The sequence below is a fragment of the Streptomyces sp. NPDC050738 genome, assembly GCF_040654175.1.
Lineage (GTDB): Bacteria > Actinomycetota > Actinomycetes > Streptomycetales > Streptomycetaceae > Streptomyces.
The window spans coordinates 442,050-498,081 of the sequence record NZ_JBFAHN010000004.1 but is presented as its reverse complement, the minus strand read 5'-3'; the positions used below and the strand labels follow the sequence as shown (position 1 = coordinate 498,081).

At 68.8% G+C, this 56,032-nt stretch carries 50 protein-coding genes, 2 tRNA genes and 4 pseudogenes (2 of these 56 only partly in view); 26 read left to right on the top strand and 30 right to left on the bottom strand.

Annotation, left to right across the window (positions count from 1 at the left end; translation table 11 throughout):
- Positions 1-222, bottom strand: partial view of a rodlin gene (locus AB0H78_RS14060; protein ID WP_363234596.1) — the 5' portion only. 192 nt of this gene lie to the left of the window's left edge; 222 of the gene's 414 nt are visible here — the first part of the coding sequence; the start codon lies at positions 220-222; its stop codon lies beyond the left edge, outside the window.
- Positions 223-445: 223 nt separating this feature from the next.
- Between AB0H78_RS14060 and AB0H78_RS14055 the strand changes: the two genes are divergently transcribed.
- Positions 446-856 carry a rodlin gene (locus AB0H78_RS14055; RefSeq protein ID WP_363234594.1) on the top strand — a complete coding sequence of 137 codons (411 nt, stop codon included), beginning with the start codon at positions 446-448 and terminating at the stop codon, positions 854-856.
- A gap of 698 nt (positions 857-1,554) precedes the next feature.
- Positions 1,555-1,956 (top strand): rodlin, encoded by a 402-nt coding sequence (locus AB0H78_RS14050; RefSeq protein WP_363234593.1) that lies wholly within the window; start codon positions 1,555-1,557, stop codon positions 1,954-1,956.
- Between the two features lie 1,279 nt (positions 1,957-3,235).
- Here AB0H78_RS14050 and AB0H78_RS14045 read toward each other — a convergent pair.
- Positions 3,236-3,340 (bottom strand): annotated as a pseudogene (locus AB0H78_RS14045) (IS5/IS1182 family transposase); the annotation flags it as partial.
- A 67-nt stretch (positions 3,341-3,407) separates the two neighbouring features.
- Positions 3,408-4,397 (bottom strand): polyprenyl synthetase family protein, encoded by a 990-nt coding sequence (locus AB0H78_RS14040; RefSeq protein WP_363234592.1) that lies wholly within the window; start codon positions 4,395-4,397, stop codon positions 3,408-3,410.
- Between the two features lie 327 nt (positions 4,398-4,724).
- On the opposite strand from AB0H78_RS14040, the gene AB0H78_RS14035 reads away from it, so the two are divergent.
- The gene (locus AB0H78_RS14035; protein WP_363234590.1) at positions 4,725-5,294 is read left to right on the top strand and encodes a hypothetical protein; all 570 of its coding nucleotides are present in this window, start codon (positions 4,725-4,727) and stop codon (positions 5,292-5,294) included.
- A gap of 1 nt (position 5,295) precedes the next feature.
- Here the strand turns inward: AB0H78_RS14035 and AB0H78_RS14030 are convergent, their stop codons facing one another.
- Complete coding sequence (locus AB0H78_RS14030; RefSeq protein ID WP_363234589.1) at positions 5,296-5,469, bottom strand: hypothetical protein; 174 nt, start codon at positions 5,467-5,469, stop codon at positions 5,296-5,298.
- Positions 5,470-5,821: 352 nt separating this feature from the next.
- On the opposite strand from AB0H78_RS14030, the pseudogene AB0H78_RS14025 reads away from it, so the two are divergent.
- Positions 5,822-6,234, top strand: a pseudogene (locus tag AB0H78_RS14025) (dihydrofolate reductase family protein); the annotation flags it as partial.
- A 365-nt stretch (positions 6,235-6,599) separates the two neighbouring features.
- Complete coding sequence (locus AB0H78_RS14020; RefSeq protein WP_363234588.1) at positions 6,600-7,067, top strand: hypothetical protein; 468 nt, start codon at positions 6,600-6,602, stop codon at positions 7,065-7,067.
- 11 nt (positions 7,068-7,078) lie between these two features.
- On the opposite strand, the gene AB0H78_RS14015 is transcribed toward AB0H78_RS14020, so the two are convergent.
- The 3 genes from AB0H78_RS14015 to AB0H78_RS14005 form a co-directional block, all read right to left on the bottom strand.
- Positions 7,079-7,279 (bottom strand): hypothetical protein, encoded by a 201-nt coding sequence (locus tag AB0H78_RS14015; RefSeq protein WP_363234587.1) that lies wholly within the window; start codon positions 7,277-7,279, stop codon positions 7,079-7,081.
- Positions 7,280-7,456: 177 nt separating this feature from the next.
- Positions 7,457-8,626 carry a hypothetical protein gene (locus tag AB0H78_RS14010; RefSeq protein WP_363234586.1) on the bottom strand — a complete coding sequence of 390 codons (1,170 nt, stop codon included), beginning with the start codon at positions 8,624-8,626 and terminating at the stop codon, positions 7,457-7,459.
- A 60-nt stretch (positions 8,627-8,686) separates the two neighbouring features.
- Positions 8,687-8,914, bottom strand: a complete 228-nt coding sequence (locus AB0H78_RS14005) for a hypothetical protein (RefSeq protein ID WP_032755250.1) — start codon at positions 8,912-8,914, stop codon at positions 8,687-8,689.
- A 1,890-nt stretch (positions 8,915-10,804) separates the two neighbouring features.
- Here AB0H78_RS14005 and AB0H78_RS14000 point away from each other — a divergent pair.
- From AB0H78_RS14000 to AB0H78_RS13970, 7 genes and pseudogenes are all read left to right on the top strand, one after another.
- Positions 10,805-11,149, top strand: a pseudogene (locus AB0H78_RS14000) (transposase); the annotation flags it as partial.
- Complete coding sequence (locus AB0H78_RS13995; RefSeq protein ID WP_363234686.1) at positions 11,136-12,275, top strand: hypothetical protein; 1,140 nt, start codon at positions 11,136-11,138, stop codon at positions 12,273-12,275. The pseudogene AB0H78_RS14000 and the gene AB0H78_RS13995, both read left to right, overlap by 14 nt.
- A 153-nt stretch (positions 12,276-12,428) precedes the next feature.
- Positions 12,429-12,501: transfer RNA gene (locus AB0H78_RS13990), tRNA-Arg, on the top strand.
- 398 nt (positions 12,502-12,899) lie between these two features.
- Positions 12,900-12,969, top strand: a tRNA-OTHER gene (locus tag AB0H78_RS13985).
- A 98-nt stretch (positions 12,970-13,067) separates the two neighbouring features.
- A complete protein-coding gene (locus AB0H78_RS13980; protein WP_363234585.1) occupies positions 13,068-13,241 on the top strand; it encodes a hypothetical protein in 174 nt (57 codons plus the stop codon).
- Between the two features lie 294 nt (positions 13,242-13,535).
- Positions 13,536-14,093, top strand: a complete 558-nt coding sequence (locus AB0H78_RS13975; RefSeq protein ID WP_363234584.1) for a hypothetical protein — start codon at positions 13,536-13,538, stop codon at positions 14,091-14,093.
- 1,264 nt (positions 14,094-15,357) lie between these two features.
- Positions 15,358-15,546, top strand: a pseudogene (locus AB0H78_RS13970) (transcriptional regulator); the annotation flags it as partial.
- On the opposite strand, the gene AB0H78_RS13965 reads toward AB0H78_RS13970, so the two are convergent.
- Positions 15,527-16,189 (bottom strand): HAD family hydrolase, encoded by a 663-nt coding sequence (locus AB0H78_RS13965; protein ID WP_363234583.1) that lies wholly within the window; start codon positions 16,187-16,189, stop codon positions 15,527-15,529. The pseudogene AB0H78_RS13970 and the gene AB0H78_RS13965 sit on opposite strands and share 20 nt — an antisense overlap.
- Positions 16,190-16,541: 352 nt before the next feature.
- Positions 16,542-17,057, bottom strand: coding sequence for an N-acetyltransferase (locus AB0H78_RS13960; RefSeq protein WP_363234582.1), 516 nt, complete (start codon positions 17,055-17,057; stop codon positions 16,542-16,544).
- A 215-nt stretch (positions 17,058-17,272) separates the two neighbouring features.
- Between AB0H78_RS13960 and AB0H78_RS13955 the strand changes: the two genes are divergently transcribed.
- Positions 17,273-18,742: an ATP-binding protein gene (locus tag AB0H78_RS13955; protein WP_363234581.1), complete on the top strand. Its 1,470-nt coding sequence runs from the start codon at positions 17,273-17,275 to the stop codon at positions 18,740-18,742.
- A gap of 34 nt (positions 18,743-18,776) precedes the next feature.
- Here the strand turns inward: AB0H78_RS13955 and AB0H78_RS13950 are convergent, their stop codons facing one another.
- Positions 18,777-19,349, bottom strand: coding sequence for a TetR/AcrR family transcriptional regulator (locus AB0H78_RS13950; protein WP_363234580.1), 573 nt, complete (start codon positions 19,347-19,349; stop codon positions 18,777-18,779).
- Between the two features lie 108 nt (positions 19,350-19,457).
- On the opposite strand from AB0H78_RS13950, the gene AB0H78_RS13945 reads away from it, so the two are divergent.
- Positions 19,458-20,480, top strand: a complete 1,023-nt coding sequence (locus tag AB0H78_RS13945) for an NAD-dependent epimerase/dehydratase family protein (RefSeq protein ID WP_363234579.1) — start codon at positions 19,458-19,460, stop codon at positions 20,478-20,480.
- A 374-nt stretch (positions 20,481-20,854) separates the two neighbouring features.
- Entirely contained in the window at positions 20,855-23,173 is a 2,319-nt protein-coding gene (locus AB0H78_RS13940) for a VCBS repeat-containing protein (protein ID WP_363234578.1), read from the top strand.
- Positions 23,174-23,289: 116 nt separating this feature from the next.
- On the opposite strand, the gene AB0H78_RS13935 is transcribed toward AB0H78_RS13940, so the two are convergent.
- Together AB0H78_RS13935 and AB0H78_RS13930 are read right to left on the bottom strand one after the other, a co-directional pair.
- A complete protein-coding gene (locus tag AB0H78_RS13935) occupies positions 23,290-23,667 on the bottom strand; it encodes a nuclear transport factor 2 family protein (protein ID WP_363234577.1) in 378 nt (125 codons plus the stop codon).
- Between the two features lie 41 nt (positions 23,668-23,708).
- Complete coding sequence (locus tag AB0H78_RS13930; RefSeq protein WP_363234576.1) at positions 23,709-25,247, bottom strand: hypothetical protein; 1,539 nt, start codon at positions 25,245-25,247, stop codon at positions 23,709-23,711.
- 83 nt (positions 25,248-25,330) lie between these two features.
- Here AB0H78_RS13930 and AB0H78_RS13925 point away from each other — a divergent pair, with 83 nt between their 5' ends.
- Positions 25,331-26,149 (top strand): isocitrate lyase/phosphoenolpyruvate mutase family protein, encoded by an 819-nt coding sequence (locus tag AB0H78_RS13925; RefSeq protein ID WP_363234575.1) that lies wholly within the window; start codon positions 25,331-25,333, stop codon positions 26,147-26,149.
- Positions 26,150-26,155: 6 nt separating this feature from the next.
- On the opposite strand, the gene AB0H78_RS13920 is transcribed toward AB0H78_RS13925, so the two are convergent.
- The 3 genes from AB0H78_RS13920 to AB0H78_RS13910 form a co-directional block, all read right to left on the bottom strand.
- A complete protein-coding gene (locus AB0H78_RS13920; protein ID WP_363234574.1) occupies positions 26,156-26,944 on the bottom strand; it encodes a DUF4239 domain-containing protein in 789 nt (262 codons plus the stop codon).
- Between the two features lie 119 nt (positions 26,945-27,063).
- Complete coding sequence (locus tag AB0H78_RS13915; RefSeq protein WP_363234573.1) at positions 27,064-27,597, bottom strand: GNAT family protein; 534 nt, start codon at positions 27,595-27,597, stop codon at positions 27,064-27,066.
- 32 nt (positions 27,598-27,629) lie between these two features.
- Entirely contained in the window at positions 27,630-28,526 is an 897-nt protein-coding gene (locus tag AB0H78_RS13910) for a LysR substrate-binding domain-containing protein (RefSeq protein WP_363234684.1), read from the bottom strand.
- A 106-nt stretch (positions 28,527-28,632) separates the two neighbouring features.
- Between AB0H78_RS13910 and AB0H78_RS13905 the strand changes: the two genes are divergently transcribed.
- A complete protein-coding gene (locus tag AB0H78_RS13905) occupies positions 28,633-29,463 on the top strand; it encodes an oxidoreductase (protein ID WP_363234572.1) in 831 nt (276 codons plus the stop codon).
- Position 29,464: 1 nt separating this feature from the next.
- Here AB0H78_RS13905 and AB0H78_RS13900 read toward each other — a convergent pair whose 3' ends face one another.
- From AB0H78_RS13900 to AB0H78_RS13885, 4 genes are all read right to left on the bottom strand, one after another.
- The gene (locus tag AB0H78_RS13900; protein ID WP_363234571.1) at positions 29,465-30,091 is read right to left on the bottom strand and encodes a hypothetical protein; all 627 of its coding nucleotides are present in this window, start codon (positions 30,089-30,091) and stop codon (positions 29,465-29,467) included.
- Positions 30,092-30,122: 31 nt separating this feature from the next.
- Complete coding sequence (locus AB0H78_RS13895; protein ID WP_363234570.1) at positions 30,123-31,064, bottom strand: hypothetical protein; 942 nt, start codon at positions 31,062-31,064, stop codon at positions 30,123-30,125.
- Positions 31,061-31,378, bottom strand: coding sequence for a hypothetical protein (locus AB0H78_RS13890; protein ID WP_363234569.1), 318 nt, complete (start codon positions 31,376-31,378; stop codon positions 31,061-31,063). Before AB0H78_RS13890 ends, AB0H78_RS13895 begins: the two co-directional genes overlap by 4 nt.
- 114 nt (positions 31,379-31,492) lie before the next feature.
- Positions 31,493-32,074 (bottom strand): WHG domain-containing protein, encoded by a 582-nt coding sequence (locus tag AB0H78_RS13885; protein WP_363234568.1) that lies wholly within the window; start codon positions 32,072-32,074, stop codon positions 31,493-31,495.
- 83 nt (positions 32,075-32,157) lie between these two features.
- Here AB0H78_RS13885 and AB0H78_RS13880 point away from each other — a divergent pair, with 83 nt between their 5' ends.
- Both AB0H78_RS13880 and AB0H78_RS13875 read left to right on the top strand, forming a co-directional pair.
- Positions 32,158-32,652, top strand: coding sequence for an FBP domain-containing protein (locus AB0H78_RS13880; RefSeq protein WP_363234567.1), 495 nt, complete (start codon positions 32,158-32,160; stop codon positions 32,650-32,652).
- Positions 32,653-32,693: 41 nt separating this feature from the next.
- Positions 32,694-33,530, top strand: coding sequence for a MerR family transcriptional regulator (locus tag AB0H78_RS13875; protein ID WP_363234683.1), 837 nt, complete (start codon positions 32,694-32,696; stop codon positions 33,528-33,530).
- Between the two features lie 13 nt (positions 33,531-33,543).
- Here AB0H78_RS13875 and AB0H78_RS13870 read toward each other — a convergent pair whose 3' ends face one another.
- Together AB0H78_RS13870 and AB0H78_RS13865 are read right to left on the bottom strand one after the other, a co-directional pair.
- On the bottom strand, positions 33,544-35,337 hold the full coding sequence (locus AB0H78_RS13870) for an MFS transporter (RefSeq protein ID WP_363234566.1): 1,794 nt from the start codon (positions 35,335-35,337) through the stop codon (positions 33,544-33,546).
- Between the two features lie 272 nt (positions 35,338-35,609).
- The gene (locus tag AB0H78_RS13865) at positions 35,610-37,844 is read right to left on the bottom strand and encodes a D-alanyl-D-alanine carboxypeptidase (protein WP_363234565.1); all 2,235 of its coding nucleotides are present in this window, start codon (positions 37,842-37,844) and stop codon (positions 35,610-35,612) included.
- 193 nt (positions 37,845-38,037) lie between these two features.
- Between AB0H78_RS13865 and AB0H78_RS13860 the strand changes: the two genes are divergently transcribed.
- The 3 genes from AB0H78_RS13860 (at position 38,038) to AB0H78_RS13850 (ending at position 40,191) form a co-directional block, all read left to right on the top strand.
- Positions 38,038-38,760: a GPP34 family phosphoprotein gene (locus AB0H78_RS13860; RefSeq protein WP_363234564.1), complete on the top strand. Its 723-nt coding sequence runs from the start codon at positions 38,038-38,040 to the stop codon at positions 38,758-38,760.
- A 201-nt stretch (positions 38,761-38,961) separates the two neighbouring features.
- Positions 38,962-39,819 (top strand): helix-turn-helix transcriptional regulator, encoded by an 858-nt coding sequence (locus tag AB0H78_RS13855; protein WP_363234563.1) that lies wholly within the window; start codon positions 38,962-38,964, stop codon positions 39,817-39,819.
- Between the two features lie 174 nt (positions 39,820-39,993).
- On the top strand, positions 39,994-40,191 hold the full coding sequence (locus AB0H78_RS13850) for a DUF397 domain-containing protein (protein ID WP_363234562.1): 198 nt from the start codon (positions 39,994-39,996) through the stop codon (positions 40,189-40,191).
- An 89-nt stretch (positions 40,192-40,280) separates the two neighbouring features.
- On the opposite strand, the gene AB0H78_RS13845 is transcribed toward AB0H78_RS13850, so the two are convergent.
- On the bottom strand, positions 40,281-41,120 hold the full coding sequence (locus AB0H78_RS13845; protein WP_363234561.1) for a hypothetical protein: 840 nt from the start codon (positions 41,118-41,120) through the stop codon (positions 40,281-40,283).
- Positions 41,121-41,201: 81 nt separating this feature from the next.
- Between AB0H78_RS13845 and AB0H78_RS13840 the strand changes: the two genes are divergently transcribed.
- Together AB0H78_RS13840 and AB0H78_RS13835 are read left to right on the top strand one after the other, a co-directional pair.
- The gene (locus AB0H78_RS13840) at positions 41,202-41,984 is read left to right on the top strand and encodes an SDR family oxidoreductase (protein WP_363234560.1); all 783 of its coding nucleotides are present in this window, start codon (positions 41,202-41,204) and stop codon (positions 41,982-41,984) included.
- A gap of 343 nt (positions 41,985-42,327) precedes the next feature.
- Positions 42,328-43,917, top strand: coding sequence for a sodium:solute symporter family protein (locus AB0H78_RS13835; RefSeq protein ID WP_363234559.1), 1,590 nt, complete (start codon positions 42,328-42,330; stop codon positions 43,915-43,917).
- An 84-nt stretch (positions 43,918-44,001) separates the two neighbouring features.
- Here AB0H78_RS13835 and AB0H78_RS13830 read toward each other — a convergent pair whose 3' ends face one another.
- The 3 genes from AB0H78_RS13830 to AB0H78_RS13820 form a co-directional block, all read right to left on the bottom strand.
- Positions 44,002-44,412, bottom strand: a complete 411-nt coding sequence (locus AB0H78_RS13830) for a hypothetical protein (RefSeq protein ID WP_363234558.1) — start codon at positions 44,410-44,412, stop codon at positions 44,002-44,004.
- Positions 44,413-44,517: 105 nt separating this feature from the next.
- Positions 44,518-45,630 (bottom strand): ADP-ribosylglycohydrolase family protein, encoded by a 1,113-nt coding sequence (locus tag AB0H78_RS13825; RefSeq protein WP_363234682.1) that lies wholly within the window; start codon positions 45,628-45,630, stop codon positions 44,518-44,520.
- A 111-nt stretch (positions 45,631-45,741) separates the two neighbouring features.
- On the bottom strand, positions 45,742-48,720 hold the full coding sequence (locus tag AB0H78_RS13820) for a tetratricopeptide repeat protein (protein ID WP_363234557.1): 2,979 nt from the start codon (positions 48,718-48,720) through the stop codon (positions 45,742-45,744).
- 174 nt (positions 48,721-48,894) lie between these two features.
- Between AB0H78_RS13820 and AB0H78_RS13815 the strand changes: the two genes are divergently transcribed.
- Positions 48,895-49,953, top strand: a complete 1,059-nt coding sequence (locus AB0H78_RS13815) for a tyrosine-protein phosphatase (protein ID WP_363234555.1) — start codon at positions 48,895-48,897, stop codon at positions 49,951-49,953.
- 98 nt (positions 49,954-50,051) lie between these two features.
- Here AB0H78_RS13815 and AB0H78_RS13810 read toward each other — a convergent pair whose 3' ends face one another.
- The 3 genes from AB0H78_RS13810 to AB0H78_RS13800 form a co-directional block, all read right to left on the bottom strand.
- Complete coding sequence (locus AB0H78_RS13810; protein WP_363234554.1) at positions 50,052-50,546, bottom strand: hypothetical protein; 495 nt, start codon at positions 50,544-50,546, stop codon at positions 50,052-50,054.
- A 40-nt stretch (positions 50,547-50,586) separates the two neighbouring features.
- On the bottom strand, positions 50,587-51,435 hold the full coding sequence (locus AB0H78_RS13805; protein WP_363234553.1) for a hypothetical protein: 849 nt from the start codon (positions 51,433-51,435) through the stop codon (positions 50,587-50,589).
- Between the two features lie 149 nt (positions 51,436-51,584).
- Positions 51,585-52,607, bottom strand: coding sequence for a zinc-dependent alcohol dehydrogenase family protein (locus AB0H78_RS13800; RefSeq protein ID WP_363234552.1), 1,023 nt, complete (start codon positions 52,605-52,607; stop codon positions 51,585-51,587).
- Between the two features lie 102 nt (positions 52,608-52,709).
- Here AB0H78_RS13800 and AB0H78_RS13795 point away from each other — a divergent pair, with 102 nt between their 5' ends.
- Positions 52,710-53,645: an AraC family transcriptional regulator gene (locus tag AB0H78_RS13795; protein WP_363234551.1), complete on the top strand. Its 936-nt coding sequence runs from the start codon at positions 52,710-52,712 to the stop codon at positions 53,643-53,645.
- Here AB0H78_RS13795 and AB0H78_RS13790 read toward each other — a convergent pair.
- Together AB0H78_RS13790 and AB0H78_RS13785 are read right to left on the bottom strand one after the other, a co-directional pair.
- The gene (locus AB0H78_RS13790; protein WP_363234550.1) at positions 53,627-54,298 is read right to left on the bottom strand and encodes a hypothetical protein; all 672 of its coding nucleotides are present in this window, start codon (positions 54,296-54,298) and stop codon (positions 53,627-53,629) included. The two genes, AB0H78_RS13795 and AB0H78_RS13790, sit on opposite strands and share 19 nt — an antisense overlap.
- Before the next feature lie 2 nt (positions 54,299-54,300).
- Positions 54,301-56,032, bottom strand: partial view of a bifunctional FO biosynthesis protein CofGH gene (locus tag AB0H78_RS13785; RefSeq protein WP_363234549.1) — the 3' portion only. Its footprint extends 857 nt past the window's final position; the window shows 1,732 of its 2,589 coding nt (coding positions 858-2,589); its start codon lies off the right edge, out of view — the gene reads right to left on this strand; it ends in the stop codon at positions 54,301-54,303.

The following is a 56,032-nucleotide window of genomic DNA, read 5'->3' as shown; positions in this document are numbered from 1 at the left end:
GCCGACGCAGGGCTTGTTGAGCGAGCCCTGAATCGCTCCGAGCTGCGGGCTCAGGTCACCGGCGGAGGAGGAGTTGCCGAACTCCTGGACCGCGTCGTTGCCGCTGGCCGAGGTGGTACCACCGTCGTCCATGCCCACGGCCATCGCCTGCGGCGCTACAGCACCAGCGACACCAAGCATCGATACGGAGACCGCAGCGGTCGCCATGACCTTCTTGAACACAGTTTCTTCCCTTTCCCACCAATCACGCGATCAGTGCGACCGGTAAACGTCCCTGCGCGGGAGGCGTTGCGGCCGAGAGATGAATCCGTTGCGCGCACCACCCGTGCGGCCCAACCTCATCGGCTGACGCGCTGCGCCATTGAGGTGATGCGCCGAAACCTCCTGGCGACAGTGCCGTTGATCAGCTCGCTCCTGGGGAACAGCACTAATCAAGGGACAGAACATGAAGAAGTCGATGAGCATCGCCGCCACGTCCATCTCCGTGCTCGGCCTGGCCATGGTCGCCGCGCCGCAGGCGATGGCCGTGGGCATGGACGACGGTGGTACCACCTCGGCCAGCGGCAACCACGCGGTCCAGGAGTTTGGCAACTCCAAGACGGAGGGCGTCATGAGCCCCCAGAGCGGCCTGGTCCAGGGCTCGCTCAACAAGGCGTGCATCGGCCTGCCGGCCAAGGCCAACGCCGGTTCCATCGTCGGCGTCGTGCCGGTCGCGGTCCAGGACATCCCCGTCCTGTCCGCCCCGCAGAACCAGCAGTGCGTCGAGAACTCCACCCAGGCCAAGGGCGACGAGCCGCTCTCGCACATCGTCAACGACATCCCGGTCCTCTCGGGCAACGGCAAGCACAACGGCTGAACCGAGTAACGGCAGGCGGGTGGCCTCTTCGCGAGAGCCGCCCGTCTGCCGTTTCGCAGTCTCCCCACAGAGGTTCTTCGCGGCATCGAGCCGGATGACTGCATACCCCGAACCCCGGCCTACACGGTCACCTCACATCGTTGCCACTGCAGATCTGCGACGCATCACGCGTGAACCTCTCCTGCTGCCGTTCAGGGTGCGGAGGTTCAAGATGCCAGCGGCCCAAGATGCCTCGGGTCGTGGCTCGGCGACCGGTGGTCGGCCAACGACAGGCACAGTTCGGCTCCGTATGCCGAAGCGCCTCGAGTTGCGGCGCATCCGGGGTCCGCGGCCTGGATTCCCTCGTGAGCAGAATTCGCCATTCTCTGATCAGCGGATTCAGTGCGAGCGTGGCAGATTTCCCCTGCAACGGGTAGCAACACCCCATGTGAAGGGTGCTCCGCGCTCTTCCGCGCAATGGCCGACCAGACGCGGTATTTGACGTCCCGCCAGGTTTCGTTCTCTATGCGAACTCTTCATACTGTCACTCCGGGAGTGAGCGATGAGCTCAGGTTCCGTTGAGGTTCCGTAGCCGCATGATCCAAGTGCGCGACAGACGAGGAAATTTCTACCCGTCCGGATGGAATGAAGAAACTTTCTCCCACCTTGGGAGTTGGGCAGTGCGGCTCCAGATCGGAGCATCGATCGAAAGGGACACAATGAAGAAACTGTTGGCTACCTCCGCTATGGCAGCCTCGCTCGTGGGCGCCGCTGCGATGGTTGCTCCCCAGGCGATTGCCGACGACGGCGGCACCACGTCCCTGAGCGGCAATGGGGCCATGCAGTCGTACGGCAACTCCGAGACGCACGGGAACATGAGCCCTCAGATGGCTCTGATCCAGGGTTCGTTCAACAAGCCCTGCATCGGCCTGCCGGCCAAGCTGAACGCCGGTTCCCTCGTGGGTGTCGTGCCGGTTTCGGTCCAGGACATTCCCGTCCTGTCGTCCCCGCAGAACCAGCAGTGTGTCGAGAACTCCACCCAGGCCAAGGGTGACGAGCCGCTCTCGCACATCCTGGACGAGATCCCTGTCCTCTCGGGCAACGGCGTCGACAACCACTGATTGACTGACCGGTTGGTTCACCGATCGGCGGCAACCCCTTCTCTCCGGTTGCCGCCGTACTGGGAACGGGACGGACCTTCCGGAGTCATGCTGGTTGCTCAGCGGTGAATGGGCAGCCTCGTTTGGTTCGCTTTCGGCGCCTTGCACAACGATTCGCTCGACGGCACGGACGATGGCCTCGGATGGAGTGCTTGCAACAGAAGCTTCTTGCAACCACTCCATCGCCCGCAGTGGAACGGCTGGATGCACCCGGCTCTTTGTCTCTTCCCAGTCAGGTGCATCCAGCCGTCCGCAAGGCGGTTTGCAACCGGCTCCTGAGGTAGTTTTCCCGCCGTCCACTCACAACACCGCACCCGTTATAGGTTTCTGAAGATGAGTAGCACCCACACTGAAATTCTGCCGTTTCCGGCTCAGGTAAAGCCTGATGCAGCGGGCTGGGTGACTGTCCGCGCGCCTGCGGCGTGGTGGCGGTCAACAGCGGATTCAGACGGTTGGTCGCGGACCGCCGAAGCTCTCGCCGTTGCTGGGGAGCAGTCCCTGCGACCCGAGCTGTGCGGCGTCCCGGGATCCACAACGGGGCGTCCCTGTAAAAATGACACCTCGACGGGGCCCTGCCCCCACCACGGAGATCACTGCGGGCGGGCCATGGATGACGGGTCGAGGTGCGAGTGGAATCTGGCGCAAGACGGGGTGTGCCTGGCCCATCCCGATAGCTGGTGGCAGCGGTTTCGTCACACACGTGGCAGCGAACAGGCCGTTGCAGCGGAGGAACAGGCGCGCGTTGTGCGCTGGACACACCTGCGCGAGGCCGAGGCAGCGGCCAGGCGCTTCCCCTGCGGGTACTGCGACGCAAAGCCTGGCCGGGTCTGCACCGTCCCCGGCTGGGACCGGCCCGCCAACAAGGCGCACAGTTCACGGTTCCGGCAGTTGGCCCACGCACTGATCGCCGACGAGACGGAGTGCGGCTTCTGCAAGGCCGAACGCGGCAGTTTGTGTCGCACATCGAACGGCCCAGTAGCCGCTCAGGCCCACACCATGCGACAGGCGGATGCCCGGATGCGGATCTCCACCGTGAGCCTCACTAGATTCTGACCCGCACGCTGCCCGAGCGTCGGCAAGCAGTCTTTCCGTGGCGGCCTTGGACGGACGAGTGCCGTGCACACGGCAAATCTTCGTAGCCCCCTGCCATCAGGCCCCGGTCGTCGACTCCTGCCCCACCTCACGCAGTAGGCACCGGTCCAGACCGGACGAGATCCCCGTCGCCTGCCTGACCCAACGCGCTCTCGATGCCGCGACGGGCTATTCGGTGCCGGATGCCGCGGGAAGCAATCCATCTGCGCAGGTGGCGGTAGTCGTAGCCCTTGTCGGGACGGGCTCTCAATTCCGGGGCAGGCCCTCTCGCTGGCCCGGAATGGGAGGTAACGAGTACGCCTCGCGGCCCCGTACGCATCTCATACGAGTAGGCCGGGGGTCGTCAGTCCATGCAAGGCGTCACGGTGTTCGCTGACGGGCAGGCCACTCAGCGCGTCGCCTGCGATACGGGCGTAGCGGTGCGAGATGGAGCGGGCGGTATTCAGGGCGCCAGTGCTGGCAATCACTCCGGCCATAGCCTCATGGCGTTCTTCTACGGGTCGGACAGTGTCGGCGAGCAGGTGCTCGATAAGCCGACGCTGACTGCGTGATGCACGGCGATGGGCCAGCAGAACGGGCAGCGTGGGGCGACCGTTCCGCATGTCGGAGACACTCGGCTTGCCGGCCTGGGTGCCGTCGTACGCCATCAGGTCGTCGCGGATCTGGTAGGCAATGCCCAGCAGATCGCTGTACTGCCCCAGCGATCTGACACTGGCCTCGTCCGCCCCGCTCAGAATGCTCCCCAGCCCGCACGCCAGCCACAGCAGCGATCCGCCCTTGTCACGGATCATCTCCAGGTAAGTCTTGGTCGAACAGATGCTGCGCCCGAGGCGGATCTCAGTTGCCACGGCGTCTGCGATCCGACGGCCTGTTTGCGCGAGGACCGTCAGGGACTGGGCCACCCGCTCTGCCGGTACACCAGCATCACAACACTCTGAGAGAGCTTGAATGCCGCTGAAGAAGAGGGCGTCGCCGCCAACGATCGCGGAAGGGGCGCCGAAGACGGTGTGGGTGGCCGGCTTCCCGTAGCGCTGGCGGTCGCCGTCGATGATGTCGTCGTGCATCATCGCGCCGACTTGGAGGCATTCCACCGCAATGGCAGCGGGCAGCACCTGCTCGACACGGCCGCCCACCGCCAAGGCCGATCTGATGAGCAGCATGGGCCCCAGCGTCTGCCCGAACGGGACCAACCCGTATCGCGCCATCGCCTCCACACCTGAGGCCTGCGCCGGCCACCGGCGTTCCACTTCCGCCTCAACCAGCGCGGCAATCGCCGGGCCGGCAAGCTGCGGGACATCGATCTGCGTCATGGGCCCATCCTTGAATGCCATCAGCAGTCACGCACTTTAAGCGACCGGCAAATTACGGCAAACAACCCAAAGAAGCGTCGTCTTTTGCCGGGCACGCGTCACCCGTACTCCTGCAGAGCTCTACGCCACCGGGTCAGTGCCCGCGCTCGCACAATCTGCTCTTCGAGGGTTCCCCGGATACCTGCTGCGTGGCGCTTGCCACCGCTCCACAGATTTTCCTACCGGGCCCCGTGACCCGCGACGACAGTGTCCCGTTAGCCAGTCAGGCGGGGCCTCCCTCAGGGTGATTTCCGCATCCTTCCCGGCCGGGCCTGCGAAGAGGCGTTGATGCACGTTCAGCACATGTATGGGGATAGCCATGTCCGGGCAGCACGCGACGCGCTCTTGACTGCATGCCGCCTGCTGGACACGGAGCATCAGAAGGTGATGCATGAGTCGACGCTCACGCGGGCGAAGGGCCTGACTTCTTTCGTCCGGCGGATGTGCCTTGTACTGGAGGAGTGCGAGAGCCAGTTCATGGATGCGGTCACGGTCCTTTCTGTCTTGGACGAACCGCGTACCGGTGATCGCAGGGAACCGATGCTCGCTTCCGCCGCCGGGTCTATCGAGGGTGGTGTCCTGAAGCTGGCAAATACCTACAGTCGAGCCCCTACCGTCTTCAGACTGATCTCGTCCCACTGCCCCATGAGCATGCTGGGAGTCACGTCGGTGCTGCGTACCTCGGTGCGGGTGATCGCAACGGAGTTGGACGCATTGGGAGCCTGTCTGGAGGCACAGCAGCTTGCGTGCATGAACGATCCGCTGGACAGTCTCCGCGCTCGTTTCGTCGCCGTCCCCCAAGACTCAGCCTCAGGACCTGCTCTGGTGGGGCGCCGTCTCAAAACAGTTCATCCATAAGCTACTTGTCAGGGAGCGGGCGATCGTTGCCAGCCACTGCCGCCCCCTTGCCGACGATCGCCCCGGTCGTCACCGCTGAAAGTTCGAGCGGTCGATCTCCTCGCTCTTCGGCTACCACCGCCTCACCGTCCAGTACGAGCGCAATGGCAACCACTTCCTCGCCTTCCTCGTCCACGCCGCATCCCTAGTTTGCGCTGGTCGGCTGTCCAGAGTGGGTAGGGTCCGGGTGCGATCGAGCACGTTGGAACTGGCTGTCAGGCAGCGGAACTTGAGGATCTCTCCCTCTGGATAGGCGGCCGATTCTCGAGCGCGGAGCCGCGGAGCCGCGGAGCCGCGGGCGGCGCATGTGGGCCGACGTCCGCGTCCGGCTGGGGCCAGTCGGCCGCAAAAACGGCTGGCAGGTCGGGAGATCTTTCTGTGGACATGACTGTGTACCCGGTCCACCCTTGTCCGTGCTGCCTGGCCAGGTGACCCGCTCGGCGAAGTGTCCCCACACCGCGGGGACCACGAAGGGGCCGCTCCTGGTGACCTTTAAGGACATCGAGTTCCTCCCCGAGGCCTTCGAGATCAACGGCCGGGAGCAGGAAGAAGCCACCGCGGTACTGCTGGGCGGACCAGTTACGAGGCGTTCAGCCCGGTATGGCCCGGCATGGAGGACTTTCGCCGACTACAAGGTGATGCCGAAATACGTCGTCTCCCAAGCTCACCGAGGACGACCTGGTGGACAACGGGGGCGAGACGACGATCCTGCGCTCGCTCGCACGGCAGCGCCGCCCTGAACCAGATCCTCTCGCACGCCGGCCTGCTCGACCGCTACCACCTGGTCGTCTTCCCGCTGCTGCTCGGCTCGGGCAAGCGCCTGTTCAGCGCCACGGACAAGAACAAGCAGAAGTTGAAGCTGGTCGAGCACGAGGTCTTCGCTAACGGACTCCAGAAGGATGCCTTCTCCGCCACTTCGCCACCTGGCAGCAGATGCGGCGCCTGCGGGCCAAGTCGGAGAAGGGACCGCTGGGACGCTCCCAGACCAACCAAACCAAGCAGGAAGTCACCCAGGCCGGCGCCTTCCTCACCTGACTCGCCGGTCGAGGACGTTCAATCGGGCGCTGCCAGCAGGCCGACATCGACGCCTGGCACACCGAGAGCCTGGTAGCCCGCCGCCCGTCCCAGTCATTCCTGCAGTGGTGCATGAAGACCAGGCGGATGCCCCGCCTCACGCTGCCGCCTGCAGTCATCACTCAGGACTCGGAGCCGCTGCACCGGCACCGCCGGCGCGCGATCCTCCGTCGAGTCCTCAATGACGGCTGCTTGCCCCTCCGGGCAAGGATCGCCGCCGCGCTCGTTCTCCTCTATGCGCAACCCGTCAGCCGCATCGTCCGCCTCACCACCGACGACGTCATCGACGACGAGACCACCGTCACCGCCCGGCTGGGAGACCCACCGTCACCGCTGCCGGAGCCCGTCGCCGACCTGATGCGGGCCTACATGCAGTTCCGCCAGCATCTGCCCTACGCCAGCAGCAGGAGCTCGCAGTGGCTCTTCCCCGGCCGTCAGCCCGGACAGCCGATGGACCCGGTCAGCCTGCAAGTCCACCTGCGTGAGATCGGTGTCCCTCCGCAGCGTGGCAGGACTTCCGCGGTCCGTCAGCTCGTCCTCCAAGCCCCGGCCCCTGTCATCGCGAAGGCACTCGGCTATTACGACAAGACAGCCACCCGGCTGGTCACCGAAGCCGGCGAAACCTGGAGCCGATACGCCCCAGGCGTCCACCAGCGGTGAAGCGCGGCTAGTTACGCTGGGGCCACCGAACCCCGCTTGTCCTCAACGTGGACGACGTGAAGCTCGGTGCCGTCCCTGTGACGCCTGAAACGCCCGACCGGCCCGACAGCGATCTGCGACTGATCCTGAGGCTCATCGGGGCCGACATAGGTAAGGACGTCGTTGTGATGCCCGGTGACGACCCATCCCTCCACGTCCTTGAGGTCGATCACCCCGAAGTCTCCTGCCTAAGATCCGGCATGCGCTGGGCCGAACCTCGGGGAGGCGGTCCACTTCCTCCGCGAACAGCCCTCCGCGCGGGGCGGGGCGCAACCAGTCGGGCAGTGCGGTCATGGCTTCGCTGTAGCGGTGCACCGGGTCCGGAAGGGGCGGCGCACGGCGGGGCTGTCCTACTCGGCCGACAGACGGAGCATCGGTTCGAAGGCCGCGTCCTCCTCGCCCTCGATCGAAGGGAGGAAGCCGTCCGGGACGGTGCGGGCGGCCGTGGTGAGGAGCCGGGCCAGGACCTCGGGCTCGGCGGCCGGGGGGAGGCGGAGGGCGGCGAGGAGGCGGTCGCGGACCTCGGGGTGTTCCGGGTTGTCCTCAAGGTAGTCGGCGTTGAGCGCAGGGGGACGGAAGCCGGCCAGGGCGTCGTGCCAGGATGGGAGGACGATGGCCAGGGTCAGGGCCTCGGCGAGGGACTCCGCGATGAGGGAAGCCTGGCCGTCGGAGTCGGTGTAGAGGACGGGGCGGACGCGGTCGGAGCCGGCCGGGCCGCAGAGGTAGTGGGTGCCTCCCGCGTTGCAGCCGGCCACGGGCTCCACCAGGAGACCGGCCGGCAGGGCGATCGACTCGATGGGGTCGGTCCGCGTGAGGTCGAACTCGCCGTCGCAGGCGAGGTACGCCTCGACCTCGGGGTCGGCGGCGATCCGGCGGAGCAGGGCCTCGTCGGAGAGGGCGGCCGGGTTGAGGCCGTAGGCGGCTTCGGGCGTCAAGGGGTGGCCCGCGAGGACGTGACGGACGGTGTCGAGGGGGACGGGCCGCCCGTAGTCCTCCTCGAAGTGCGCCTGGACGGCCTCGGGGGAGCGGTCGGTGAGGAGGCGGAAGAGGTGCCCGGAGCCGTCCGGGTCCGGGCTGCCCGAGGGGAACTCGATGCCCGAGCCGGTGCGCCAGGCGCTGCCGCCGGTCTCCCACCACAGGCAGGCGGTGACCCGCGGGGCGCCGAGGCCCTCGTCGACGAAGGCCGGGTCGTCCAAGAGCGGGCGCAGCGCGGCGGGCACCTCGTCGATGACACCGGGCCAGACCTGTTCGTCGTCCGTGGCGTACGGGCTCATCTCCGACTCGTGGTCGAAGCCGCGGACGAGCACACCGGCCGGGGTGGAGAGGACGGAGAAGTCGTCACCCGAGCCGTTGTCCATCAGGGCCGCCTCCGTCCCAGGCCCCCAGGTGGTGGAGAAGGAGTAGCGGGAGAACCGCGGGTCGCGGCAGATCGCCTGGTCCAGCACGGCCAGCGCGCGCAGGTGCGCGCGGAGCTCGGCGGGGTCCGGGAGGAGGGCGGCGGTCGTCTGCACGGTGTCCATGGGCTCATGTAAGCAGCCGGCACTGACATCCAGGACGGCGGTTCGGTCACACCCGCTCTCTCACTCAGGGAACGAAAAGCCCAGCTCACGCAGGCGGGGCAAGCACACTGCGAGGCATTGCTCCACAGACGCGGCATCGGTTCGCACAAGGACGTCCTCGCGCAACGGCGCTCCACTGGCGACGAAGGTCCAAGGCTTGCCCCTCTCTGCCATCCGCTCAGCGTCGGCCTTGAACAGCACCGTTACGCCCTGTTCAGCCAGTGCTTCCATAATCGCGACGACGTCCACCGGCACTCTCCCCTCCCGAAGCGCTTCGAACGCGCCATCGGACGAACTTACTCACTCCGGGCCGGACCCTGGATACCGCCCGCATGGCCCAAAGTGACCGATCCGGGCGCTCTGAGCTGGAATACGCGTCACCTCAACATGCGAGCTCATCAGTCCCGGGGGCAGAATCGGTGTCGCCCTCGTCATCACCGAACCAACTCGGATTCGGATGGTCCGCGCCAGCCCTGGAACCGCACATGGCCAGAAGGTAGTTCGACCAGAACCAGCAACTTCCTGCAACGAGCGGGCCGGCGTCCTATCCCTTGATCAGCGCCCCACCAGCCCGTGCCACCTGCCACTGACACCACTGGAACGGGGCATCGGTAGGGAGGAGTCGACAGTTACGGGACAGGACTTTGGCGCCAGAGCTGAGTTGGCGCGTGGTCCGCGCTGGGAGTTGCGAATCGGCTGAGGGTCATGGGGCTTCGGAGCGGTGGAAGGAGGCTTCGCGGTCGCGGGAGAGGCCGCTGTGGCGGCGCATCCAGCACCATGCCAGGGACCATGAACGCCTGCCGACCCCGGCACGGGGCAACCCACCTGAACTGGCCGCGCGCAACGAGCCTGTCGCGTGTCGGACCCACGGATTCAGGCAAGTGCGATTGACAGCGCTCCCGTGAGAATGGTGGCAACGGCCAGGCCGAGCAGTGCAGTGCGCACGGCGGTCAGCCGGGGAAATGCAACGTTTCGCCGTCTCGGCGTTTCAACACTCCATCCGACAGGCAGAGCACCGTCAGCGAGCCTCAATTGACGGCACCACATGCAATCTTCCTGCGCATGGACCGAAGATTCGAGCCAGTAGGCACCAGACAACTGTGCGCCATGGTCATCAGACGCCCAGACTTGGTTAGGCGGTTTCATGCCCGACCCAACGACACTCTCCTGTCGAAGCAACGGCAGCCCCTTGCGCCCGCACCGGATCGTCACACTCTTGTAGCTATCCAGGTCTCCCACGGTGCAAAACAACTGCTCAGCCGCTGAACCTGCAGAGCTTCCCAGCGTGGTAGCTGATCTTTGGTGCCCGGGCTCGGCGGATACCGCGTCAGCACAGGTAGGCGCGGCGCTGGCGGAAGACGTGGGCAATCGTCGGCTCAGATCGAGTCGGCCGGGTCACTCCGCCGTCCAACAGTAATCACGATAGGCGCGGGCTGGAGTCCCTGATCGATGGCCCGGCGAATTACTGGTCTGTCTTGGCCTGCAGAGGTCCGCCGGCTCCCGTTAGGGCGTACTTGTGTACTACCGCCGCACACAGTTGATCACCTGCCGAAGTCGCGCCACGAACTGCCTGTCCCATTGGCAGTTGGCGGCGGAGACCTCCGCCATGTCCTCGATTGGCTGTCGCCCGAGCAAACATCGGCCATCCGAGCATGGGGCGGGTAGGTTATCGAGCGTCTCGATCCGTGCCACAGCAGAGCTGCCAGCGACGGCCCGTCATTTCACCAGGTCGCACTCTGAGCGGGCTCACGACTTTGGTCCGCATTGGGCTATGAGCCTGTCCATGGAGGCTCGGCGACGAGCTCCACCCATTCGCGATCATACTGCCCTGGAATCATTCGTCCCTCTTGCTCCCAGGAGGCAACGATCGCAGCGTAGATCGGCAACTCGTGCGCTGGATGGACCGCGCCGCCCGGAGAATGAACGATTCTGCGTCGGCGTCCAGTAGCGCTGACAAGTCTCTTAGTCGCAGTCACACTCCACCAACGACGCCGATCCACGGCAGTACTTCTGCAGTGAGGAACTCACTCCGCCGGGCGGCCCGCCACCACCAAACCCCTTACACGCACACGAGATAGGGACATCCGTGCGAGTCGCCTAAGACGATGTCCTATGTGGTGAGTTGGGTATGCCCTCTTCATGGAGCAGGGGACGTGGAGTTGGATCGTTCCGGACGGACTGTGGGAGCTCGCCAGGCCGTTGATTCCGGAGGGCCGGGTGCGGCCGCAGGGTGGTGGCACGCAGAACACGCCTGACGAGACGCTGTTCGCAGCGATCATCTATGCGCTGGTCAGCGGCTGTTCCTGGCGGGCGTTGCCGCCATGCTTCGGGGTGTCGAAGTCGACGGTGCACCGGCGATTCATGATCTGGTCGAGAGCCGGCGTCTGAGGCCGCCTCCACAAAGCTGTCCTGCACCGGCTGGACGACGCCGGCCTCATCGACGTCTCCCGTGTCGTCCTGGACTCCGCGCATGTGCGGGCCGAACCGAAACCAGTGGCAGTACGCCCAGAAGACCATTCTGGTCCCGCATCTGGAAGAACTCAGCGAGGGTTTCGCCGACCTCGCGCTCATGCAGGCGTTGCGGCAAGGTCTGCTGCCGCCCGGCGCGCCGAGAAAATGGAGCGACCCCGAGCGCCATCAGCTCATCGCAGGCGACGGCACCGTCGCCAAATCTCCCACTCGGGCTACTTCCGCCAAGTGGACGGACCCCCAGACCGGGAAGATCTTCAATCGCCGGGTCGACCCGGCCGCTCACTGGCAGAAGGAAGGAGGCGGGGACTACGACAAGGACGGCACCAGCACACGCGGCGACAGCGAGGACGGCGGAAAGTACGTGCTGGGTACAAAGTTCGTCTTCTTCTCCACACGCCGCCGCGGCTACTTCCGCCGCGTCTTCCTGCGCTTCCAGCACGTTCCGCACGACCACCCCGGCGGAGAGGCAGCCGTCGCCCTGAAGATGGCCTGCACCATTCTGGACCAGGCCGAAGGGTGCCTGGGTGTGCTCTACGACGGCGCCATGCGTGGCAAACACCGTGACGCCGTCGCGCGCCGCGGAAGGTTACTCATCAGCAAGCAGCACAAGGGCATCCAACCGCGCCCGCTCCGGACCCCGACATACGGCCGCTGTAGCCATGAGCTCCGGGCCAAGGACAGCCGCGTCCACGAGCGGGTCTTCCTCGACGACAGCACCAGCAGCCTGCTCCCCATCCCCAAGATCGCGCCACGCCCCGGCGTCCGCAACCATCGCTGGTACCACCTGCTGGCCATCCCGTGCATCTACGGCCCCCACGAACCAGTGGCCGTGACCACACGACCCGGAGAGCGCAAACCCGGCGAAAGCGACACCGAGCGGGACTTCCACCGCGCCGAGCATCTCTTCCAGATCCCGGTGCATACCGCGACGTACAAGAGGCTCAAGGGAGGGCGTCAGGACGCCGAGTCCGCCTTCTCGCAGCTCGACCGCTCACTCTGGAACGGCAGGCTGATCGCCTTCGGCGCAGAAGCCCAGACTTTGGTCGTCCTCGGCTTCATGCTGGCCCAGAACGCCAGCAGCGCGGCCCGCTACGCCGAGGATCCCGAGTACTCCGACACAGGAGAAGAGGGGCCGTGATCACGGCGTGCTCGCGGGCTTCGGTGACCGCCCACGCCAAGCCCTCCCCCCATCCGCTACGCTGTCCTGGGCTGCCCTGGCGGGTGGCCTTCACCCTTGCCTCAACCGGATGCGATCTCTTCGGAATTTTCATCCACGTTTTCCGCAAGGCCCGCCTCCGTAGCTCAGGGGATAGAGCACAGCTCTCCTAAAGCTGGTGTCGCAGGTTCGAATCCTGCCGGGGGCACAAGACAAAAGGCCCCCAACCGATCATGGTTGGGGGCCTTTGACATCAGATCTGACATCAACGACTCATGGCGGCCGCCCTACCTCAGATGACATGACCACCCAGCCTCTAAGGTGCACGGCATGACCCACTGGCCCCCAGCCTGTCCACAGTGCAGCCGACCCATGAGGTCCGGTGGGCTCGTGCTGTCCAGACGGGAGGATGATGACCGACGTGCCTGCCGGGCACTGTGGAGATGTCCCAGTAGGCACGTTTGGTGGGGCTGGGCCGATCGGCTGGATGAAGTGCTGGAGTCCTGTCCGATGCCAGAGCTGTTCCGCTGACCATCCATGCTGACATCAACGGCCACGATCAGCAGTGGCCATTGACCATCGCAGCAGACGCCCGTGCTCAATGTGGCCCCACGTCACACTCGGGCTAGATCGAACTCCTAAAGGTGGTGTCGCAGGTTCGAATCCTGCCGGGGCACAAGCTGGACAGCAGGTCAGCAGTACCGAAGAGCCCTTCCATTGTTCGAATGCAAGGGCTCTTTCGCCATCTGCGTCTGCGACGGTCGTTGTAGAGCCATGACGATCACCCAGCGCGCCGCAGCATTCGCAGTCGCTGCAGGCGCCGCCCTGCTCCTCTCCACCCCTGCCCACGCCGCCACACCTCCCCCCGGAGGCTTCCCCCTAGGGAGCAGCGCCTCGGCCTACAGCGTCGCCAACGCGGTCGCCGGAAGCATCGTGAGCAGCCTCTAGGCACCCCTGTAGCTCCCTCTGCAGGAAACCGGCATGACAAAACTCCCGCTGCCCGTGGAGACCGCGGACATCATCGCGCCCTCCGCCCTGCGCGAGATCGTTTACGAGATCCCCATCGGTCGCTAGAGGCGATGCAGGAAGGTCAATTCACGGCCAGCTCAGCCTGCCTCCGCGTTGCCACACGCATCTGTACGGACCTGACTGATGATCCGGGCCGGGCCCGGCAGGGCATCGTGTCCGGCTATGTGGAAAACGGGTGCACTCATCCGGAGGGGCGATGCGAGACTGCCCCCCATGACCCGCCCCCAGCTCTCCGAAGTCGACTATCTGCGGGAGATCGAACGACTCGCCAAGACAGTCGTCTCAGCAGCCACCAGTGAACAGTTGCCTGCTGGTGACTCCGAAGACGAAGGTCCGCTCCAACGCAGCGTCAGCGCCCTGGGCAGGGCGCTGTTGCACTACCACTTCCCCTTGGACGGGTGCCTGGATGAGGAGGTGGCGCGCCCGGAAGTACCTCTCGCCGCCGTTGCCATCATCCGTCCCGAAGCCATGCCCATCGGCCGCCATGAGACCTACCAACACGCCTGTTCTCGACTAGGAGTTGAGCCCCGACCCGAAGGGTGGGCGCTGTGGGACACCTGGGTCGATGGCAACGCGAAGGTCACCATGGTCGTCTCCGCCGTGGACACAACCGAGGGGCTTCTCACCAACTGGGCGAAGGGCAGAAACCTGCTCCCGGTCATGCCCCTGCCCTCTCAGATCGCCCAGGTTCACGCCGGCTGGACCGGCTGGGCGTCGATCTTCTCCCCCTACGGCAAAAGGAAGCTCGGCCTGAACGGACGACCGTTCTAGCTCTTCGGATGACATCAGACGGCCGGAGCGCGCATCTTGCATATCCGCGCCATGTGGCTGACCACTTCACGCTGCGAGTGCGGCACGGGAACAGGAAAAGACCGGGCCCCACTTCGAGGTGGATGAGCCCACCGGGAGTCAGGCCCACGTAAGCCCTTGACTCGGCCATTGAGACTCCACCGACCGCGTAGGCTGCCGCGCCGATAATGATCGAGCAAGCGAGGTGCCTTGATGACGATCTTCCAGTGCCATGCATGCCACCGTGCAGTGACCGCCCCTGTCACCGAGCGGTCCCTGCCGAAACCGGATGTGGATGCGGAGTGGTACCGGCCGGAGGCGTCACTCATGGAGGCCAGCGGCCATACCAGCGAACCAATCGTGGGATCACAGGTCGGTTGTATCCTCCAGTCCGCAGAGGGGAGTTCCATGGTTTATCTGGCACGACCAGATGCCCGGCTTCGATCCCGCCTTCGTGACTACCTACTGATCGGCGCTTGGCTCGCTCTCACGGCAGTCGCGGCTCACAGGTGGGGGTCCGAGACTTGGCGGCAAGCGTTCGAATCCATGATCACGCTCCTAGTCGGGTGGATCATCTTTCTTGAGCTTCGCGCCCGAAAGTATCGGCGCCAGTCCCAGTAGGAGGCGCGAACTCGACGTACGCCAAGTTCGCGTCGAGGGGCGCGAAGCGGACCACGCCGCGCCCCGGCCATTGGGACTCCACTGATGTGCGTGGTCGGCGCTGTCAGGTCTCACTCTTGGCCATCGACAGTGCCTGCGTCGCCGGTTAGGCCACGGGCTGGATACCGGACCACCCCCAAGCAGACCAGGGATGCAGCTGCATTACAGAGTTGGATACCCCGGGTGCCGGCCACGCGCTGCTGAGCGTACTCGTCCGTACTGACAATCGAGTCCGGACCATTGAATGCAGCCAACGGCCCTGACTGACTCACCCGTTGAGCGTCCACGAACCGCGGACAGGCCTACCGATGCCAGACTGGGCATGTGACCGCGCATCCCGAGATAGGTTTCATCTGGGCTTTCCGCTACCCCGGCGCCCCCAAGTACGACCACGAGTTCAAGGTCACTGGGCTATTCACGCGAGGTGGTGTCACCTACGTCGAGTCTGAGCGGCTCGACAGCGGCTCACCCAGTAGGGGCGAATCGAGCATGTGCTTGAGTACGCGGAACCCATCGGCTCGGACGATATCGGCCTCCTCCACGACGCCTAGACCGGGCGCGTGACATCCACATCCGACACCAACGCCCGGAAGCGGCCTGCGCGTACGCCGTCCGCGCGCTGGATCAGCTCGAAGTGACCTGGTACGCAATGGGCATGGACCGGGTGCGCGAGGTGCGCCGCTCCCTCGCCCCGCACCAGCACGAGGCATGGGTACGGGACCTCGACGACCGGCTGTACGGATGGTCGACGACGGTCAGCGCACTCGCTCGTTGAACTGGCCGATCTGCTCCACCAGTTCGGCCAGGGATTCGATACGGAAGGTGGGCAGGTCTCGGGCCTCGGCGGTCTGCCACTGGATGGTCCCCCACGGGCCGCGGCGAATGAGCGCGGTCTGCATCCCGGCTGCGACGGCAGGCCGCAAGTCGTTGTCGACGCGATCCCCGACGTACAGGATCTCTTCAGCCGCGAAGGGGACGACTTCGGCGACCCGCGCGAAGAACAGCGGGTCGGGCTTGCTAGCGCCCCAGTCGTCGCTCGTCCCGATCAGGTCGACGTCGCCGGTGAACAGGCTGCGGAGGATCCCGCCGGCGCGAACGGTCTGGATCCCGGCGATACCGAGCCAGAGGCCGGCCCCGCGCAGGGCACTGAGGGCGGGGCGGACGTCGGCGTAGAGGTCGGTCTCGTCGAAACTCTCCGGTTGACCGGCTGCGGCACGGGCGTCGCGCTGTTCGTACAGGTCGAATCCCGGACGGAACTCCTGGAAGACGCCCCGGTAGTCCCGCCCTTGGGCGATGACGGCGCCGAACATCGCGGCGAAGGTGTGCCGCGGGATGTCCAGCCAGTCGGCCCAAGTGCCGTACTCCCGGGTCTCATCCACCAGGCACTCGCCGACGTCGAAGACCACTGCGCGGATCATGGGGTGAATCGTATTGCCACGGGCACTACGCCCAGGCCGGCGCACGCTACAGGACTGCTTTGCACGTCGGCGGGTCCCAGGGGGCCGTAGCGGAGAGGATGCGCCCCTCCGAGTAGGTACGAGGCCCCGTCCTTGAACATCCACAGTCCGGGCACCGCGGCACCGGCTCTCCCGGAAGATCTCGAGATCCCACCCACCGACGAACCACCCGGGTATCTGCTCGAAGCAGCCCCGCCACGTTCGGGTTTCGTCGCCGTGTCAGTGGTCCATCACGTCGTCCTCATCCGTGCGAGAACGAGGACCTGCGCCATTCTGCCGGGGCGGTCGGCTCCACCTCACCGCCATGGCGGGGTCAGATGCTTCCGAAGGGCTCGGGATAGATGAATTCGCCTGCTACGGACGGATCGTAGGCGGCCAGGGTTCGAATCTGAAAAAGGTGTTCCCAGGCCAGTTCCTCGCCAACGATGCCGAAGTCAGTGCTCGGCCGAAAGCCGAACCGCCCGTAGAAGTCGGGGTCACCGAGGACAACGACCATGGGCGCGTCGAGGGCGTCTGCGGCCGCGAGCGTGGCGTGGACCAGCGCCATGCCGAAGCCGCAGCGGCGGTAGTCGCGGTGAACGCCGAGCAGGCTCAGGTTGGGGACTCGGACGCTACCGATTCGCCCCCAGGTGCTGAGGGCATGGCCGATGATGGCGCCGTCCTCGCTCTCGGCCACCAGCGAGAGCGCTGGGATCCGGTTTTCACCCCTTTGCAACGCGTCCCGCAGAATCGCCTCCACTGGTTCCTCCTCGTTCGGTTTATGGGAGGAGGCGATGGTCACCGCACGGACTGCGGCCAGGTCGGCGGGCGTCTCTCGTCTGATCAGCACCTGCGCAGTTTGACTCCCTGGCCGACCGGGCGTGTGTGCGGTGTCGCAGGTTCGAATCCTGCCGGGGGCACAGCGGGGCAATGGGGCGTATCGCCGTCCGGGTTCAGGTCAGAGCATCGTCGGCCTGCGCCTTTCTCGTGGACACAGACCTCTGCCCCGTCCTTATGTATCGGTGCAGCTATAATAAGTCCACCTATACATTCCTTGGAGTGTGCATGATCAAGCCGATCGAGATGTTCGACCGCGACTTCGAGTGGGCCGAGCTGACGCGATTCGCCGGGGCGCCGGGGCCGCGCGCCATGCTCGGGGTGGTGTCCGGGCGGCGCAGGCAGGGCAAGACATTTCTTCTCGACGCCGTTGCACGCGCGGGCGGCGGGTTCATGTTCACGGCCACGGAGACCACAGAGACCGACGCTCTGCACCAGTTCGGCGTGGCCCTTGCCGCTCACCGTGGCCAGTCCACCCCGTTCCGGTTCGCCCACTGGGACGAGGCCATCACCGAGCTGATGCACATCGCCCACGGAGGCGAACCCGTCGTTGCGGTCATCGACGAGTTTCCCTTCCTCGCCAAGGCGTCCCCTGCTCTGCCCTCGATCATCCAGCGCGCACTGGACCCCACGGCTCAACGCACCAACACCCCCGTACGGCTGCTGCTGTGCGGCTCCGCGCTCTCGTTCATGGGGAAACTGCTCGCCGGCAACGCACCTCTGCGAGGCCGGGCAGGGCTCGAGCTCGTCGTACCCACCCTGGACTTCCGGCTCGCGGCCGAGTTCTGGGAGATCGCCGACCCGCATACCGCTCTGCTCACTCATGCCATCGTCGGCGGCACCCCCGCCTACCGCCGCGAGTTCACTCAGGGGGACACCCCGGCCGGTCCGGACGACTTCGATGACTGGGTCACTCGCGCGGTGCTCAACCCTGCCCGCCCCCTCTTCCGCGAGGCCCGCTACTTGCTGGCGGAAGAACCTGAACTCCACGACACCGCGCTCTACCACTCCGTGCTGGCCGCCATCGCCGACGGCAACACCGCACGCGGAGGCATCGCCACGTACCTCGGACGCAAGTCGACCGATCTCGCCCACCCGCTCAGCGTTCTCCAGGACGTCGGCATGATCACGCATGAGCAGGATGCGTTCCGCCGCAACCGCTCCGCGTATCGCATCGCCGAACCCCTCGTGACGTTCTACCACTCCGTCATGCGTCCGGCCTGGGGCGATCTCGAGCGCCCCGGACGCGCGCCTGCCGTGTGGCGCCGCGTGCAGTCGGCCTATCTGAGCAAGGTCGTCGGCCCGCACTTCGAGCAGCTCTGCCGCGAATGGACTCGCTGGTACGCCGATCCGGACACCCTCGGCGGGCAGGTCGACCGAGTGGCGGCCGGTGTGGTCAATGAGCCCGCGGCCAGGACCAGCCACGAAGTCGACGTCGCCGCATACGGGGACAGTGGGACCGGGCGCGCTGTGCTGCTCGCCATCGGCGAAGCGAAGTGGAACGAAACCATGGGCATGGACCACTTGCAGCGCCTCAAGCACATTCGCTCCCTGCTTGTCGCACAGGGCACCGCCACCGAGGCCACTCGCCTGTTCTGCTACAGCGGCGCCGGATTCACCAGCGCGCTCAGCCGTCTCGCCGAAAGCGACCCCTCTGTCCAACTGGTCGACCTGGCACGCCTGTACCAGGCGGGATGAGACGCCACCGACCTCGCGGTGCCGTGCGCCGAGGTCATGGAACGGTCGGCCTCGTGCGCAGGCCGTCGAGGACGAGGTCGAGGATGCGGGTTGCGCGGGCCTCGCTGCCCTCGCCCGGGGGGATGCGCCACAGCACGCTGAGTTGGAGCAGGACGTCCTGGGGGTCTACGCCCGGTTTGAGGTCGCCGGAGGTGGCGCCGGCGTCCAGCAGGACGGCGATGGCGTTCAGGAACGGCTCGTAGTTCTTGTCGTCCAGGCCGCCGTTGGTTGCCGCGTGGATCACCTCGGACACGCCGTACTTGAGCTTCCCGTACCGGGCGACTTCCTCGAACCAGCGGCGCAGGGCGGTGAGCGGGGGCTGCTCGGCCGCGAGGGTGTGCGCGAGGTCGATGACCTTCTGGATCTCCTGGTGGTAGAGCTCGATTATGAGCGCTTCCCTGGTAGGGAAGTGGCGGTAGAGCGTCCCGACTCCGACACCGGCCTGTTTGGCGATGGACGTCATCGAGGCGCCCGACGACGTGGCGAGGGCCTCTCCGGCGGCCGCGAGGATGCGGGCCCGGTTGGTCACGGCGTCGGTGCGGGTGGCGCGGGGCGGAGGCGGGGTCACGAGGCGTCCGATCGGTCCGGTTGTTAAGCGGAAGGGCTTCCGTTACGTTGGAGGGGTCGAAGCGGAAGGGCTTCCGCTTAATTTTCGCACAGCCCCTGGAGAAGAGTCATGCCGGATACGGTTCTGGTCACCGGCGGCAGCGGTTACGTCGCCGGCTGGTGCATCGTCGAGCTGCTCGGGCGCGGGTACCGGGTCCGTACCACCGTGCGCAGCCGAGACAAGGAGGCGGCCGTCCTTGCCGCCGTCGCGACCGAGGCGGAGCCGGCCGGGCGGCTCGAGTTCGCCGCCGCCGACCTCACCGCGGACGAGGGCTGGGACGCCGCCGTCAAGGGCGTCGACCATGTCCTGCACGTGGCATCCCCGCTCGGCGGGAACGTCGCCGACAACTCGGACGCCATGGTCGCCCCCGCGCGCGACGGGGCGCTGCGCGTACTGCGCGCCGCGAGCGCGGCCGGTGTGCGGCGCGTGGTGATGACGTCTGCGGCGAACACCGCCAGCCCCTCGTCGTACGCCACCGAAGGTGTCACCGACGAGACCCTGTGGACCGACCCTGACGACCCGACTCTGACCCCCTACCGCCGCTCCAAGACGCTTGCCGAGCGGGCCGCCTGGGATTTCATGGCGACCCACGACGGCCCCACCGAGCTCACCACGGTGCTGCCGGGAGCCGTCTTCGGACCGATCCTGGCGACGAGCACCATCGGCTCGGTCGGCATCGTCCAGCGGATGCTTTCCGGGGGCATGCGGGGCGTGCCGCGTATCGGCCTGGAAATCGTGGACGTACGGGACCTCGCCGACCTCCACGTCCGGGCCATGACGTCGCCCGAGGCCGCGGGCCAACGCTTCCTCGGCACCGGTGAGTTCACGTGGATGCAGGACATGGCGCACGCGCTGCGGGAGGAGTTGGGCGAGGGCGGCCGCAAGGTGTCGACCCGGCGGATCCCCGACCTCGCCGTCCGGCTCGCGGCCCGCTTCCGCGACCCGTCGCTGCGTGACATCACCCCGGCACTGGGGCGCCGCAACCGTCACAGCACCGCGAAGGCCCACCGCGTCCTGGGGTGGCAGCCGCGCCCGGCCCGGGAGACGGTCGTCGACTGCGGCCGCAGCCTGCTGGCCCATGGGGCCGCGTGACCGGTGACGGGGACGGACCGCCACTCCCCGGTCTTTCCCAACACCCCCTGGGCAGGGGGGAATCTGCCCGGTCGTCCCCGGGCCTGGTGTGACACACTGCCCGGGACCGCGGGGGAGCGGTCGCGGGTACGGGCGCGATACGCCCGACCCGACCATGGCTGACCAGAGCCCGCAGGGCGGCACGTGTGCCGAACCCGCGGGCCGTTCGGACAAGCCGTGCGTGGAGGGGACTCCAGGAGACAGGTAGGCGCCACGCGCCGCGGTCTGCTGTGGCGTGCCGAAACCGTGCGCGGCGATCCGTCCGGTCCGGTCAGCCGTACAGGACAGCGGGAAGGCCACGGTCACGGACCGTCGGCCAAGGGAGGGGATGTGTCATGAAGAGGAAGCGCTCGCTCAGACGGGCCCGGCATATTGCCGTCGCAGGCACAGCAGGCGTCGCCCTGCTCGCCGCACTTGTGGGGTCCGGGGGGACCGCGGCGGCCGATACGGCGCCCGCGGACCGCCATGTGTCGACGCCCGGCTGGAAGGCTGTGCTGTCCGGCGGGAGCGGCGCGAATTCGCTGCTGTCGGTGACCTCCGCGGATGCCCAGCATGCGTGGGCGGCCGGGTTGGGGGCCGACGGCCATGGCGTTCTCATGGGCTGGGACGGGCAGACATGGGCTCCAGTCAAGGACCCCGCGCTCCCCCAGGTGGAGCGCTGGTCGGCCGTCAGCGCGGCGTCGGCGGACGACGTGTGGGCGTACGGCAGCACGACGACCTCCACCGGCGGGACTCAGTCCCTGGTCCACTACGACGGTAAGCAGTGGACGACCGTACCTGCCGCCGGCGCACTCGACCGGGACTGGCCCGAGGTGCCGGTCAAGGCGGTCCCGGGCAGGCTCTTCAAGGGTGGTGACGCCCTGTACACCTACAGCGACGGCGCCTGGCAGACCTTCGCGCTCCCCCAGGGCGTGGACATCCACGGCATCGATGCCGTGTCGGCGGACGACGCGTATGCGACGGGCATGCAGTACCCCGTGGAAGGCGGCCACCCGGTGGCGTACCACTGGGACGGAACGACCTGGACGCTGATGCCTCAGCCGCCGGCGCCCGCCGTGGTTGAAATGTCCGAGGTGGCAGCGGTGTCGCCGGACGACGTCTACATGGCCGGCTGGGGCTACCCGCCGGGCGCAGAGCCGCCCCTGACGCACGTCGAGCACTGGGACGGCTCGGCCTGGCACGACGTGAGCGGAGACCTTTCCGGGTTCATCGTCGAGTCCATCCGGCCTGATGGTCACGGCGGACTGTGGGCGGCCGGTTCGGACGCCGCCTCCGTAAACGCCGAGCCGGTCTTCTGGCACTACGACGGCACAACCTGGACGAAGCAGTCCGGGGCGACCGTGTCCGGCAACAAGTTCCCGTCCTACTCGTTCCATGACATCGCACCGGTCGACAGCTCCGGCGGCAGCCGGTTCCTCGCGGTCGGTGACTACGCGGCACCCACGAACAGCCCTTCCGATCCCCAGACCAGTCTGGGCCTGATCGAGCAGACCCAGAACTCCCTCGACCTGACGACCACGGACCTCCCCCTGTCGTCGACGACCAAGCACACCGTGCGCGTCCACGCCGAGGGCAGCGGCCGGCTCACCGTCGGGCTGCGTCCCGCGGACGGTCAGCCCGACTGGTCCAAGAGCGTTGTCGACATCAAGGTCGCGTCGGTGAGCGGAGCGCCGCAGGGCGCCTGCGACCACGCGGCAGGACCGGTCAACGGCGCGGTCGAGGCCGTCTCGTGCGACCTGCCCGCCGGTGACCACACCGTCACCTACGCCCTGGCCGTCGGCGCGTCCGTCAGCGCCTGGCAGATCACGGCGGACGTCCGCTTCCAGGCGTCCGACGCGGGTGCCACCAGCCCGGCGGCGACGGCCGGCTTCGCGGTCGACAGCCCGTACCCCGTCCAGGCCCGCAGCCGCTTCCTCGCGCGTGACGCGCAGGGGACGATGTGGCGTTACGACGGCACGGGGGACGCCACCGCGCCGTACGCGGCACGCGTGGCCGTCAGCAACGGCTGGCAGGGGTTCACCGCGATCACAGCGCTGTCGAACCTGACCGTGCGCGGGACGGGCGACCTGGTCGCCCGCGACGCGAGCGGTGTGCTCTGGTACTACCGCGGCGGCGGGGACACCCTCCCGTTCACGCCGCGCGTGAAGGTCGGCAGCGGGTGGAACGCGTACAACTCCCTTACGGGAGCCGGCGACCTGACCGGCGACGGCCGCGCCGACCTCCTGGCGCGCGACACGTCGGGCGTCCAGTGGCTCTACGAGGGCACCACGAGCACGACGGCGCCGTTCGCACCCCGGGTGAAGATCGGGAGCGGCTGGAATGCCTACAACTCCCTTACAGGGGCGGGCGATCTGACCGGCGACGGCCGCGCCGACCTGCTCGCGCGCGACGCGTCGGGCGTGCTGTGGCTGTACGCGGGGACGGGCAAGGCCGCGGCCCCCTACGCCGCCCGCGCCCAGGTCGGCACCGGCTGGACGATCTACAACACCCTGCTCGTCCCCGGCGACCTGACCGGTGACGGCCGGGCCGACATCCTCGGCCGCGACGCATCGGGCGTGCTGTGGCTCTACCCGGGGACAGGCAAGGCCGCGACCCCGTACGGCACCCGCATCAAGGTCGGCACCGGCTGGAACATCTACAACAGCCTGCTCTGATCAGGGCAGCAGAACGATGGGCCGGCACCAGGGACACGGTTCCCCGGTGCCGGCCCTTCTGCATGTACGTGGCTCCGCGTAGCCCCACCGCGAACTCCAGCGCACCCCACCCCACCTCACATGGGCTCGACCAGAGCCGCCCGCCACTCCGGGCGCGGATCGCCGCCCACGCTCGTCCAGTACTCCCTGCCGCGCACGATCCGGCCCCCATCGACGGTCCAGAACGACGCCGCGCGAAACACCCCGAACTCCTCATGCGGCACCTCGACTTCGGACACCACCTCGCTGCCCTCGGCCACGATCCGCAGCACCCGGATCGACCAGCCCTCCGGGTATTCGCGGTTCACGGCGACGAAGTTCGCCCGGCCGACGATGCGTTCCGCGCTGATCGGCCACTCGACCACGGCGTCCTCCGCGACCAGGTCGGCGACACCAGCCCAATCGCGCGCCTGGATCCGTTCCCACAACGCCTCGACCACTCCCCGAGCATCCATGGGTGCACCCTCGCACGAGCCACTGACATCCGGTTCCCCGACTAGCCCTGGACCTCCTCGGCCCGTCGCACCAGGTCCGCCATGACCGCTGTCGGCAGGGACGGGTTGGCTGACGCCGCTTCCACCACCCGCTCGTCCTCGTCGGTGAGCAGTTCCACGATCACCGATCGCGGGAGCGCCGGGTGGCCCGCGGCCTTGGGCCTCGCCTGGAAGTCCGCCAGGCACGCGAGCAGCGCCGTGGCCGTCGCCCTGGGGTGGCGGGCGAGCTCGCGGAACATCTTCTGCACCGGGGGGTCGTGGCGGGTCAGGTCCTCCAGCAGGGCCGCCGTCGCGTCCGGGTTGGTCGCTGCCCTGGCCAGGACGCGGATGCCGTGATGTTCGACCATCGCGCGCAACTGCCCATCGGCCAGACCGGGGTGGGGCGCGATGGATTTCGCCACCTTGGCATCGGGGTCGTCGGCCAGGCGGTCGCGTATCTCCGGTGGCAGATCGCGTCGTTGGGCCACCAGCATCCGGGCGGCCGGCTCCGGTGACGCGGCCAGTTCTTCGAGTTCGGCGGGGGAAGCGTCGGCGATCCGGGGCAGGAGGGTGGGGCCGATGCGGGTGTTCCGGGCCAGTTGGACGAGTACGTCGAGCGGTACGCGGGGGTGGAGCACGATCTCGCGGCGCACCAGGGGGTCGCTGTCGGCCGCCAGGACGCGGATCAGCGCCTCGTCGATCGCCGGATTGTCCGCGAGGTCGGCGCGTACACCGGGAATCGGATCCGCGGCCAGCCGCGCGCACACCTGCGGGGGGAGGTCCGGACGACGGGCGAGCGCCTGGCGCAGCAGCATCGACGGGTCGTCCTCGAAGCCGGCGACCGCCTCCGTGGGGGTGGCGGGATTGCCCAGCGCGGCCTGCCGTATGTCGTGGACCGTGGATTCGTGCGAGCCGTCGCAGGACGCGCCCGGCAGCAGATCGCAATCGGTGCGCGGGCACTGCGGGTCGTGCACGAAAGGCGTCTCCTCGCGGTCGCAGACCAGGCAGTGGGTCGGCCCCGGCAGCCCCTCCCCCGTCATCAGCGCCGCCAGTGCGGCGGGAGGCGTCGCCTCATTGGCCGCCACAGCGCGGCGGACCTCGGCGTGCGGATGCCGCGCGAGCCTGCCGGCCACCTCCGCTGTGGTGCACCGTGCGAGCTCGGCGACTACGCGTACGTCCGGGTCCGCGGCGAGCATCTCCACCACGTCGCAGGGAAGTCCGGGGCAGGCTGCCAGCTTCTCCCGCCGCTCACGAACCGGGTCCGCCGCGAACAGACGCGCCCACTCCAGGGGTCCGGCCCCCTCGTCGAGCAGGGCGAGGGCCGCATACGGCTGCGCGCGGGGATCGATGTCCGCGGCCGTGAGCCGGCCCTGGTACGCGAGCGACACCGCGCTCCCCTCTGCGCGCGCGGCCACCGCGGACACCTGCGTACGGCTCAGGTCCTCGCGGCCGTCGAGGTACCAGGCGAGTTCGTTGTCGTCGTCCGCGAGGGAGATCAGGCGATCGACCAACTCGGGTGGCAGAGCGGGGTTGGTGGCGAGGCCGCGCAGGATGTGGTGCACGAGGGCATCCTGCCCTGTGCCCGTCCACGGTGACGTCGGATTTTCGCTGGACCGTCGTCATCCGGCGGCGGTTCAATGCCCGTATGACCTCCACGCAGTCCGACCGCGCCCGGCTCCTCCGCTCCCTGCACACCCCTGCCGCTCCCCTGGCTCTCGCCAACGCCTGGGACGTCGCCAGCGCTTGCGTCATCGAGGCCGCCGGCGCCTCCGCCATTGCCACCACCAGTGCCGGTGTCGCCTGGTCTCTGGGGGCCCCGGACGGGGATGTCCTGTCCAGGGAGCAGGGGTTGGAGGTGGTCCGGCGCGTGGTCGCCGCTGTGTCCGTGCCCGTCACCACCGATATCGAGGGCGGGTACGCACAGGACCCGGGCGGGGTCGCCGAGACCATCCGTGAGGTGCTCGCCGCCGGGGCCGCCGGGGTCAACATCGAGGACGCCGCCCGGCCGCCGGCCGAGCTGGCCCAGCGGATCTCCGCCGCTCGGGGGGTCGTCGAGGCGAGCGGGGGCGATCTCTTCATCAACGCCCGCATCGACACCTATCTGTTCGGCTTGGGGGACGCGGGCGGCCGGCTGAAGGAGACCCTGGAGCGGGCCCGGTTGTACGTCGCCGCCGGTGCGGACGGCATCTTCGTCCCCGGTGTCACCGATCGCGCGATCGTCGAGGCGCTGGTCGAGGGCATCTCCGTACCCGTCAATGTCATGGCAGGGCCCGGCGCCCCGACCGTCGGCGAGCTGGGGGCCCTTGGGGTGAGCCGGGTCAGTCTCGGGTCCGGTGTGGCGCAGGCCGCCTATGGCGCCGCGCGTCGTGCCGCCTCGGATCTCTTCGGGGCCGGCACCTACGACTCCCTCGGTGACGCCGTCGACTATGGCGAGCTCAACTCGCTGCTGAGCAAGGGACGTTGAGTTCTCTCAGCGCCAGAACTGGGCCAGCACCCCCTCCTTGAACGGCTGCGGTGAGACCGCGAGATCCCCCGCGAACGGGCGGTCCAGCGTCAGACAGAGCAGCAGACTCACGCCCACCAGCCCCGCCACGGCCACCACGAACATGAGCTGGGGGCGCAGGCCCTCGATGCCGTAGAGGAACGTCAGCGGGATCATCACGAGCGCGCCGCCGTACACCAGGATGGTCAGCAGCACCGGGAGCTGCTGGTCGGCCTGGGCCAGGCGGGTGCGGCGGGCCGATGCGATGTCGGCCAGGGTCGACACCGACTGGGCGTAGTAGGCCTTCTGCGCCTCGGTCTTCGGTTCGTAGCTCTGGAAGGCCTTGTAGAGCGATGCGACTTCGGGGTTCGTGATGTTCGGGTCAGGGGCGCCCGCGCGCATCAGCGGCCACTGCTTGTCCACCACCGCCCGGACGTACGCGCCCATCGCGGCGTTCACCTGGTGCTGCTGCTCCGGCGGGAAGGCGGACGCTTCGCGGAGCACCTCGGCGGTCTGGCTGGCCTCGGCGGCGACATTGGTGCCCGCCTGGTCGAGGCCCTCCCATTCGGCTACGACCACGAAGGCCAGGATGATGCCGTAGATCGCGGCATACATGCCGAGGACGACCCCGATCATCTCGTTGTACTTGCCCGCGGTCACGCTCGGAAGCCGTCGCCGCACCACCAGGGTGCCGGCCACGGCGACCGAGACGACGCCGCCGCAGATGAGGACGAACAGGGTCAGTGTGCTGAAGTGATTGAGCAGCCAGATTTCCACTTCCGCCCAACGCGTGCGGCACCGACCGGTTACGCGGTTCGGGCGGGTCAGACGTAATAGGCGGGTCAGACGTGTGAGGCGGGTCAGACGTGTGAGGCGGGTCAGACGTGTGAAGCGGGTCAGACGTGTGAAGCGGGCTTCCAGTCCTCCACCAGGAGGCCGAGGAGCACCTCGTCCGCGAACGTGCCGTAGACCCAGGCCGACTTGCGCAGCGTGCCGTCCACCGTGAAGCCCGCCCGCTTCGCCGCCCCGAGCATCGCGTCGTTGTCCGCGAGGGTTTCCACCTGCAGGCGGTTCAGGCCGCGTACGGCGAATCCGTACTCGCACAGCACCCGGACCACATCCGTGCCGAAACCCTGGCCCTGAGCCGAGGGGAGCATGGAAATGCCCAGGTGGGCCGCCCTGTTGTGATTGTCGATGCCCCAGAGCACCGCCTCGCCGATCAGCTTCTGCGTCTCGCGTTCCACCACGGAGAAGACGACCGCCTTCTCCGACGGCTCGTCCGGCTCCTTCGGCGGGGTCGGGGAGACCGGGCGCCACGGCGACCCCTCGGAGCGGGCGCGGGTCTGTACGTCGTTGTAGAGCTCTGCCTGGAACACTGGGAAGTCGGATTCGTGCCGGGCCCGGAGTTCTACCTTCTCGCCTCGCATCATCCGGCATTGCTATCGCAGGGCGAGGGGCCGGCTCAACCGAATTCCGTCGCCTGGCGGCAGGCCTGCGCGTATGCGCGCGGCAGGGGGCGGCGATCGTCGGCCCGGTGGGCCAAAACGTATCGGCTCGGCTCAATTCCTCTCACGGGGCGCGTGGTCACGCCTCCCAGGGTGATGAGGGGTGCATTGCCGGTCGCCACGAGTACGACACCGAGTCCCGCCACCAGAGCTTCGTACGTCTCCTCCGTGCTGGCCACCTCCGCGCCGATACGCGGGGGTAGGCCGGCGCGTGACTCCGTCGCCAGCCAGTAGTCGCGCAACGGGCCCGCGCTCTCGGGGAGTGCCAGGAACGGTTCGTGGACGAGGTCCGCGAAGTCGATCTCCGCGCGGGACGCGAGGGGGTGGGTCTCGGGGAGCGCCACCAGGCGGGGTTCCTCGGCCACGACCGTGCAGGTGTACCGGTGCTCGTCGGGGAGGGGCAGCCAGACGAAGGCCACATCGGTGGAGGCGTCCGCCAGGCCCGCTGTGGGGTCCTCCCAGCTGATCTGGCGCAGCCGGATGTTCGTGTCGGGGTGGGCGGCCGTGAAGCGCGAGCGGATGGCCGGGAGGAGGCCGCCCCGGCCGGGGCTGGTGCTCATGCCGATCGTGAGCGTGGCGCGCTGGTCGGCCAGGGAGCGTTCGACCGCCTCTCTCGCCTCGTCCCAGGCCGCGAGCATCCTCAGGGCATGGGGCAGCAGGGCTTTTCCTGTCGCGGTGAGCTCGACGCCCTGGCGGTCGCGGAGGAAGAGAGGGCCGCCCAACTGGCGCTCCAGGGCCCGTATCTGCTTGCTCAGGGCCGGCTGCGAGACGTAGAGACGCTCGGCCGCGCGCGTGAAGTGCAGCTCCTCGGCCACCGTGACGAAGTAGCGGAGCTCCCGGCCGTGCACATCCATGGTCGTCATGACCATCAGCTATCACGATGGGTCTTGGACGGGCAAGTGGGGCCGGGAGCAAGGTAGTTGCTGTCAGCAGGACGCAGCAGGAACTGAGGAGTTCGGAATGAACAAGGTGTGGCTGATCACCGGTGCGAACAGCGGTTTCGGGCGGGCGTACGTCGAAGCGGCCGTCGCGGCCGGAGATGTCGCCGTCGCCGCCGTACGGCGCGTGGAAAGCCTGGACGATCTGGTCGCCGCCCACCCCGATCAGGTGGAGGCGCTGCGGCTCGATGTGACGGACACGGCCTCGATCGAGGTCGCCGTACAGGATGTCGTACGGCGGCACGGGCGCATCGACGTCCTGGTCAACAATGCGGGGCGTACGCACGTCGGGGCCTTCGAGGAGGACAGTGACGCGGATCTGCGCTCGCTCTTCGACGTCCATGTCTTCGGGCCTGCGGCGCTGGTACGGGCCGTGCTGCCGGGCATGCGTGAGCAGCGGTCGGGGGCGATCGTGCAGATGAGCAGCATGGGCGGTCAGATGTCGTTCGCCGGGTTCTCCGCCTACAGCGGGACCAAGTTCGCCCTTGAGGGCATGTCCGAGGCGCTGGCCGGCGAAGTCGGGCCGCTGGGGATCAAGGTGCTGGTCGTGGAGCCGGGCGCCTTCCGTACCTCGCTGATGGGCAACGCCACCACGAGCACCGAGGAGTTGGCGGACTACGCGGGCACGGTGGGCCTGACCCGGTCCATGGTCGGCGGCGGCGACGGGGAACAGCCCGGCGACCCGGCGAAGGCTGCGGCGCTGGTCATCGCCGCGCTGGAGGCGGACGAGACGCCGCTGCATCTGCCGCTGGGGAGCGACGGGGTGGATGCGGTGCTCGGTCACCTGGAGCAGGTCGGGGCGCAGGTGGCGGCCTGGGAGAAGCGGGCCAGGGACACGGCGTTCGACGCCTGAGTCATCCCAGGAGGTATGCGATCTGCTCGACCTGGATACGGTGACCGGCGTCCAGCGCCGCCCAGGAGCCGTCGGGAAACGCGATGTCCACCCGGTCCTTGTGGCGGGGCGGGTGCGGTTCCCGGCGGAGGGCGAACTGACCCCGCGGGAGTTCGGCGAGGAGCTGCGGCGGGCGCGACCGGAGCGTGGACGGCTCGGTCAGCAGAAGGAGACGGCGGTCGGTGAAAGCGAGGAGGTACCTGTCGTTGTCGTAACCGGCGTCGTACGAGGGGCCGTTGCGGACCGCGCGGATGAAATGCCCCGCGCCGCTCTCCCAGCCACCGGCCCGGACTTTCCCGCGGAACAGACGCCAAATTCCCCGGCAGGTTCCTCCGGCCGCCGATTCCAGCAGATAGGCCGGAAGCCCGAAGACCCAGTACACGGGTGCCAGCACGCGCCAGAAGCCCGCTTCCCTGCCCTCACCCGGCTTCGCGGCGCGGTACCGCCTCGGGAGCCGGCCGCGGATCAGCCCGTCCAGCCCCATGGGGAAAACACCCGTGAGCGTCTCCCCGGGCCAGAGAAACCCCCGGCTGTGCTCGGCGAGCTGAACGTCCTCGTGCTGGAGGCTCTCCGGATACGGGTGGGTCATACGTCAACTCTCGTCGTCCGAAAGGCAGTCATCATCCGAAGTCCTCTTCGATACTGCGCTGATTCACGCGGTACGGCTCCGGCGCAACCGGCTTCCCGTCGCGGTCGATCGCACCGGCCAGGAAGCTCCCGCCCTCCTTGACCGGATCCGTCAGGCTGACTTCCGGGAGGCCGGTGGTCGCGTTCACCAAGGGCGCGATCACATGCGACTTGAACTGGCTCCCCACGGCGATCCCGACCACCTTCTCCATCCCTTTCAGGCTGTTCCCCATCATGCCGCCGAGCTTGCGGACCTCGTTGGCAGCCTTGACGGCCTTCCAGGCTTTCTCGCCCTTTTTGAGTTCCCTGACCGCCTTCATGAGCTCTTCCAGGGATTTGGCGAGCGTCGTCGACACCTTCTCCACCCTGGCGAGGAACACCGCGACCTCTGCCTCCGCGACCAGGCCGTCCACCAAAGTGGCCAGCCCCAGCGTGAGGATGTCCGTGATGACCATCGCGGCGATCGTCATCGCCGCCCACTCGATCGCCTCCCGGATGATCGCGATGATCGTGTCCTCGGCGAGCTTGCACTCCGCGGCGGCCCGGCTGAGGATCGACGCGGTCTCGCCCATCTCCTTGCCGGTGCCCTCGATCGCCTCGACGAACTCCCCCATGCCGTGCCCGAAGGCCTCCGAGGAGTCGCCCTCCCACGCGGTGGGCAGCGCGGTGGCCGCCGAGCGGAGTCCGTCGGCGACGGCCAGCATCGCCTTGCCCTGGGCGGTCCACTCGTGGGCCGCGGCCGTCAGCTGGCTGGGCATTCCGGTGACCTTCTCGAGCTCGTCGAGGAGGCCGACCTTCTCCAGGAACCACTTGATCGCGTCGTCGAGACCGGCGTCGAGACCGTGCGGGGGGTTGCTCTCGACATCGGGTACGGCAATGAGCTGCGCGGTCTCCTGCCGCACCCACCCGTACGCACTTGCCGCCGACCCGCTCATGCCTGACCGCTTCCGCCGAAGGTCGCGTCCGTCGCGTGCTCGACGGTGAGGTAATTCCCGGCGGTGGTACGGAGGTTCTGGATCACCGTCGCCATCACACCGATCAGATCCTGTACGTCCTGCTGCGACGCGGCGGCGTGATCCCGGTAGGCGGAGTGCAGTTCGTCGGAGTCGGGAAGCTTGCCGAAGGCGCCCCAGGGGACGTCGACACCGCCCAGGGCCGAGGCGATGCCCGGTATTCGCTCGTGCTGGCGTTCCCCCGCCATGGCGTACTTGAGTATCGCGTCCGGGTCGACCTGGAAGCTCTGCGCCATGTGTCCCGCCCCGTTGCCCCGTTGAGTACAGACCGGCTCAGAAGCCTAGGCACGGCGGGTCAACGGAGGCCCAAATCGAATGCACTCCCGCCCCAAGGGACTCTCATTTCTCCGTCAATCCGCCGACGAATGGGGCCAGTTCTCCAGGAGCGCGTGCAGGGCCTCGACCGTGCGGTCCCAGGAGGCGCGGGTGTCGCGCGGCGCGTTGAAGCCGCCGGTCGCCTCCAGCTGGAAGTAGCCGTGAAAGGTCGCGCGCAGCAGGCGTACGGCGTCCGTGAGGTCGGGCTCGGAGAGGCCGTAGGCGCGGAGCATCGCGTACGGGGTCTCGATGGCGCGGCGGATCTCGGGGGTGTCGAAGGCGGACGCGTCGAGCTTGATCTGGATCTGGGTGGCCGCGTACCGGCCGGGGTGCTCGTGCGCGAAGTCGCGGTACGTGTTCGCGAAGGCGGTCAGCGCGTCCTTGCCCGCGCGCCCTGCGACCGCCGCCGCCAGGCGTTCGTGCACCTCGCGGCCGGCCAGGGCGGCGACCCGGAAACGGAGGTCGGCGAGGTTCTTGATGTGGGAGTAGAGACTGGCGTCCTTGACGCCGAAGCCGCGCGCCAGCGCCGAGAGGGTGACCTTGTCGAAGCCGATCTCGTCGGCCAGGTCGGCGGCCGCCACGGTGATGCGGTCGGGGGTCAGCCCTGCTCTTGCCACGCGGTGTCTCCTGTCGTCTCGCTCTCAACCTAGGAGAACTAACCATTTGCCTAGGCCCCCTAGGCAAAGTTAGCGTACTGAGCATGAGACCGGTAAGTGAGCAGGAGATCCGTGCGTCCTTCGTGAACTGTTCGAAGGGCGAGGCCAAGCGTCTGTCCGTACCCAGGGAGCTGGACCAGCAGCCCTGGGGCGATCTGGACTTCCTCGGCTGGCGCGACCCCGCGGCGCCCGAGCGCAGCTATCTCGTCGTCGAGCGGGACGGGCAGCTGACCGGTGTGGCGCTGCGCCATCCCGGGCGCAGGGGCGGACAGTTCCAGCAGCGCTCCATGTGCTCGCTCTGCCTGACCACGCACCCGCGCAGCGGTGTCGCGCTGATGACCGCGCCCAAGGCGGGGGCGGCCGGGCGGGACGGCAACTCGGTGGGCATCTATGTCTGCTCCGATCTCGCCTGCTCCCTGTACGTACGGGGAAAGAAGGAGCTGCCGCCGGGCGCCCGCTTCGAGGAGACCCTGACACTGGAGCAGCAGGTCGAGCGGCTGCTGGGAAAGCTCTACGGCTATCTGGACCTGCTCGTCTGAAGCACCTCGCTGTTGACCCTGCCCCAGGGGCAGACGCCACGATCGGAACGGAGGTTGAGCCCATCGACGCCGACCAGGAACTGCTGACCATCGGCGTATTCGCCGCCCGCTCCCGCCTGTCCCACAAGGCGCTGCGCCTGTACGACCGGCTCGGGCTGCTCGCCCCCGCCCGCGTCGACGAGGTCACCGGCTATCGCTGGTACCGCGCCGGCCAGGTGGAGCGGGCCCGGCTCGTCGCGCTGCTGCGGCGCGTCGACATGCCGCTCGCGCAGATCGCGGAGGTCGTCGAGCTGCCGGGACCGCAGGCCGCCGACGCGCTGGCCGTGTACTGGGCGGGCGTCGAGGAGCGGGCCGCCGTACAGCGGGCGCTCGTGGCTCATCTCCGTGACCGGTTGTCTGGAGAGAGGAAAGCGAACATGTACGAGGTCAGGACCGTGGACGTCGCGGAGCGGGCGGTGCTCTGCGAGCGCAAGCACCTCTACACCGACGAACTCCCCGAGTGGATCGGCGCGTCGATCGACCGCCTGGTGACGGCCGCCGAGGGGTACGGCGGCGTCGCGGACGCACCGTATGTCTCGTACTACGCCGAGGTGAGCCCGGAGAGCGACGGTCCCGCCGAGGCGTGCGTTCCCGTGCGCGAGCCCGGCGCCGCGACGCGCGTCGAGCCGGCGCAGCGGCTCGCCTACGTGAGGATCACGAAGGCCCAGGTCGCCTATCCGCAGATCCTCTCCGCCTTCGAGGCCGTGGAGGCCTGGGTGGAGAAGGAGGGGCTGAGCATCACCGGGCCCTGCCGGGAGATCTACTTCGCGGACTGGGGCGCGGCGGGGCCCGACGACGAGGTGTGCGACGTGGCGTTCCCCGTGTCCCTGGCTCCGTAGGAGCGAGCGGGGCTCACTCCAGCTCGTCCGGGCACGGGGTGCCCGGCACCAGCTGGTACGGGGACGCCAGCCGGTAGACGCCTGCCTTCGGGGCGAGCAGCCTGGTCCACTCGTCGCCCTCGGGGGTCTTCTCCGCCTTGCGCAGACAGCCGTGCAGATTGCGGAACTCGTCGGTGTCGTCGATCCGCTTCGGCACCGGCATGCTCTTGCCCTCCTCGTCGACCACGGCGAGCCAGCGCGAGTACGGGAGCCGGATCAGCACCCAGCCGGGCGCCTTCACGTCGATGGTCAGCTCGCCCTCCTCCGCGCGTTCCACGGAGCCGGGCGGGTCGGCCATCGGCGTGGCGCCCTCGACCGCGAAGAGCTGCCAGTTGGCGTCGGACCAGAGGCTCTTCAGATACGGCAGCCCGTCCCCGACCAGCTTCGCCTCCTTGGTGGCGCCCGAGGCGTCCGGGGCGCCGGTGGGCAGCACCACGAAGCGGACGGCCCAGCGGTCCAGCCAGGCGCGGTAGCTGATGGGGTTGAGGGTGTCGTCGTAGAAGAGCGGGTTGCGCTTCATGTCGGCCTGGCGGTTCCAGCCGCGGGCGAGATTGACGTACGGAGCGAGCGCCGACGCCTCGCGGTGGCTGCTCGCCGGGACCACCTCGACCCGGCCGCTCTCCGCGCCCGCGTCCTGCAGCTTGGCGACGAGCGGGGCCAGTTCACGGGTCCAGGAGGCGGTGGGGGCGGTACGGATGATGTCGTCGACGCCCTTGAAGCCGATCCAGAAGTTGAGTCCGGCGAAGGCGATGAGGACGATCCACCACTTGCGCGTACGGGGCGCGGTGTACGGCAGGGCGGCAAGCAGGACCACGCCCGCGAAGAGCATCGCGAGACGGGAGATGTTCGAGCCGATCTGGGAGTCGACCACCCAGGTGAGCAGCGTGCCGATCGCGTAGACGGCGGCGCCGACCCTGACCGTCTTCCAGTCCTTGGGGACCAGGAAGAAGACGAGGGCGCCGTACAGGAAGGGCAGCGAGGCCGTCCCGATCGACATCGGCTGGGTTCCGGAGAAGGGGAAGAGGAGCGCGGAGGCCGCGACGACGGCGACCGGGGCGAGACCCAGTGCGTACGCGCCCGGGCGCCTCTTGTTGAGGAAGAGCGCGGCGGCCACGACCCCGAGATAGAGGCCCGCGACCGGGCTGGACGCGGTGGCGAGTGCGGCGAGCGGGGCGGCGACCCAGGCCTTCGCCCAGCGCTTCTGACGCCACTTGTGCGGCCAGCAGAAGACGGCGGCGACCGCGCCCAGCGCGAACATCGTGCCGAGGCCGAAGGTGACGCGGCCCGACAGCGCGTTGCAGAGGAAGGCGAAGACGGCGGCCAGCGAGCAGGCGAGCGGATTACGGACGGCCTTGACGCGGACCAGGATCAGCGCGGTCAGGGCGGCCGAGACGGTGCCGGCGAGCATCATCGTCGGGCGCACGCCGATGACCGCCATCAGATATGGCGAGACGACGCTGTAGGAGACGGGGTGCATCCCGCCGTACCAGGCGAGGTTGTACGCGGATGCGGGGTGGCGGCCGACGAACTCGGCCCAAGCGTCCTGGGCGGCCAGGTCGCCACCGCTGTTGGCGAAGAAGAAGAACCAGACGACGTGGGCGACGGCGGCGGCGATGGTGGCGGTGACCACGGGGTGCCGGTGGGCGTACGCCCAGATGCGGCGGGCCGGGGGTGTTTCGGGGGCTCCGCCCCCGGACTCCGGCTCCTCAAGCGCCGGAGGGGCTTGAGCTCGCTCGGCGTGGGCTTGATCCGGGTCCGGCGGAGACACGCGTATGGGACCCCCGTCGTGGGGGCCGCTCCTGCCTTCTTCGCGCGTCGGCTCAGCTGTGGTCAAGGGCTCGCTCTCCTGTGCAGAAGGACGCTGTCCCGGCGTCCCACAGTTGCCCAGCGGCGCGCTGATTCCTCCCGGGGGTGCGACCCCCGGACCCCCAGCAGCACAAGCGGGCCCGTCCATGTTGCCCAGCGACGCTAACACGCGCACAGGGGGCTGCCGCCTCCGGTTAATTCCGGCCGGAGGCGGCAGCCGTACGCATCCTGCGATCAGCTCACGCGCGTCAGCTTGGCTCCGAAACCGGGCTCCGCCAGATCGCTCTGCAGGGCTACGGGTGCCGTCACCTTGCCGGGACCCGAGCCGACGGACACCTGGCCGACGACCTCGCCCGCCTTGCCCGAGTGCGGGACCGACTTGCCCGCGTCGCCGATCTTGATGTCGACCTGGAGACCGGGCCAGCCGACCGCCTTGAGGTCCTTGGTCGCGACCACGGGGGTGTTGCCGCCGAGCCCGTCGTCGACGTACCCGACGACCTCGCCCTTTTTGATCACGGTGGCGGAGGTGACGTCCGCCTGCACCTTCTGGATCAGCGTGTAGCTGTCGGCGATCGCCGCGTCGAGCTTCTTCTGGAGCGTGGTGCCGTCCTGCTGGCCCATCACCGCGCCGACGATCCGGCGGTACTCGCCGTCGACCTTCGTGTAGGCGGCCCAGAGGAGATTGCCGCCTGCGGGGGTGGACGAGCCGGTCTTGATGCCGGCCACGTTGGGCTTCAGCAGGATCGAGTTGTTGTTGTAGATCGTTCCCGGAACGCCCGGAATCTGGATCTGAGGCGTGTTCACGATCTCCTGGAACACCTCGTCGTCCATCGCGACCTTGCCCAGCTTCACCTGGTCCGTCGCGGTGCTGACCGTCTTGGAGTCGAATCCGCTCGGGTCGGTGTAGGTGGTGTTGGTCATGCCGAGCTCGGCGGCGGCGTCGTTCATCTTCTTCACGAAGGCCGCCGTCCCGCCGTCCCAGCGGGAGAGCAGGCGCGCCACGTTGTTGCCCGAGGGAATGAGGAGCAGCTGGAGCATCTGCTTCTCGGTGTAGACCTGCCCCTCCTTGATCTGCGCCGTCGACTCGTCCGTGGAGCCGGACTCGTCGGCCGCCACCTTGTCCACCCTGATGTTCGGGCCGTTCTCGTCGCCCTTGAGCGGGTGGTCCTTGAGGATCACGTACGCGGTCATGGCCTTGGCCATGCTCGCGGTCGGGGCGGGCTTCTGGGCACCCGAGGTGCCCAGGCTGCCGACACCGACGACCTCGGCGGCCGACTGGCCCTCGGCGGGCCACGGCATGCTCAGCTTCCCGCCCGCAAAGGTGTACGTGGAGTCCGTGGACAGCTTGAGGGCGGGGGCGGGCAGCGGGCGTACGTACTGCACGACCGCGAAGACGACCACCAGGAGCAGGAGCAGCGGGGTCCAGATCTTGAAACGCCGCGCGATCGTACGGACCGGGGTCTGCGCCGGCGGCGGGGTGTTGGTGAGCTCGGCGAGCAGGTCGAGCGGGGGCTTGGGCGGCAGGGGCTGCTGCCTGGTCCGCTCGGCGACGTCGGGCAGTGGTGCCACGGGAGCGACGGGCGTCGCCGCCTCGGGCGCGGCCTTCACGGGCTGCGGCTTCTTGGGCTCGGCGCGTACGTCGTCCGGCTTCAGCGGTACGAAGGTGCTGGTGCGCTCGGCCGCGCTCTCGGGCTTCGCGGGTGCCGGCTTCCTGGCCGGCACATCGCTCATCTTGAGCGCGGTGGTGGGCGTGTCGATGGCGCCCTTCGCGGGCGTGGGCAGCCGGAAGACCGCGGCGTGCTGATCGACTTCCTTTGCCTTCGCTTCCGCAACGTCCTTCTCTGCGGCGGCGGGGGCGGGAGTGGAGGCAGCCGCGTCGTCGGCGGGCGCGTCGTCGGCCGGCTCGGGTTCGGGTTCCGGTTCCGGCTCGGGCTTCGGCTCGGGTTCCGGGGTCTCGTCGGCGGGCGCCTTCCCGGAGGCCGGAGCGGCGTCCTCAGCGGCCTCGGAGCCTCCCGTGGGGGCCGCGTCCTCGGCGGGCGCGTCGTCGGCCGCCTGTGCGGGCTCCTCGGGCTCCTCGCGGTCCTCCGGCTCGGAGACGGCGGGGGCCTCGTCCTCGACGTCCGGTTCCGCGTCCGGTTCCGCTTCGGGCTCAGACTCGGGCTCGGTGTGCGCCGTCGCCGGGGCGTCCGGGGCCTTGGCCCCGTCGTGCTCCGGCTCGTCCGCCGAGGCGACCCAGGCGGCCACTGCCGCCCTCAGGCGGGAATTGCCCTGCTCCGGGTCCGGCTCCGATGCCGGCTTCGGCTTCGACTCCGGTTTCGCGTCGGACGACGCGGCGTCCGGTTCCGGCATGCGGAACACCTGCGTCGGCTGGTCGCCTCCGCCGGGGCGTTCACGGAAGACCGCCAGCCTCGGATCGCTCTCCTCCGACGACTTCCGCTGCTCCGACTTGTCGGGGGACTCGCCCGCCACCGATGCCTCCTCGATACGTCGCGCGGGACTTCCCGCCTGTCCGAACCATCTACCAGTGTCCTGTGTGGGGGCTTCACCCCCGTGCTAGACGAGAACGACATATGTATCGGTTCCCGTACAAACCAACCAGGCACCCTCGACAGACCAATGTGAGAGGGGTCACCCTGTCATTCATCCACGCGGGGAGGCATGGATGGGCAGGAGCCGCAGATCGATTCCGGAAGAGCTTCTACTGCTCGCTCTGGACCCGGCCACGGGTACCACAGCGCAGCCGCAGTCGCTCGACCTCGGCCTCGCCGGAGCTCAGCTAGTGGAGCTGGCTCTGGCAGGACGGATAGCCCCTGACGGGGATCGTATCGCCGTGGTGATGGCACGGCCGACAGGAGATCCGACACTGGACTCCGCACTGGAACTGCTGCGCAGGCGCGGCAGCCCGGTTCGGGCAGTTCACTGGATAGGCGGACCCCGATTGGGGCTTCGTCAGATTTACCTCGCTCATCTGGAGCGGTGCGGCATGGTGCATGCCGTGGCGGGCCAGATGTGCGGAGTGCTGCCGACGACTCGCTACCAAGCGACGGACACGGCAATCAGCAGGGACATCCGTGCCCGGCTGGACAGTGCGATCCGCACCGGCGTACCGCCGGACCCGCGGACCGCGGCGCTCGCCGCGCTCGCTCACGCAGTGGGGCTCGGCAAGCACCTGTATCCCGGCAACGAGGGGCGCTCATCACGCTCCCGGCTAAGGGACTTGATCAGGCACGACCCCATGGGCGGTCTCGTGGCGCACGCCGTGATGGACGTCCAGAACGGTGTGGCCGTACAGCCGCGCCGACCAGCTGCGCCCGCACCGGGCGGTCCGATGCAGACGCAGCAGCAGTCGCACCGCGGGTCCATGGCCCGTGTCGCGGCGCACTAGCCACACACGCACCACCGGAAACCGCCGCACCGACGTCCCCAAGACCCGGTTCGGGAGCCGCACCAAGAGCGCGCGGGGCCAGTCCAACTGGCCCCGCGCGCTCATTTTCTGGGCTTTCCTCAGCGCAACACGCTCAGTTGGTGGCAGTCTGCTGAGAGTTAATGCAGCTAGTACGCAGTTCAATGCCGGAGGTGCAGTTCCGTGGCGTCCAACGTCAACCCCACTGTCAGGCGCCGCCGACTGGGCCAGGAGCTCCGCAAGCTCCGCGAGCAGAAGAACATGACGGCCGAGCAGGTTGCCGACCGTCTCCTCGTCTCCCAGTCGAAGATCAGCCGTCTCGAGAACGGCCGTCGTTCGATCTCCCAGCGTGACGTCCGCGATCTCTGCGGGGTCTACGAGGTCGAGGACCACCGGATCGTCGACTCGCTGATGCAGATGGCCAAGGACTCGCGCCAGCAGGGCTGGTGGCACGCCTTCGGGGACATTCCGTACAGCGTCTACATCGGTCTGGAGACGGACGCCGCCTCCATCCGCGTCTACGAGTCCCAGGTCCTGCCCGGCCTGCTGCAGACCCGCGGGTACGCGGAGGCGCTCATCACCGGCGCGATGCCCGAGACCTCGACGACCGACATCGAGAAGCGCGTCCAGGTGCGGCTGCGCCGCCAGGACCGCATCCAGACCGCCGACAGCCCGCTGCGGCTGTGGGCCGTGCTCGACGAGGCGGCGCTGCGGCGTTGCGTCGGCGACAAGCAGCTGATGATCGAGCAGCTGGAGTATCTGGTCGAGTGGTCCCAACTGCCGCATGTGACCGTGCAGGTGATGCCGTTCTCCTCGGGCGCGCACCCGGGAGTCACCGGGCAGTACGCGATTCTCGAGTTCCCCGACGCCGGCGATTCGAGCGTCGTCTACATCGAGGGCGTCACCAGTGATCTCTATCTGGAAAAAGCGCAGGATGTTCAGCGCTACAGCGTGATGTACGAGCATCTCCGCGCGCAGGCACTCAATGCGGATGAGACACGTCAGTTCATTTCGGGCGTAGCCAAGGATTTCGCCCGCTGAGATTACGGGAAGGGGGGAAAGGTACACCCTGTCCGTACTCCGGCGGAAGACCCCCCTGGTATATGCCATCCGACCGAGTGAACGCGCCCCGCACGCCGGGTCGTTGGCGAGTAGCGTCGATCACGCCATCAAGAACGCTGGCGTCATCGAACCACTGGCTAGACCGGAGCAGACATGGCAATTCACCAGGGTGCACAGGAAATGTGGATCAAGTCCTCCTATTCTGCGGGGAACGGCGCATGCGTAGAGGTCAAGTCCCCGATCATGAAGGCCATTGCCGTACGGGACTCGAAGATCTCGGAAGGTCCCTCGATCACCTTCACCTCTACGTCGTGGAACGCTTTCGTGACCGAAGTGGCCCGCCCCGCCTGATCAACACAATTGAGCACCACCGCACCATGAAGAAGAGCCCTCTCGACTGGATCGCCGTCCCGGCCGAGGGGGCTCGGCCCATTCCCGGGCTACCTCAACCGATCCACATAGCGGTCCGTCCCCGGAATGGTCGGGATGAACGGAGCGACCAATTCCACCCGACCCAGACCTGAGGCAGCGACCACTTCACCCAGTCCCGTGAAGTGCTCGTCCCAGACCTCGTGCGGATCCTGCTCCAGGAACCAGAGCAGCGTCAGGCGGGTGTCGACCCCCTCGACCTGCTTCACATACGTCATCCGGTCCCCCGGCAGCGGCGTCGGCCGGAAGATCACCACCATCGCCGCGGGTCCGCCCGCGAGCCGCTCCGGCAGATGCCGGGAGCGCAGCCACTCCAGCAACTCGCCCCGCTGCTCCGGCCCTTCCGCGTCGACGACCTCCAGGACCAGGCCCTTGTACGGGTGGTCCAGCGCATGGAAGTCCCGCGGCCCCGCCGCCCCGTCCCGGTAGACGGTCGCCTCGTGGTCCTGGAAGGCCGTGAAGACGTGCGTGCGGTCCTGATAGACCCGACCGTCCCTGTTCAGCCTCTTGTTGATGCCGACGGTCCACTTCATGTGGTCGTCGTAGCGCCCTTCGGTCACCCAGTACGTGGAGATGTAGCAGCCCGCGCCGACCGGCTGCGCGACCGCCGACTTCTCCGGGTAGCGCAGCTCCTGGAGCTCGCGGGTGGCGACCCAGCGGCGCCCGGAGGCCATCCAGGGCATCGCCATCGCGCCGGCGTAGTAGTGGTCGTCCTCGTACCAGCGGTTGTACGCGTACTCGTGGCCCGGGTGCGGCTCGACCATGGTGATCAGCGCATGGCCGGGGTGCACCCCGTAGGGCCCGACCGCTGCCAGTTCCGCGTACACCTCGCTGCGGGTCTCTTCGCTCACGTCGCTTCCCTTCCTTCCTCCTCGGGACGGCCCTACTCTGACGGTCCGTCAGGAGAACTGCCATAGCCGGGAGGCGACCGAATGCTCCTCGCAGACAAGACCGTCATCGTGTCGGGCGTCGGGGCCGGGCTCGGCCATCAGATCGCCGCGGCCGTCGTACGGGACGGGGGCAACGCCGTCCTCGGTGCGCGCACCGAGTCGGTCCTCGCCAAGGCCGCCGCCGAGATCGACCCGGAGGGCGCGCACGCGGCGTACCGCTCCACCGACATCACCGACGAGGAGCAGTGCGAGGCGCTCGCGGCGCTGGCCGTCGAGCGGTTCGGCGGGATCGACGCGGTGGTCCATGTCGCGGCCTGGGACAGCTACTTCGGCGGGCTGCAGGACGCGGACTTCGAGACCTGGAAGGGCGTCGTCGACGTCAATCTGCTCGGCACGCTGCGGATGACGCGAGCCTGTCTGCCGGGGCTCAAGGAGCGGGGCGGCTCGGTCGTCATCGTAGGAACGCAGTCGGCGGTGGCCGCACCGTCAGAGGTGCACCAGGCGGCGTACGCGGCGTCCAAGGGGGCGCTCACCTCGGCGATGTACTCCCTGGCGCGCGAGCTGGGGCCGCACCGGATCCGGGTGAACACGGTGCTGCCCGGCTGGATGTGGGGTCCGCCGGTGCAGGCCTTCATACAGTTCACGGCGCACACCGAGGGTGTGCCCGAGGACGAGGTCATGAGCCGGCTCACTCAGCGGATGGCGCTGCCCGAGCTGGCCACGGACGGGGATGTGGCGGAGGCCTGCACCTTCCTGGCCTCCGACCGGGCGAGGGCGATCACCGGGCAGTCGCTGCTGGTGAACGCGGGTGAACTGATGCGTTAAGTCTGACAGTTGGGACAGTTGGAACTCTCCTCGCTTCGGCCGCTCGGGACCCGCATCCCGGGCGGTCGTTTCGTTGCGGTTACCGCTGTGCGTCTGACGAAGTGCCCGCTCATGGTGTGGCCCGCGTCACCCCAAGGGCAACCAGGGTCAAGGTCAAGAGCAAGTAAAATCGTTCTGCTTTGTGATCTGCGTTCATATCTGTGATCGCCGAGGGTCTTGACCGACCCTCCGAACAGAGGGTTCAATCCCTGACGTCCCCACTCCCGCACGGGGGCAACCGCCCGGATGACGTATTGACGAAGTGCGTCCATCGTTCAGCAGGCGGACCCCGGAAGGGGGCACAGTGAACAGTCTCGACTGGGTCGTGCTCATCGCTTACTTCGGCGTGATGATCGCGATCGGTGTCTGGTCCCACAAGCGTGTGGACAACGTTTCCGACTTCTTCACGGCCGGCGGCAAGATGCCGTGGTGGCTCGCGGGCATCTCGCACCACATGTCCGGCTACAGCGCGGTGATGTTCACCGGCTACGCCGGCATCGCGTACACCTTCGGCGTCACGTCCTTCGTGACCTGGTCGCTGCCGATCGCCATCGGCATCGGCATCGGCGCCAAGCTCTTCGCGCCCCGGCTCAACCGGCTGCGCTCGAAGCTGCACGTCGCCTCGCCGCTCGAGTACCTCAAGAACCGCTACAACATCCAGACCCAGCAGGCGCTCGCCTGGTCGGGGCTGCTCCTGAAGATCGTGGACGTCGGCGCCAAGTGGGCGGCCATCGCCACGCTGCTCTCGGTGTTCACCGGCATCACCATCACCCAGGGCATCTTCATCACCGGCGCCATCACGGCCGTCTACTGCACGGTCGGCGGGCTCTGGGCGGATGCGCTCACCGAGCTGGGGCAGTTCATCATCCAGCTGCTCGCCGGTATCGCCATGCTGGTCACCGCGATGAGCAAGCTCGGCGGGTTCTCGTCGCTGTGGACCGTCTGGGACAAGCTGCCCAGCGGGCACACGCACCCGACGGCCGGCCCGTACACGATGACCTTCCTCATCGCATACCTCTTCATCAAGACCTTCGAGTACAACGGCGGCATGTGGAACCAGGCCCAGCGCTACATGGCGACGACCAGCGCGCGGGACGCCACGCGTTCGGCCCGTCTCTCGGCGATCCTGTGGCTGGTCTGGCCCGCCGTGCTGTTCTTCCCGATGTGGGTCGCGCCGCTGCTCGTCCAGGCGAAGAAGCCTGACGCGTCCGACTCGTACGCGCTGATGACCGAGCAGCTGCTGCCGCACGGGCTGCTGGGTCTGGTCGTCGTCGGGTTCTTCTCGCACACGATGGCCATGTGCTCGTCCGACGCCAACGCCATCTCCGCCGTCTTCACCCGGGACATCGCGCCCGCCTTCTCCAAGACGGCGCGCGAGTGGTCGACGCGGGCCGGACTGCTGGCGGCGCGCCTGTCCACGCTGTCCTTCCTGGGGCTGTCGATGGCGCTCGCCACCCAGATCAACTCGCCCACGTTCAAGGACATCATCACCGTCGTCATCAAGTGGGTGGCCGGTCTGATGGGGCCGATCGCGATCCCGTTCATGCTGGGGCTGCTGCGGCAGTTCCGTAAGTCGGGGCCGACGGCGGCGCTCACCAGCTGGGCCGCGGGTCTGCTGGCGTTCTTCTTCACCAACTACAACTTCGACGGTTCGGCCAAGACGGACGTCGCGCTGCAGTACCAGGTCGCGCTGCCGCTGGCGATCTCGCTGGTGCTCTACATCCTCATCGGCTTCATCAAGCCGGAGGACACCCCGGAGCGCGACGCGATCATCGCCACGATCAACTCCGACGACGACGGGCCGTTCGCGCCTGCTGCGGCGGCGGCCGGCGTGCCGGCTCCCGCGGAGGCGGGGGATGGGAAGGTGCTGGGGCGCGAGGGGGCGGGCAGTTAGCTTCTGGCCTTTGTACGTGAAGGAGCCCGCCGCCTCTGTCGAGGTGGCGGGCTCCTTGGCGTACGGGCGGTGCTGCGTGCTGCGTCAGAGGACCGAAGTGTCCGCGGTGGCGGCGTTGTCGACCAGGCCGCCACCCGGGACCTCTTCGGCCGGGCAGGCCGGGGTCTCGGTGCAGAGCGGGGCGTACGCGAACCAGCCGGTGTCCTGGGGGGCGGGCTGCGCGGCGGCCTTGGTGAAGGCGGCCCACCATGCGGCGGCCTGCTCGGCGGGGGTCGCGGGGGTCTCCGCCGCGCGCTCCTGGGCGCCCTGCGCGTTCGCGTAGAAGTCGGTGTAGAACGGGTCGTTGCTGAACGGGGCGCCGAAGGGCACCGCCGACGCCGAGCGGTCCTGCGGGAACGGCTCGGCCGCGGTGGCGGAACCGGCGCCGATGCCGAGGCCGATGCCGGCGAAGGCCAGGGTGAGCAGCGGGACGGTGATGATCCGGGGTGCGGTCATGGCCTCGAACCTGTCGCCTCACGCCGTCCCGGGCGAGGGGACATGCGGAGGGGACGGCCTGCTGACCCCGGACAGCGGGCGTGCGGGCCGGTGGCGGCGGGAAGTTCAGCCCCTGGGGTAGCGCTGGAGCCAGCCCGGTGCGGAGGCTGCCGGGCCGTGCAGTGCGGGGCCCTGGGTCATTTCCATGGCGAAGTCGTCGGCCAGTTCCAGGATCGTGGCGCGGCCCTCCAGTTCGGACAGCCAGGCCGGGGGCAGGGCCGTCTCGCCGTGCAGGGCGCCCAGCAGGGAGCCGCAGATCGCGCCCGTGGCGGCGGAGGGGCCGCCGTGGTTCACGGCCAGGCCCAGGCCGTGCCGTACGTCCTCGCCGACCAGCGCGCAGTACACGCCGATCGCCAGGGCCTCCTCGGCCACCTCGGCGTCGCCCAGCGATGCGACGCGCTCCTGGTTCGGCATGCCCTGTCGTACGGCGCCCAGCGCGTGCTGGAGCGCCTCGGTGACGGGCTGGTGGCCCGGGCGGGCGGCGAGCTGCGCCAGGGCGCGCTGGACGGCGGCGTCGAGGGTCTCGGAGCGGGCGAGGGCGTGCACGATGACGGCGTACGCACCGGCGCTGAGATAGCCGGTGGGGTGGCCGTGGGTCTGGGTGGCGCATTCGACGGCCAGTTGGAAGACCAGGCCCGGGTCCCAGCCGACGAGGAGACCGAAGGGCGCCGAGCGGGCGAGGGCTGCGGCGTCGCGTGCGGCCGGGTTCTTGGGGGTGTCCAGGGTGCCCATGGTCTCGTCGCCGAGGCCGATGAGGCAGACCCGGGACGGGTCGCGGCGTGCGTACAGCCACTCCTCGCGCGCCAGCCAGCCGTCGTCCTTGCGGCGCTCGTCGGGGCCCCAGTCGCTCTGGGTCGCCGCCCAGCGCAGGTGGGCGCGGTGGACGTCGGTGGGCGGGTGCCAGGCGCCGGTGTCGCGGCGGACCTGGGCCCGTATGAGGCCGTCGACGGTGAAGAGGGTCTGCTGGGTGACGGAGGTGACCGCACCGCGTCTGCCGTACGCGGGGAGCAGGTCGGCCGGGCCCTCGGCGCCGTGGGCCTCGCGGATCGCGTCGGCGTCGAGCGCCGCGAGCGGGGCGCCGAGCGCGTCACCGACCGCACCACCGATCAGACACCCGCGAACGCGGCTGCGGAAGTCCTGTTGCTCGGCCCTGCCCCAGAGAGGCGTGGCGGTGGCAATGGGTGATGCGCTCATGACGGAGCACTTTAATCGACCATGTCTGATGGAATAAGGGCGCGTTCGTTTTGCGAATGATCGCCTACGACGGTGGATTTGACCCCGGCCGACGTTCTAGCGGGCGTCCATGATTTCCTGCGCCCGCCGCAGGCGCAGCTCGAACCGGGTCGGGTCCGCGCCCCGATGTCCGCTCATCTCCCGCAGGTAGTACACGAGCGTGGCCCTGTCCTGCCAGGAGATCTCGGCCACTGGATAGTCGGCGAGGCCGGCGTCCGCGGTGGCCCAGTCGCCGAGCGCGCAGTGCACCGCGATCGCCGACGTCGGTTCGACCTCGTCGCCGTACGCCAGCACCCGGCGCCACAGCGGGGCGGCCTCCGCCGTACCGAGCATGCGGGACGTCAGCATCGCCAGACGCCCGTCCGCCTCGATCGGGTCGTCGGCGCGGAGCAGCTCCGCGCACTCCCGCGCCCGGTCGAACTGGCCCAACTGCCGGTACGCGTCACTCAGGTTGTCGGCCCAGATGTCGTCCGTCCTGACCTCCGGCGGAGCCGTCTCGTAGTCGGCCAGTACGTCGGCGGGGCGACCGCGGAGCAGATGGACCTCCGCCCGGAGGCCCAGTGCCCAACCCGGGCTGTAACCCGTCTCGACGCACCGGGCGAGATCCGCGAGCACCGCCTCGAAGACGGCGTCCGCGCTGTGGCCGCCGACTCCGTGGCGCAACCGCACGTCGACACGGCGGGCCCTGGCCCATGCGTAATCCGGGGCCAGTTCCACGGCGCGGTCCAGGCTGTCCAGGGCCTCGGTCGGACGGCCGAGCTTGTGCAGGGACACGCCCCTGGCCGCGAGGACGGGTGCGTACTGCGGATCGAGCGCGAGCGCCCGGTCCAGCTCCACCAGCGCCTCTTCGTACCGGCCGAGAATCCGGTAGGTGTCCCCGCGTTCGGAAGCGACCCACTTGCTGTCGGGCGACAGTGCGAACGCCCGGTCGAGATCGGCCAGGCAGCCGTCGTTGTCGTCGAGGGCGAGCCGGATATCGGACCTGCGGACCAGCGCCCACACATAGTCCGGATCCACTTCCAGCGACCGGTCCAGATCGGCCAGAGCGTCTTCCTTGCGGCCCAGGTCGTCCTTGGCCGCGCCCCGGATCGCGAGCGACCAGGCGGTGTCCGGCTCCAGTTCCAGCGCCCGGTCGAGGTCCGCGATCGCGGCCTCGTTGCGGTCCGCCTGCCAGTGCAGATCGCCCCGTTCAGCGAAGAACCACTCGGTGTCGGGGCCCAGTTCGACAGCCCGGTCGAAATCGGGCAGCGCACCCGCCAGGTCACGCATGCGCTTACGGGTCATGGCGCGGCCGAAATGGGCGCGGGACTCGTCCGGCGACAGGGCCAGCGCCGCGTCGTAGTCACGGAGGGCCCGGTCGGTCTCGCCGAGCTCACGCAGTTCCCTCCCGCGCACCATGAGGGTCAACACCCTTCCCGCACGGTCCAGTTCGGCACGGGTGAGTACGAGGGTCAGGACCCGGACGATCCCCTGCTCGTCGGACTCGTCGTCGGACTCGTCCGCGAGGGCCGTGCGGCACTCACCGGCCCAGACGGCCAGATCCGCATCGTCCGTGTCCTCGCCCGCGGCCAGCAGCATCTGCACCCAGGCGCGGGCGACGGTCAGCCCGCAGTCGCAGGCGTCGGCCAGATCGCGCAGCACCCCGGGCAGCGCGGCCCGCGACCCGGCGCAGAGCAGGTGATAGTCCTCCTCCCTGCGCAGTGCGTTCCAGGTGTCGTCCGACCACTGCTCCGCCGGCTTCATGCCCGCACCCGCGGCCTCCCGCCACCCGGCGTACGCCTCGGCGAGCCGGGTGTGCGCCTCGTTCCAGCGCTGCGGCGAGTTCGTGCGCTGCAGGCGCAGCATGGCCGTGCGTACGACGTCGTGGTACTGGGCGCGGCCCGCCCGGTCGCGTACGAACGGCAACTCCCGCAGCCAGGCGAAGAGTTCGGTGGCGCGCGCTTCGACCGCCACCCTGAAGACGTCGTCGTTCAGCTCGCGCGGGAGCGCGCCCGCCAGGGCTGCCGACCTGCGCACCGGGTCGGCCTCCCACTTCAGGAAACGCTCGACCGCCGTGCCGCTGGGGTCGCCGACCGCGCCGGGATCCGTGGGCCGGTTCTCGGCGAGCGCGCTGACCAGGACGGGGAGGCGGCCGGAGAGGCGCAGGATGACCTCCACCACGCGTTCGTCGGTGATGCCCTTGCCGGCCAGCAGGCTGCGGGCCTCCGCCGCGGTGAAGCGCTCCAGCGGGAACTCCTCGACGAACTCCGCGAAGTCGGCCCAGCAGCGGGCGTCCAGGCTGCCCTGACCTGCGAGGGTGACCACCGTGGCGGCGGGCAGCTCGCCGTAGCGGTCGCTGGTGAGCAGGTCGCGGAGCCAGTTGTCGAGGAGCGGGCCCGTGCGTTCGTACGTGTCGAAGAAGAGCGCGATCCAGGGGGCGGCCTCGGCCGCCTCGCACAGCTCCCGCACGAGGACGGGGGTCAGCGCCTGCAGCGGGTCCATCACCAGCTGCACATCATCCTGGTTGCGCAGCCGCGAGCTGAGGGCGGCCCTCAACCGGTCGGCCCCCTGGGCCAGTTGGGCCGGATCCATCGCATCGGCGACGACCCCTCCGACCACCGGCACCATGCGCAGAGTGAAGAGCCCCGCCTGGGAGGCGATCATCGATCCCGCCGACGGCGGCTGCACCCCCGGCTCGGGGGCCACGACGGCCGACTCCGCCTCGTGGCGCCGCTGCCGGTAGGTGGCGAGCATCCTGTCGAGGGCCTTGAACACATGGCCCTGCTGGGCGAACTGGGCGCTGATCGCGGCCATCGCCTCGGGAATGCTGTTGACCGCCTCGTCGACGTACGCGACGAGCGCCCCGTGCTCGCGGGCGGAGTCCTCCAGGCGGCGCACGAGGGACGTCTTGCCGACGCCCGCTGTGCCGTGCACGTGGTAGAGGAAGCGGTGGCGCTCGTCCTCGGGCGGGATACCGAAGTTGGCGCGGTACGCCCCGAGTTCGTCACGCCGTCCGACGAACCCCGCGTGCCTGCGGCGTCGGATCAGGTCCTGCATGGACGGCCGCCCGGGACCCATCAGCCCCACCTCTCCCCCGTCGAAACCGGTATACCAGTCTGCCAGCCCCCGCGCGCCCGGGACAGGCGTGATCGACAGCTGAACCGATGCACTTCAGTCCACCTTCGACCGGAGTTCACCGCCGGTTCGTGTGGGGAGCGAAACATCCGCCCCATGAAGCGAATCAAGACCCCCGCATATCTGCTGGCCGCGGCCCTGGCGGTGGCGGTCAGCGCCCCTGCGGCGTCCGCGCACCCCCGCCCGTCCCACCACACGATCCCCTTCACCACGGCCGAGGTGACGGCGCACAACGACGGTTCGTACACCGTCGCCTGGCAGGCCCCCGGCATACGGAAGGTCGCGATCCGCGCCAACGGGCGTGTGGTGGCGGGCGGCGCCGGAACGGGGCAGGTCACCGTAAGGGGGCTGCCGGCGGCCGACCGCCAGTGGTTCGACCTGGTGCCGGAGCGGGGCGGCTCGCTGCACCTGGCCGACCGCCTGGTGAAGCTCGACGCGGCGGTCAACTTCCGTGACGCGGGAGGCTATCGGACCACTGACGGCCACTGGGTGAAGATGGGCGAGGTCTACCGCTCGGACGCCCTGAACAACCTCACCCCCACCGACCTGGCGAAGCTGCACAGGCTGCACATCGCCACGGTCTTCGACCTGCGCACGGAGTCCGAGCGCGCGACGGCCCCCGACAGGCTGCCGCAGGGAGCGAAGGGTGTGGTGGCGGACGTCCTGGCGGGCTCGTCGATGACGACCACGATGCCGACGTCGGCCGAAGCGGCGGCGCAGATGATGGCGGACGGCGAGAAGTTCATGGTGAGCGGCGCGACGGCCCGGGCGGCGTACACGTCCGTGCTGGGCGGCATCTCCCAGGCCTCGCCCACGCGCGCGGTGGTCTTCCACTGCACGGCGGGAAAGGACCGTACGGGCTGGTCGAACGCGGCTCTGCTGACGGCACTCGGAGTCCCCCGCACGACGGTGATGTCCGACTACCTGGCGTCGAACGACTACCGCGCGGCGGCCAACGCGGCGGCCCTGGCTTCGATGCCGGCGGCGCAGGCCGCGATCTACAAGCCGATGCTGGACGTACGGCCCGAGTACCTCAACTCGGGCTTCGACGAGGTGGCCGAGAAGTACGGCACGTTCGGCACGTACCTGAAGAAGGCCGTCGGCGTGGACGCCCGCGAACTGCATTCACTCCAGCGGGAGTTGCTGGTCGGCTGACTTCTCACGGACGGTCCGTGGCCCGGGGGTGACCCGTACCTGCCCAGGTGATCCAGCAGGTGTCACGGGCGGAGCCGCCCGGTCACCCCGACTCGGCGTCATGCGATGTCCATGGGGTTCGGCACCGGGCCATAGTCCGCATCGTGGTCCGTCGTGAGTGCGGCCAGAAGCTCGGGATCCGAGTGGACCTCTGCCGTGTGCTGCCATGCGGTGAGGAGTTGGGCCACGGAGGCGTTGTTGGCGATGGACTCGGCCGCGCGCATCGTGTCCACCAGCTCGACCGCGAAAGCGTGCACATCGGGCTCGGGCAGGAACCGCACCCAGGGAAACGCGTCCGGCAGTACATCCAGGAGCAGGTCCGTACTGCCGGGCTCCCGCCGCGCCATCGCGGCCAGCATGCGCGTCGCGGCCGAGACCACCGTGCGGTCCTGTTCGGCCCGGGCGGCAGTCGTGAGCACCAGGTCCTCACCGTCCCTCCGGTGCAACAGCAACCGCTGCGACTTCTTGAGCCGTGCCAGCGTCTGCTTGTTCTTGTTGACCAGTTCGGAGAAGTTCACGGAGTCAGGAACTGCAGCCACAGGGTCGGTGCTCATGACTTCGAAAGTACTTCGAAACTCGCTGCGCCGCCATCCCTCACACGGGTGACGCGAGCTTCTTCAGCACATACAGATCCCAGGAGTCCGGGTCGCCGATGTACTGGTACAGCGTGGCCCTGCCCTCGGCTCCTCCCACGTTCCAATCAGCCCACGAGCAGCCCGCTTCCGGGAGATCGACTTCGATCTGCTGGCTCCAGGTGCTCTTCCCCGGCCTGTACGTCCAAGTGCCCGCGCCGGTGCAGTCGTTCACCACGTCCTCGAACTCGTCGTCGACCGTGTACGCATCGACGCCGGAGGCCGAGACCGTGCCGTCCGCGGCGAAGGTCAGCGTCCCGCCCTTCCCGTCGGACCAGGTGCCGACGAGGGCCGCCCGCGACAGAGCCGGCGGGCGATACACCTTGAATACACCCGTGGAGGTTCCGAAAACGCCGAGCACGACGGCGACAACCGCCGCCAACATGCCCCACCGCGCCACCGGGGCGAAGATTCTCCGCATGCGCGATCGACAGGCCAGGGCGGGAACGGCGAGCGCGGCGGTGGCCGTCAGCCACCACGCGACGGTCGCACGTGCACCCAAGGGGCCCACCGCCGCGACCCGGCCCGCGAGGAGCACGAGGGAGAATCCGGCCGCCACCACCGGCACCCACCACCACGCCTCCCGCCCGCCGAACCGTCTCCCCAGCACATCCCCCAGCCGTACCGTGGGCAGGACGAGGACCAGCGACACCACCGCCGCCACGAGAGCGCCAGCCGCCCCGACAAACGGCACGAGGATCACGCCGAGCGCATAGTTGCCGCCGACGTTCGGGGACTCCTGCGTCTGCTGGTAGACGAGGATCGCGATCAGCGCGAGCAACTCCTCGACGAACAGCACCGCAATCGACATCGGCAGCATCCGCTCAAAAGGCCGGCTCCCCCTCACAGTTCCCCCCTGAGACACCGAACCTGAACGCGGCCCGCCCGCCGGGCGACCTCCGCGCGGTCATACTGCCAGGGAATTTGAACACGTTCAAGCCATCTCCGCGCAGGACGCGGTCAGTCCGCCACGCGGACCACGATCTTGCCCGTGTGCGTGTTCGTCTCCATCAGGCGGTGGGCGTCCTGGATGCGGTCCAGGCCTTCGAAGACCTCCGCGATCACGGGGCGGAGGCTTCCGTCGCGCAGGCCCGCGTGGAGGAAAGCGTCGAAGCGGCGGCGGTATGCGGGTCGGGCGCTGAAGGCCACGTTGTTGTACGTGTGGATCGTCTGGGGCCAGGACATGGGCAGCGCGATCGGGCGGGGGTCCAGCCAGCCGTAGAGGACGATCGTGGCGCCCTCCTTGAGGCCTGCCGCGCGGGCCGGGAGGTCGGGGCCGCCGATCGCGTCGAAGAGGATGTCCGCCCCCTTGCCGCCGGTGATGCGGAGTGTCTCCTTTGCCGGGTCCGACTCCTCCTCCACCAGGACGTGTTCCGCTCCTGCTTCGAGGAGTTGGCGGCGCTTGGCCGTCGTGCGGGTCGTGGCGATGGGGATCGCGCCGATGCGGCGGGCCACCTGGAGCGCGGCCGTGCCCACGCCGCTCGACGCCCCCGTGATCACCACGTGGTCGCCGGGCCTGATGCCCGCCGTTTCGAGGAGTGCGCCGTACGCCGTCGAGTACGTCAGCCAGGCCGCCGCCCCGGTGATCGCGTCCACCGTGGCGGGGCGGGCGACCACCGCGCTCTCCGGGAGGACCACGCGGTCGCCGTACACGCCCTGGGCGCTCATCTCGATGCCGGGACCCGTCATCACCAGGTCGCCGGGGGCGAACGCGGTGACCTCCGCGCCCACCGCCTCCACCACGCCTGCCGCCTCGTAGCCGAGGCGGGAGCCGGGGAGGGCGGCCGGGTAGTAGTACGCGCCGGACCGGAAGAGGGCTTCGGCGCGGTTCAGGCCCAACGCCTGGACCCTGATGAGGAGTTCAGTGGGGGCGGGTGCCGGCAGGAGGACGTCCTCGATCTTCAGGACCTCCGGGCCTCCGATCTCGTCGAAGCGCACTGCGCGGGCGGGAATCTTCGCTGTCGTCGTCGTGGTCTTCGTCATGGGAGAAACGCTAGGCGCGGGTGTGTGGACGCTCCATGCCTCACCGTCCTCGATTCATGTCCGTCCGTCTCGATGTATCGCGCTTCGCGCTACCGTTCGGACATGGACGTACTCAGCGATGCCATCGCCGCCATGCGCCTGGGGCGGCCGCACTCCGCGCTCCGTGACAAGTACGCGCCCTGGGGCTTCCGGTTCGGTGCCGTCGACGGGGCCGGATTCCATGTGATCCTGCGCGGAACCGCCTGGCTCCTTCCCGGGGAGACGTGCGAGGACAGGGCTCCCGTCGCGCTCGGGCCCGGGGACGTCGTCTTCCTCGCGCATGGGCGCGGGCATGTGCTCGTGGGTGAACTGGGGGCCGAGATCGAGGACTTCGGTCCGCTGGCCGACGGCTCCTGGCCCGCCGCTCCGCCCCGCCGCACCACGGGCCCCGCCCCCGACGCGGTCACCCTGTGCGGCGCCTACCGCTTCGACCGGTCCCGGGCACACCCCCTGCTCGCCGACCTGCCCGACGTCGTACACCTGCCCGCACGCGTCGGCGCCCACCCCGCGCTGCGCGCCGTCGTCGAACTGCTCGGAGCCGAACTCGACTCGCCACAGCCCGGATCCGACACCATCACCGCGGCACTTCTCGACACCATGCTGCTGTACATCCTGCGCGCCTGGTGGCTGCGCGAGCGGCCCGGCGACGGGATGCACCCCACCAGCTGGTCGGCCGCACTGCGCGACCCGGGAGTGGCGCATGCGCTTCAAGCCATGCATGAACGGCCCGAACATCCCTGGACCGTCGCGGAGTTGGGGGCGGAGTCGGGCTCGTCCCGCGCCGCCTTCGCCCGGCGGTTCGCGGCCACGGTGGGGATGCCGCCTCTCACCTATCTGACGTGGTGGCGGATGACCAAGGCGGGGAAGCTCCTGCGCGAGGATGACCTGCCCCTGCGGGTCGTCGCCGAACAGGCCGGTTACGCCACGGAGTTCGCCTTCGCCAAGGCCTTCAAGCGGGAGTTCGGCATCGCACCGGGGACCTACCGCAGGTCCGCCTGAGCGCGCCACTGGTCGCAGTACTCGATGTGGAGCTCGCGCGCGTCGCCGCCCAGGGTGCCGTCATTCCAGTGGAACTGCCTGCAGTAGTGCGGGGACGACGGATGCCGGATGGCCTGGCCCGGCCCCTCTCTGGCCACGTCCAGGAAATGGCGGGCCGTCTCGCCGAACACCTTCGCGCTGCCGGTCATGAACAGCGTCTCGGCGTGGACGTGCTGGTGGAAGAGGTCCCGGTTCTCGCGGTGATGCCTGGCGTCGTAGTCGATCTCGGGCTCGGACGCGGGAGGCGCCTTCGGCAGGTCCACCGTCTGTGGGCGGCCCTGGCCGAGGCGGGCGCGTACCTCTTTCCAGCGCGACGGCGCGAACTGCAGGGAATGGTGCAGGAGTACGAGGTCGAGCCGGCGTGCCCCAGGCCATTCCAGCTCGTCGGGCGGGGGTTGGTTCGTACGCAGCGGGATGTGGATCAGGGTGCGCGGCGAGGTCGCGGCCAGGGTCCACAGGGCGCCGATGTGCTGCGCCGCCTCGGCGTCCAGGGACGCGTTGAGGTAGTGGTCGCGGTCCGTCAGGACGGCGTGCCGCAGCGGGCGCGCCGGCCTGATGACTTTGAACCGGGCCGCGCCCAGCGCGACTTCGTGGACCCTGACCGGCAGTTTCACCGTCAGTCGCCCAGCACCGGGAGGAGCTCGGGGAGGTGGCCGTCGGAGGCCCGCGCCGCCGCGATCCGCTCCTCGGGGACCTCGCCGTACAGGGTGGTGCGCGGCCGGGCGGGGCGGCCTGCCGCCTCGGCCACCGCGATGAGGTCCTGCACGGACTTGTACGAGCCGTACGACGAGCCCGCCATGCGCGAGATCGTCTCCTCCATCAGCGTGCCGCCCAGGTCGTTCGCGCCCGAGCGCAGCATCTCCGCCGCGCCCTCCGTGCCGAGCTTCACCCAGCTCGTCTGGATGTTGGGGATCCACGGGTGCAGGAGGAGCCTCGCCATGGCCGTCACCGCGCGGTTGTCGCGGTCGGTCGGGCCGGGGCGGGCGATGCCGGCCAGGTAGACCGGGGCGTTGGTGTGGATGAAGGGGAGCGTCACGAACTCCGTGAAGCCGCCGGTCTCCTGCTGGATCCGCGCCAGCGTGCGGAAGTGGCCCAGCCAGTGGCGGGGCTGGTCCACGTGGCCGTACATCATCGTGGAGGAGGAGCGGATGCCCAGGGAGTGCGCGGTCTTCACCACGTCGATCCAGTCGGCCGTGGGGAGCTTGCCCTTCGTCAGGATCCAGCGGACCTCGTCGTCCAGGATCTCCGCCGCCGTCCCCGGAATCGAGCCCAGGCCCGCCGCCTTCGCCTCCGTCAGCCACTCGCGGATGGACATTCCGGTGCGGGTCGCGCCGTTGACGACCTCCATCGGGGAGAACGCGTGGACGTGCATGTCCGGGACGCGTTCGCGCACCGCCCGTGCGATGTCGAAGTACGCCGTCCCGGGGAGGTCCGGGTGGATGCCTCCCTGCATGCAGACCTCGACCGCACCGACGTCCCAGGCCTGTTCGGCGCGGTCGGCGACCTGCGAGAGAGACAAGGTGTAGGCGTCGGCGTCCGTACGGCGCTGGGCGAAGGCGCAGAAGCGGCAGCCGGTGTAGCAGACATTGGTGAAGTTGATGTTGCGGGTGACGATGTACGTGACGTCGTCACCCACCACGTCCCGCCTCAACTCGTCCGCGATACGGCAGAGTTCGTCGAGCGCCGGGCCGTCCGCGTGGAGCAGTGCGAGCGCCTGGGCGTCCGTCAGCTTCGTCGGGTCCGCCGCCGCCTGGGACAGCGCTTCCTTCACGTCCGCGTCGATACGTGACGGCACCATGCCCGGCGCCGCCTGCTCGCGCAGGGCCTCCCAGTCGCCGTACACCTCGTCGAAGTCCTCACGGCGGTCCGACGTGCGGCCCGTCGTGTCGATGGTCTGGTGCAGGTCCGTGCGGCCGGCGCTCGTGAAGCCCTCGTCCGGTTCCTGCCAGGGCAGGCCCCGGACCGGAGCCGATGCGTTCGCCAGGCCGGTCCCCGCCGGGTCTGCCAGCGCCCGCACGTGCGGCAGCAGGCGCGGGTCCAGCCACGGCTCGCCGCGCTGCACGAACTCCGGGTAGATGCACAGGCGTTCACGCATCTCGAAGCCCGCGGCAGCCGATTTCGACGTCAGCTCCTCGATCTGCGGCCACGGGCGCTCCGGGTTCACGTGGTCGATCGTCAGCGGCGAAATCCCGCCCCAGTCGTCGATGCCCGCGCCGATGAGCCGCCCGTACTCCCCCGCGACCAGATTCGGCGGGGCCTGGAGGCAGGCGGCCGGGCCCATGATGTGGCGGGCTACCGCGACCGTGGCCACCAGGTCGTCGAGTTCCGCGTCGGGCATGCCGCGCATC

What these genes read in the sequence shown, in the direction of transcription:
- AB0H78_RS14055 (WP_363234594.1), top strand. Translation starts at nt 446, where the DNA reads ATGAAGAAGTCGATGAGCATCGCCGCCACGTCCATCTCCGTGCTCGGC.
- AB0H78_RS14050 (WP_363234593.1), top strand. Translation starts at nt 1,555, where the DNA reads ATGAAGAAACTGTTGGCTACCTCCGCTATGGCAGCCTCGCTCGTGGGC.
- AB0H78_RS14040 (WP_363234592.1), bottom strand. Translation starts at nt 4,397, where the DNA reads ATGACGCAGATCGATGTCCCGCAGCTTGCCGGCCCGGCGATTGCCGCG.
- AB0H78_RS14035 (WP_363234590.1), top strand. Translation starts at nt 4,725, where the DNA reads ATGCACGTTCAGCACATGTATGGGGATAGCCATGTCCGGGCAGCACGC.
- AB0H78_RS14010 (WP_363234586.1), bottom strand. Translation starts at nt 8,626, where the DNA reads ATGGACACCGTGCAGACGACCGCCGCCCTCCTCCCGGACCCCGCCGAG.
- AB0H78_RS13995 (WP_363234686.1), top strand. Translation starts at nt 11,136, where the DNA reads ATGTGCGGGCCGAACCGAAACCAGTGGCAGTACGCCCAGAAGACCATT.
- AB0H78_RS13980 (WP_363234585.1), top strand. Translation starts at nt 13,068, where the DNA reads ATGACGATCACCCAGCGCGCCGCAGCATTCGCAGTCGCTGCAGGCGCC.
- AB0H78_RS13975 (WP_363234584.1), top strand. Translation starts at nt 13,536, where the DNA reads ATGACCCGCCCCCAGCTCTCCGAAGTCGACTATCTGCGGGAGATCGAA.
- AB0H78_RS13965 (WP_363234583.1), bottom strand. Translation starts at nt 16,189, where the DNA reads ATGATCCGCGCAGTGGTCTTCGACGTCGGCGAGTGCCTGGTGGATGAG.
- AB0H78_RS13955 (WP_363234581.1), top strand. Translation starts at nt 17,273, where the DNA reads ATGATCAAGCCGATCGAGATGTTCGACCGCGACTTCGAGTGGGCCGAG.
- AB0H78_RS13945 (WP_363234579.1), top strand. Translation starts at nt 19,458, where the DNA reads ATGCCGGATACGGTTCTGGTCACCGGCGGCAGCGGTTACGTCGCCGGC.
- AB0H78_RS13940 (WP_363234578.1), top strand. Translation starts at nt 20,855, where the DNA reads ATGAAGAGGAAGCGCTCGCTCAGACGGGCCCGGCATATTGCCGTCGCA.
- AB0H78_RS13935 (WP_363234577.1), bottom strand. Translation starts at nt 23,667, where the DNA reads ATGGATGCTCGGGGAGTGGTCGAGGCGTTGTGGGAACGGATCCAGGCG.
- AB0H78_RS13925 (WP_363234575.1), top strand. Translation starts at nt 25,331, where the DNA reads ATGACCTCCACGCAGTCCGACCGCGCCCGGCTCCTCCGCTCCCTGCAC.
- AB0H78_RS13915 (WP_363234573.1), bottom strand. Translation starts at nt 27,597, where the DNA reads ATGATGCGAGGCGAGAAGGTAGAACTCCGGGCCCGGCACGAATCCGAC.
- AB0H78_RS13910 (WP_363234684.1), bottom strand. Translation starts at nt 28,526, where the DNA reads ATGGATGTGCACGGCCGGGAGCTCCGCTACTTCGTCACGGTGGCCGAG.
- AB0H78_RS13905 (WP_363234572.1), top strand. Translation starts at nt 28,633, where the DNA reads ATGAACAAGGTGTGGCTGATCACCGGTGCGAACAGCGGTTTCGGGCGG.
- AB0H78_RS13900 (WP_363234571.1), bottom strand. Translation starts at nt 30,091, where the DNA reads ATGACCCACCCGTATCCGGAGAGCCTCCAGCACGAGGACGTTCAGCTC.
- AB0H78_RS13895 (WP_363234570.1), bottom strand. Translation starts at nt 31,064, where the DNA reads ATGAGCGGGTCGGCGGCAAGTGCGTACGGGTGGGTGCGGCAGGAGACC.
- AB0H78_RS13890 (WP_363234569.1), bottom strand. Translation starts at nt 31,378, where the DNA reads ATGGCGCAGAGCTTCCAGGTCGACCCGGACGCGATACTCAAGTACGCC.
- AB0H78_RS13880 (WP_363234567.1), top strand. Translation starts at nt 32,158, where the DNA reads ATGAGACCGGTAAGTGAGCAGGAGATCCGTGCGTCCTTCGTGAACTGT.
- AB0H78_RS13860 (WP_363234564.1), top strand. Translation starts at nt 38,038, where the DNA reads ATGGGCAGGAGCCGCAGATCGATTCCGGAAGAGCTTCTACTGCTCGCT.
- AB0H78_RS13850 (WP_363234562.1), top strand. Translation starts at nt 39,994, where the DNA reads ATGGCAATTCACCAGGGTGCACAGGAAATGTGGATCAAGTCCTCCTAT.
- AB0H78_RS13840 (WP_363234560.1), top strand. Translation starts at nt 41,202, where the DNA reads ATGCTCCTCGCAGACAAGACCGTCATCGTGTCGGGCGTCGGGGCCGGG.
- AB0H78_RS13830 (WP_363234558.1), bottom strand. Translation starts at nt 44,412, where the DNA reads ATGACCGCACCCCGGATCATCACCGTCCCGCTGCTCACCCTGGCCTTC.
- AB0H78_RS13820 (WP_363234557.1), bottom strand. Translation starts at nt 48,720, where the DNA reads ATGCAGGACCTGATCCGACGCCGCAGGCACGCGGGGTTCGTCGGACGG.
- AB0H78_RS13815 (WP_363234555.1), top strand. Translation starts at nt 48,895, where the DNA reads ATGAAGCGAATCAAGACCCCCGCATATCTGCTGGCCGCGGCCCTGGCG.
- AB0H78_RS13810 (WP_363234554.1), bottom strand. Translation starts at nt 50,546, where the DNA reads ATGAGCACCGACCCTGTGGCTGCAGTTCCTGACTCCGTGAACTTCTCC.
- AB0H78_RS13805 (WP_363234553.1), bottom strand. Translation starts at nt 51,435, where the DNA reads ATGTCGATTGCGGTGCTGTTCGTCGAGGAGTTGCTCGCGCTGATCGCG.
- AB0H78_RS13800 (WP_363234552.1), bottom strand. Translation starts at nt 52,607, where the DNA reads ATGACGAAGACCACGACGACGACAGCGAAGATTCCCGCCCGCGCAGTG.
- AB0H78_RS13795 (WP_363234551.1), top strand. Translation starts at nt 52,710, where the DNA reads ATGGACGTACTCAGCGATGCCATCGCCGCCATGCGCCTGGGGCGGCCG.